Origin of the sequence: Chryseobacterium sp. LAM-KRS1 (genome assembly GCF_013184525.1) — a bacterium.
GTDB classification, from domain to species: Bacteria; Bacteroidota; Bacteroidia; order Flavobacteriales; family Weeksellaceae; genus Chryseobacterium; species Chryseobacterium proteolyticum.
On the sequence record NZ_JAAOIZ010000006.1, the window covers coordinates 288,358 to 346,028 of the forward strand.

At 37.4% G+C, this 57,671-nt stretch carries 61 protein-coding genes (2 of these 61 only partly in view); 34 read left to right on the forward strand and 27 right to left on the reverse strand.

Features of this window, described 5'->3' with window-relative positions; all coding sequences use genetic code 11:
* The 6 genes from fahA to G9C87_RS18825 all read right to left on the reverse strand — a co-directional run.
* Positions 1-623, reverse strand: the 5' portion of a protein-coding gene (gene fahA, locus G9C87_RS18800) for a fumarylacetoacetase (protein WP_172284010.1). The gene continues 625 nt to the left of window position 1, outside the view; 623 of the gene's 1,248 nt are visible here — the first part of the coding sequence; its start codon is at positions 621-623; the stop codon falls past the left edge of the window.
* A 217-nt stretch (positions 624-840) separates the two neighbouring features.
* A complete protein-coding gene (locus G9C87_RS18805) occupies positions 841-1,296 on the reverse strand; it encodes a hypothetical protein (protein WP_172284012.1) in 456 nt (151 codons plus the stop codon).
* Positions 1,297-1,365: 69 nt separating this feature from the next.
* Positions 1,366-2,496, reverse strand: coding sequence for a 4-hydroxyphenylpyruvate dioxygenase (gene hppD, locus G9C87_RS18810; protein WP_172284014.1), 1,131 nt, complete (start codon positions 2,494-2,496; stop codon positions 1,366-1,368).
* 229 nt (positions 2,497-2,725) lie between these two features.
* Positions 2,726-3,505, reverse strand: a complete 780-nt coding sequence (locus G9C87_RS18815) for a hypothetical protein (protein ID WP_172284016.1) — start codon at positions 3,503-3,505, stop codon at positions 2,726-2,728.
* Between the two features lie 110 nt (positions 3,506-3,615).
* Positions 3,616-4,890 carry an acetyl-CoA hydrolase/transferase family protein gene (locus tag G9C87_RS18820; protein ID WP_172284018.1) on the reverse strand — a complete coding sequence of 425 codons (1,275 nt, stop codon included), beginning with the start codon at positions 4,888-4,890 and terminating at the stop codon, positions 3,616-3,618.
* A 65-nt stretch (positions 4,891-4,955) separates the two neighbouring features.
* The gene (locus tag G9C87_RS18825) at positions 4,956-6,107 is read right to left on the reverse strand and encodes a homogentisate 1,2-dioxygenase (RefSeq protein ID WP_172284020.1); all 1,152 of its coding nucleotides are present in this window, start codon (positions 6,105-6,107) and stop codon (positions 4,956-4,958) included.
* Between the two features lie 118 nt (positions 6,108-6,225).
* On the opposite strand from G9C87_RS18825, the gene G9C87_RS18830 reads away from it, so the two are divergent.
* On the forward strand, positions 6,226-8,295 hold the full coding sequence (locus G9C87_RS18830; RefSeq protein ID WP_172284022.1) for a TonB-dependent receptor plug domain-containing protein: 2,070 nt from the start codon (positions 6,226-6,228) through the stop codon (positions 8,293-8,295).
* Entirely contained in the window at positions 8,292-8,762 is a 471-nt protein-coding gene (locus G9C87_RS18835; RefSeq protein WP_172284024.1) for a thioredoxin family protein, read from the forward strand. The genes G9C87_RS18830 and G9C87_RS18835 overlap by 4 nt, the downstream gene beginning before the upstream one ends.
* 111 nt (positions 8,763-8,873) lie before the next feature.
* Here the strand turns inward: G9C87_RS18835 and G9C87_RS18840 are convergent, their stop codons facing one another.
* Positions 8,874-9,344, reverse strand: a complete 471-nt coding sequence (locus tag G9C87_RS18840) for a cupin domain-containing protein (RefSeq protein WP_172284025.1) — start codon at positions 9,342-9,344, stop codon at positions 8,874-8,876.
* Between the two features lie 3 nt (positions 9,345-9,347).
* Positions 9,348-10,337, reverse strand: a complete 990-nt coding sequence (locus G9C87_RS18845; RefSeq protein WP_172284027.1) for a zinc-binding alcohol dehydrogenase family protein — start codon at positions 10,335-10,337, stop codon at positions 9,348-9,350.
* A 92-nt stretch (positions 10,338-10,429) separates the two neighbouring features.
* On the opposite strand from G9C87_RS18845, the gene G9C87_RS18850 reads away from it, so the two are divergent.
* Complete coding sequence (locus G9C87_RS18850; protein WP_172284029.1) at positions 10,430-10,816, forward strand: winged helix-turn-helix transcriptional regulator; 387 nt, start codon at positions 10,430-10,432, stop codon at positions 10,814-10,816.
* A gap of 57 nt (positions 10,817-10,873) precedes the next feature.
* Here the strand turns inward: G9C87_RS18850 and G9C87_RS18855 are convergent, their stop codons facing one another.
* Positions 10,874-11,239, reverse strand: a complete 366-nt coding sequence (locus G9C87_RS18855) for a DUF1304 domain-containing protein (protein ID WP_172284031.1) — start codon at positions 11,237-11,239, stop codon at positions 10,874-10,876.
* Positions 11,240-11,303: 64 nt separating this feature from the next.
* Between G9C87_RS18855 and G9C87_RS18860 the strand changes: the two genes are divergently transcribed.
* From G9C87_RS18860 to G9C87_RS18870, 3 genes are all read left to right on the forward strand, one after another.
* On the forward strand, positions 11,304-11,876 hold the full coding sequence (locus tag G9C87_RS18860) for a Crp/Fnr family transcriptional regulator (protein ID WP_172284033.1): 573 nt from the start codon (positions 11,304-11,306) through the stop codon (positions 11,874-11,876).
* 63 nt (positions 11,877-11,939) lie between these two features.
* The gene (locus tag G9C87_RS18865) at positions 11,940-12,371 is read left to right on the forward strand and encodes a DoxX family membrane protein (RefSeq protein WP_228457050.1); all 432 of its coding nucleotides are present in this window, start codon (positions 11,940-11,942) and stop codon (positions 12,369-12,371) included.
* A 5-nt stretch (positions 12,372-12,376) separates the two neighbouring features.
* Positions 12,377-12,820 carry a carboxymuconolactone decarboxylase family protein gene (locus tag G9C87_RS18870; RefSeq protein ID WP_172284037.1) on the forward strand — a complete coding sequence of 148 codons (444 nt, stop codon included), beginning with the start codon at positions 12,377-12,379 and terminating at the stop codon, positions 12,818-12,820.
* Positions 12,821-12,930: 110 nt separating this feature from the next.
* Here the strand turns inward: G9C87_RS18870 and G9C87_RS18875 are convergent, their stop codons facing one another.
* From G9C87_RS18875 to G9C87_RS18900, 6 genes are all read right to left on the reverse strand, one after another.
* Positions 12,931-13,902: a cyclase family protein gene (locus tag G9C87_RS18875; RefSeq protein ID WP_172284039.1), complete on the reverse strand. Its 972-nt coding sequence runs from the start codon at positions 13,900-13,902 to the stop codon at positions 12,931-12,933.
* A 126-nt stretch (positions 13,903-14,028) separates the two neighbouring features.
* On the reverse strand, positions 14,029-15,012 hold the full coding sequence (locus tag G9C87_RS18880) for an aldo/keto reductase (protein ID WP_172284041.1): 984 nt from the start codon (positions 15,010-15,012) through the stop codon (positions 14,029-14,031).
* 23 nt (positions 15,013-15,035) lie between these two features.
* Positions 15,036-15,710, reverse strand: a complete 675-nt coding sequence (locus G9C87_RS18885; protein ID WP_172284043.1) for a type 1 glutamine amidotransferase domain-containing protein — start codon at positions 15,708-15,710, stop codon at positions 15,036-15,038.
* Between the two features lie 80 nt (positions 15,711-15,790).
* The gene (locus G9C87_RS18890) at positions 15,791-16,078 is read right to left on the reverse strand and encodes a putative quinol monooxygenase (protein WP_172284045.1); all 288 of its coding nucleotides are present in this window, start codon (positions 16,076-16,078) and stop codon (positions 15,791-15,793) included.
* Positions 16,079-16,089: 11 nt separating this feature from the next.
* On the reverse strand, positions 16,090-16,974 hold the full coding sequence (locus G9C87_RS18895; protein ID WP_172284047.1) for an NAD-dependent epimerase/dehydratase family protein: 885 nt from the start codon (positions 16,972-16,974) through the stop codon (positions 16,090-16,092).
* Positions 16,971-17,588 (reverse strand): NAD(P)H-dependent oxidoreductase, encoded by a 618-nt coding sequence (locus G9C87_RS18900; RefSeq protein WP_172284049.1) that lies wholly within the window; start codon positions 17,586-17,588, stop codon positions 16,971-16,973. Before G9C87_RS18900 ends, G9C87_RS18895 begins: the two co-directional genes overlap by 4 nt.
* A 193-nt stretch (positions 17,589-17,781) precedes the next feature.
* On the opposite strand from G9C87_RS18900, the gene G9C87_RS18905 reads away from it, so the two are divergent.
* Complete coding sequence (locus G9C87_RS18905; protein ID WP_172284051.1) at positions 17,782-18,525, forward strand: metallophosphoesterase family protein; 744 nt, start codon at positions 17,782-17,784, stop codon at positions 18,523-18,525.
* 65 nt (positions 18,526-18,590) lie between these two features.
* On the opposite strand, the gene G9C87_RS18910 is transcribed toward G9C87_RS18905, so the two are convergent.
* The gene (locus tag G9C87_RS18910; RefSeq protein WP_172284053.1) at positions 18,591-19,379 is read right to left on the reverse strand and encodes an alpha/beta hydrolase; all 789 of its coding nucleotides are present in this window, start codon (positions 19,377-19,379) and stop codon (positions 18,591-18,593) included.
* 267 nt (positions 19,380-19,646) lie between these two features.
* Positions 19,647-20,231: a Crp/Fnr family transcriptional regulator gene (locus tag G9C87_RS18915; RefSeq protein ID WP_172284055.1), complete on the reverse strand. Its 585-nt coding sequence runs from the start codon at positions 20,229-20,231 to the stop codon at positions 19,647-19,649.
* 118 nt (positions 20,232-20,349) lie between these two features.
* On the opposite strand from G9C87_RS18915, the gene G9C87_RS18920 reads away from it, so the two are divergent.
* Positions 20,350-21,246 carry a LysR family transcriptional regulator gene (locus tag G9C87_RS18920; RefSeq protein WP_172284057.1) on the forward strand — a complete coding sequence of 299 codons (897 nt, stop codon included), beginning with the start codon at positions 20,350-20,352 and terminating at the stop codon, positions 21,244-21,246.
* Here G9C87_RS18920 and G9C87_RS18925 read toward each other — a convergent pair.
* Together G9C87_RS18925 and G9C87_RS18930 are read right to left on the reverse strand one after the other, a co-directional pair.
* Positions 21,223-21,699 (reverse strand): GNAT family N-acetyltransferase, encoded by a 477-nt coding sequence (locus tag G9C87_RS18925; RefSeq protein WP_172284058.1) that lies wholly within the window; start codon positions 21,697-21,699, stop codon positions 21,223-21,225. The two genes, G9C87_RS18920 and G9C87_RS18925, sit on opposite strands and share 24 nt — an antisense overlap.
* Positions 21,699-22,133, reverse strand: a complete 435-nt coding sequence (locus G9C87_RS18930) for a GNAT family N-acetyltransferase (protein ID WP_172284060.1) — start codon at positions 22,131-22,133, stop codon at positions 21,699-21,701. Before G9C87_RS18930 ends, G9C87_RS18925 begins: the two co-directional genes overlap by 1 nt.
* Positions 22,134-22,259: 126 nt before the next feature.
* On the opposite strand from G9C87_RS18930, the gene G9C87_RS18935 reads away from it, so the two are divergent.
* The 3 genes from G9C87_RS18935 (at position 22,260) to G9C87_RS18945 (ending at position 24,869) form a co-directional block, all read left to right on the forward strand.
* Positions 22,260-23,135, forward strand: coding sequence for an aldo/keto reductase (locus tag G9C87_RS18935; protein WP_172284062.1), 876 nt, complete (start codon positions 22,260-22,262; stop codon positions 23,133-23,135).
* A gap of 158 nt (positions 23,136-23,293) precedes the next feature.
* Complete coding sequence (locus tag G9C87_RS18940; RefSeq protein WP_172284064.1) at positions 23,294-24,358, forward strand: NAD(P)H-dependent flavin oxidoreductase; 1,065 nt, start codon at positions 23,294-23,296, stop codon at positions 24,356-24,358.
* A 166-nt stretch (positions 24,359-24,524) separates the two neighbouring features.
* Entirely contained in the window at positions 24,525-24,869 is a 345-nt protein-coding gene (locus G9C87_RS18945; protein WP_172284065.1) for a lipocalin family protein, read from the forward strand.
* Positions 24,870-24,950: 81 nt separating this feature from the next.
* Here G9C87_RS18945 and G9C87_RS18950 read toward each other — a convergent pair whose 3' ends face one another.
* The 8 genes from G9C87_RS18950 to G9C87_RS20965 all read right to left on the reverse strand — a co-directional run bounded on the left by G9C87_RS18950 (position 24,951) and on the right by G9C87_RS20965 (position 31,923).
* Positions 24,951-26,288 carry a UDP-N-acetylmuramate--L-alanine ligase gene (locus G9C87_RS18950; protein ID WP_172284067.1) on the reverse strand — a complete coding sequence of 446 codons (1,338 nt, stop codon included), beginning with the start codon at positions 26,286-26,288 and terminating at the stop codon, positions 24,951-24,953.
* A gap of 9 nt (positions 26,289-26,297) precedes the next feature.
* Positions 26,298-26,732: a hypothetical protein gene (locus G9C87_RS18955; protein WP_172284069.1), complete on the reverse strand. Its 435-nt coding sequence runs from the start codon at positions 26,730-26,732 to the stop codon at positions 26,298-26,300.
* A 16-nt stretch (positions 26,733-26,748) separates the two neighbouring features.
* A complete protein-coding gene (locus G9C87_RS18960; RefSeq protein WP_172284070.1) occupies positions 26,749-27,555 on the reverse strand; it encodes a lysophospholipid acyltransferase family protein in 807 nt (268 codons plus the stop codon).
* 27 nt (positions 27,556-27,582) lie between these two features.
* Complete coding sequence (locus G9C87_RS18965; protein WP_172284072.1) at positions 27,583-28,212, reverse strand: NUDIX hydrolase; 630 nt, start codon at positions 28,210-28,212, stop codon at positions 27,583-27,585.
* A 133-nt stretch (positions 28,213-28,345) separates the two neighbouring features.
* Complete coding sequence (locus G9C87_RS18970; RefSeq protein WP_172284074.1) at positions 28,346-28,819, reverse strand: OsmC family protein; 474 nt, start codon at positions 28,817-28,819, stop codon at positions 28,346-28,348.
* A 75-nt stretch (positions 28,820-28,894) separates the two neighbouring features.
* The gene (locus tag G9C87_RS18975; RefSeq protein WP_172284075.1) at positions 28,895-30,454 is read right to left on the reverse strand and encodes a ribonuclease E/G; all 1,560 of its coding nucleotides are present in this window, start codon (positions 30,452-30,454) and stop codon (positions 28,895-28,897) included.
* 366 nt (positions 30,455-30,820) lie between these two features.
* Positions 30,821-31,111: an HU family DNA-binding protein gene (locus tag G9C87_RS18980; RefSeq protein ID WP_002984212.1), complete on the reverse strand. Its 291-nt coding sequence runs from the start codon at positions 31,109-31,111 to the stop codon at positions 30,821-30,823.
* A 140-nt stretch (positions 31,112-31,251) separates the two neighbouring features.
* Positions 31,252-31,923, reverse strand: a complete 672-nt coding sequence (locus G9C87_RS20965; RefSeq protein WP_172284077.1) for a response regulator transcription factor — start codon at positions 31,921-31,923, stop codon at positions 31,252-31,254.
* Between the two features lie 185 nt (positions 31,924-32,108).
* Here G9C87_RS20965 and tssO (G9C87_RS18990) point away from each other — a divergent pair, with 185 nt between their 5' ends.
* The 23 genes from tssO (G9C87_RS18990) to G9C87_RS19100 form a co-directional block, all read left to right on the forward strand.
* A complete protein-coding gene (gene tssO, locus G9C87_RS18990) occupies positions 32,109-32,639 on the forward strand; it encodes a type VI secretion system TssO (RefSeq protein WP_172284079.1) in 531 nt (176 codons plus the stop codon).
* 3 nt (positions 32,640-32,642) lie between these two features.
* Positions 32,643-33,164: a type VI secretion system TssO gene (tssO, locus tag G9C87_RS18995; protein ID WP_172284081.1), complete on the forward strand. Its 522-nt coding sequence runs from the start codon at positions 32,643-32,645 to the stop codon at positions 33,162-33,164.
* Positions 33,165-33,209: 45 nt separating this feature from the next.
* Positions 33,210-34,121: a PKD domain-containing protein gene (locus G9C87_RS19000; protein WP_172284082.1), complete on the forward strand. Its 912-nt coding sequence runs from the start codon at positions 33,210-33,212 to the stop codon at positions 34,119-34,121.
* Between the two features lie 44 nt (positions 34,122-34,165).
* Complete coding sequence (gene tssR / locus G9C87_RS19005; protein ID WP_172284084.1) at positions 34,166-36,565, forward strand: type VI secretion system protein TssR; 2,400 nt, start codon at positions 34,166-34,168, stop codon at positions 36,563-36,565.
* Between the two features lie 267 nt (positions 36,566-36,832).
* Positions 36,833-37,237, forward strand: a complete 405-nt coding sequence (tssD, locus tag G9C87_RS19010; protein WP_172284086.1) for a type VI secretion system tube protein TssD — start codon at positions 36,833-36,835, stop codon at positions 37,235-37,237.
* Between the two features lie 191 nt (positions 37,238-37,428).
* A complete protein-coding gene (locus tag G9C87_RS19015) occupies positions 37,429-37,581 on the forward strand; it encodes a hypothetical protein (protein ID WP_172284088.1) in 153 nt (50 codons plus the stop codon).
* An 85-nt stretch (positions 37,582-37,666) separates the two neighbouring features.
* On the forward strand, positions 37,667-40,162 hold the full coding sequence (locus tag G9C87_RS19020; protein WP_172284090.1) for an ATP-dependent Clp protease ATP-binding subunit: 2,496 nt from the start codon (positions 37,667-37,669) through the stop codon (positions 40,160-40,162).
* Between the two features lie 60 nt (positions 40,163-40,222).
* The gene (locus G9C87_RS19025) at positions 40,223-41,071 is read left to right on the forward strand and encodes a lytic transglycosylase domain-containing protein (RefSeq protein ID WP_172284092.1); all 849 of its coding nucleotides are present in this window, start codon (positions 40,223-40,225) and stop codon (positions 41,069-41,071) included.
* Positions 41,072-41,122: 51 nt separating this feature from the next.
* Positions 41,123-43,060 carry a type VI secretion system Vgr family protein gene (locus G9C87_RS19030; RefSeq protein WP_172284093.1) on the forward strand — a complete coding sequence of 646 codons (1,938 nt, stop codon included), beginning with the start codon at positions 41,123-41,125 and terminating at the stop codon, positions 43,058-43,060.
* A 2-nt stretch (positions 43,061-43,062) separates the two neighbouring features.
* Entirely contained in the window at positions 43,063-44,742 is a 1,680-nt protein-coding gene (locus tag G9C87_RS19035) for a T6SS phospholipase effector Tle1-like catalytic domain-containing protein (protein WP_172284095.1), read from the forward strand.
* The gene (locus G9C87_RS19040; protein ID WP_172284097.1) at positions 44,735-45,703 is read left to right on the forward strand and encodes a hypothetical protein; all 969 of its coding nucleotides are present in this window, start codon (positions 44,735-44,737) and stop codon (positions 45,701-45,703) included. The genes G9C87_RS19035 and G9C87_RS19040 overlap by 8 nt, the downstream gene beginning before the upstream one ends.
* Positions 45,704-45,776: 73 nt before the next feature.
* A complete protein-coding gene (locus G9C87_RS19045; RefSeq protein ID WP_228457051.1) occupies positions 45,777-46,772 on the forward strand; it encodes a DUF2931 family protein in 996 nt (331 codons plus the stop codon).
* 123 nt (positions 46,773-46,895) lie between these two features.
* Positions 46,896-49,229, forward strand: coding sequence for a TonB-dependent receptor (locus G9C87_RS19050; RefSeq protein ID WP_172284099.1), 2,334 nt, complete (start codon positions 46,896-46,898; stop codon positions 49,227-49,229).
* Positions 49,230-49,555: 326 nt separating this feature from the next.
* Positions 49,556-49,969 (forward strand): type VI secretion system tube protein TssD, encoded by a 414-nt coding sequence (gene tssD / locus G9C87_RS19055; RefSeq protein WP_172284101.1) that lies wholly within the window; start codon positions 49,556-49,558, stop codon positions 49,967-49,969.
* Between the two features lie 248 nt (positions 49,970-50,217).
* A complete protein-coding gene (locus tag G9C87_RS19060) occupies positions 50,218-52,383 on the forward strand; it encodes a type VI secretion system Vgr family protein (RefSeq protein WP_410499559.1) in 2,166 nt (721 codons plus the stop codon).
* Between the two features lie 8 nt (positions 52,384-52,391).
* On the forward strand, positions 52,392-53,282 hold the full coding sequence (locus G9C87_RS19065) for a hypothetical protein (RefSeq protein WP_172284105.1): 891 nt from the start codon (positions 52,392-52,394) through the stop codon (positions 53,280-53,282).
* Positions 53,257-53,514 (forward strand): hypothetical protein, encoded by a 258-nt coding sequence (locus tag G9C87_RS19070; protein WP_172284107.1) that lies wholly within the window; start codon positions 53,257-53,259, stop codon positions 53,512-53,514. The genes G9C87_RS19065 and G9C87_RS19070 overlap by 26 nt, the downstream gene beginning before the upstream one ends.
* 1 nt (position 53,515) lies before the next feature.
* The gene (locus tag G9C87_RS19075; protein WP_172284108.1) at positions 53,516-55,072 is read left to right on the forward strand and encodes a hypothetical protein; all 1,557 of its coding nucleotides are present in this window, start codon (positions 53,516-53,518) and stop codon (positions 55,070-55,072) included.
* A gap of 25 nt (positions 55,073-55,097) precedes the next feature.
* On the forward strand, positions 55,098-55,511 hold the full coding sequence (locus G9C87_RS19080) for an immunity 70 family protein (RefSeq protein ID WP_172284110.1): 414 nt from the start codon (positions 55,098-55,100) through the stop codon (positions 55,509-55,511).
* A gap of 53 nt (positions 55,512-55,564) precedes the next feature.
* Positions 55,565-55,747, forward strand: a complete 183-nt coding sequence (locus G9C87_RS19085) for a hypothetical protein (RefSeq protein ID WP_172284112.1) — start codon at positions 55,565-55,567, stop codon at positions 55,745-55,747.
* 20 nt (positions 55,748-55,767) lie between these two features.
* On the forward strand, positions 55,768-55,959 hold the full coding sequence (locus G9C87_RS19090) for a hypothetical protein (RefSeq protein ID WP_172284114.1): 192 nt from the start codon (positions 55,768-55,770) through the stop codon (positions 55,957-55,959).
* A gap of 47 nt (positions 55,960-56,006) precedes the next feature.
* On the forward strand, positions 56,007-57,659 hold the full coding sequence (locus G9C87_RS19095; protein WP_172284115.1) for a hypothetical protein: 1,653 nt from the start codon (positions 56,007-56,009) through the stop codon (positions 57,657-57,659).
* Positions 57,660-57,668: 9 nt separating this feature from the next.
* A protein-coding gene (locus G9C87_RS19100) for a hypothetical protein (protein WP_172284117.1) crosses the window boundary here: on the forward strand, positions 57,669-57,671 show its 5' portion. 501 nt of this gene lie beyond the right edge of the window; 3 of the gene's 504 nt are visible here — the first part of the coding sequence; it begins with the start codon at positions 57,669-57,671; its stop codon lies off the right edge, out of view.

Consider the following 57,671-nt stretch of genomic DNA (forward strand, 5'->3'; position numbering starts at 1 on the left):
TTGTTGATAACAAAAGCCATCTCTAGTTCAAAGTCCAGTTGTTTAGAAGGGCCGAATACCGGCTTTTCTGCATCAGCAGGTTTAGTCTGGCCTTTGGGACGGTTGATATCAGTTCCTGAAATCACAATGGATGATGCTCTGCCGTGATATCCTACAGGCAAATGCTTCCAGTTGGGTAATAACGCATTGGCAGGATCACGGAACATTTTTCCTACATTGGTGGCATGTTCGATGCTGCTGTAAAAATCGGTGTAATTTGGAATATGCAGAGGCATTATCATTTTTACCTGATCCAGTTCGTAGAAAGCATCTTCTATGGTTTTCTGGTCTTTTGATAAAGTGGAGCCTTCCTGTAATAATTCCTGGATTTTAGTACGCACGGCATTGGTAATGGGTTTCCCCAATTCAATGAATTCGTTAAGGGTATAAGCTTCGAAGACGTTATCTTCAAGTCCTTCAATATCTTCAAAATAGCCCAGATCATACAGGCTGGCAAGGTCAATGACCTGATCACCGATTCTGGTGCAGCATCCGATATATTCTTTATTGAAAACAGCTACTCCAAAAGGAATATTATGTATAGAAAAGTCTGAATTTGAGGAATACTCTACAAATGATTTCATAAGATTGTAATTTAATTAAGATTAATAAATCTGTTAAAATTTGGGTTCCAATATCTCAAGCGGCCGTAGCAGAAAAGCGATGTTTTCCAACTAAATATTCTTAAAACTCCTTGACTGGTTATCCAATGATCACCTGTCGGTTCAATATTGAGATATGAAATAAATTACCTTCTCACTACGCTCTTCGCAAATACGAGCGCCCTCAAGATATTTTGTATTATTTTTTTGAATAAGAGGCTTCGTCAATCCACCTGTCTTTAGTATTAACGTCAATCAGATATAAGATATTATCCTGTCTTGTTAATAATAAGGTTTTGGTTACCGGCATAGGAACTTTTTTTCCCTCCAGGATATTGGCTCTTAAAGAAACAATATTTTTTTTCCTGATGATATCGCCGGTAAAAACATTAGAACTGCTTTCTCCTGTGGTTTTATCATCGAAAACTTCAACATAGGTTGCATTATTTCCTTTTATGATAATGAAATCCCTTTCCGTATGGTCGTCAAAATCTTTGATAAAGACAAATTTTTTATCATCAATATTTACATTTTCAAGATGTTGATTGATACCTTTTCTTTCTTCAAGTCTGGTAAGAATTTCATTCAGTGTTCCATATTGAGCTTTTAGCCCTAATGCACTGAAAAATAAAATTCCGAATACAATTTTTTTCATATTAAGTGTTTAAAAAAAAGTTTTGTCAGGACTTTTCATCCTGACAAAACTTAGTATTGTTATTTGGGATTAAAGATTTCCTCTTTTTTCCTGTTCTCTTTCCAAAGCTTCGAATAATGCTTTAAAATTACCTGCCCCGAAACTTTGTGCGCCATGTCTTTCAATGATTTCAAAGAATAGGGTAGGACGGTCTTCTACCGGCTTGGTAAAGATCTGTAATAGATAACCTTCCTCATCATGATCGATCAAAATTCCTAAATCCTGTAGTTTTTTAAGATCCTCATCGATGTGACCGACTCTCTCAGGAACCATGTCATAATAAGCTTCTGGTGGTGCGGAAAGGAATTCTACTCCTCTTTTCTTAAGTTCTGTTACCGTATGGATAATATCTTTGGTAGCAACAGCAATATGCTGAACACCTTCACCTTCATAGAAATCAAGATATTCTTCTACCTGAGATTTTTTCTTTCCTTCTGCAGGTTCATTGATCGGGAATTTTGCGTATCCGTTTCCATTGGACATTACTTTAGACATCAGGGCAGAATACTCTGTATTGATCTGCTTGTCATCAAAAGAAAGAATGTTCACAAATCCCATTACTTTCTCATACCATTCTACAGTAGGAATCATTCTGTTCCAGTCTACATTTCCCACACAGTGGTCTACATATAATAAACCTGTTTCTTCCGGCTGGTAGTCACTTTCCCACTTCTCGTAGCCAGGCATGAAAGGTCCTGTATAATTTTTTCTTTCAATAAACATGTGAACGGTCTCTCCGTATGTATAGATTCCGGACATTTTTACTTCTCCATGCTCATCCGTTAAAGTTACAGGCTCCAAATAAGGCTTACCACCTCTTTTTGTCGTTTCCTCAAAAGCCTTGTAAGCGTCATCCACCCAAAGTGCTAAAACTTTCACTCCATCTCCGTGTTTTTTTACATGTTCGTTGATTGGTGATTCAGAGGTAAGTCCTGTCGTTAAGATTAATCTTATCTTTCCCTGTTGAAGAACATAAGAAGCACGATCCCTTACTCCTGTTTCAGGACCAGCATATGCTACAGACTGAAAACCAAAAGCGGTTTTATAAAAATGAGCAGCCTGTTTAGCATTTCCTACATAAAACTCAATGTAATCTGTACCATTAATTGGCAAAAAATTCTCTGCTTGAGCAATTTTTTCGGCAAATGTAAGTGTTGACATATTTTCTTTTTACTTTTATTTTTATTGGTATGCAAATTACAAAAATCTTAGATATGGCAAAAGTATTAATGGGAAATCCTCAAATTGAGTTAACATAATCTTAAAGAAAAGTTCATTTAAGTAATTTTAAGTTTAATTTATTACAATTCGGTTAATTACATTTGTAATACAAAGACAAGTGAAAGAAAGATATTTTCGAAAATTTGAAAGCCGTAGATTCCTACGGCTTTCATTTTTTATTGTTGAGTCTACCAGCGTCGGGATTATAATTATCCCATATTTTCCAGACGTTATCTATCTTTCTGATAAAGTAGATCTGGGTGTTCAGTTGGTTAACAAAATTCTCTTCACCGGTTTCCCCTATTTTAAACAATAGGTTCCAGAATTCCTGAGTCTCCAGTATTTTTTTATCCGGTTCGTCTGTGACCATGTGAATATCAAAAACCTCAAAGTTGGAACGGTTGTTCTTGGTTACAAGCTGAAACTTTCTTTCACATAATTCTTTGCTGAACTGGGTTGCTCTTTCGAGAAAAGGCGAGTCATCGAAAACAAGATCCTTAAAAAGTGTGGTGTCGTGTTCAGGAAACTTTTTATAAAAGTTAAAAGCTGTAGAGCAGTATTCATAGACCATATTGCTGAAAAATGCTTCATCATCCGTACCATTGTCCTGTTTTTTTTCTCTGGCAAACTGAATATAATCGTTCAGATCTTTGAATCCTAAAAAGATACAGATCTTATCAAGTGTCTTTAAAAAACGAAGATCATTGTGGGTTTTATCCTGATAATCATTTTCAAAAAAGCGTTGTAAAGTGACGTGCGAAATGGTATTCCCTATTTCAAATTTTCTTCCTCCTTTCAGTTCTTCCGATTCTGAAAGTTCCTCTTTAATGATTTCAGAGAGAATAATGTAATGACTTCTTTTCCAATCTTTAACATTTCCTAAAACTGAATTTTTTATTTTGGAATGTTTTACTATTTCCTCCCGGATTGAGTTATATATGGTTTTCAATTTCCTGACTTTAGAAGGTTTTTATCAAAAATACTGCCAAAGAATTATAGGATATTTTTATCAATCCCTTTTTGTTCGGTTAAAAATCCGTTTAAAATATATCAATTCTCTTAATGTTTGAATCTTTCGAAGGCTGCTTTTTCCAGCATCTCCCTGTCGTCAGGGTGTGCGATACTGATTAATTCCTGGGCGCGCTGACGAAGATTTTTTCCATACAAATAAGCTGTTCCATATTCTGTGACAACATAATGGATATGTCCTCTCGTAGTTACAACTCCTGCTCCCTGTTTCAGGTAAGGGACAATTCTTGACACTCCTTTTTTGGTTCTGGAAGTGATAGCAATAATAGGTTTTCCTCCTTCGCTTAACGCAGCTCCTCTCATAAAATCCATTTGTCCTCCGATACCACTGTATTGCAAAGTGCCTATCGAATCTGCACAAACCTGCCCTGTAAGATCAATTTCAATAGCTGAATTAATTGCAACCATTTTTTTGTTACGCATAATATTGATAGGAAAATTCACATCACTTACGTCTTTAAAAGCAAAGACGGTGTTATCATCTACATAGTCGTAAAGCTTTCTTGTTCCGAAACAAAAGCTAGTAATGGTTTTATTATCGTTGTATCCTTTGTACTTATTGTTGATGACATCATTTTGGATAAGGTCTATCACTCCGTCACTCAGCATTTCGGTGTGGATCCCCAGATCTTTATGATTACCCAGGCATTTAAGAACAGCATCCGGAATTGTACCGATACCCATTTGTAAGGTAGATCTGTCATCGATCAGTTCTGCCACATTTTTGCCGACCAGCATTTCTTCGGGCCCCACCTTGGACCCGTAATCTACAGTAGGCAATTCTTCTTCATGCCATACAAGCTTATGAATGCGGCTGATATGGATCATTCCATCCCCGTGCGTTCTGGGCATCAGGGGATTAACAATGGCGACAATTATTTTTGCAGTATCTACAGCAGCTCTCGCAACATCTACAGATGTGCCCAGCGTACAAAAACCATGTTTATCAGGAGGAGAAACGGTAATTAATGCAACATCAAGGGGTAGGATATTGTTTCTGAATAAAATCGGAATTTCACTTAAAAATACAGGAACAAAATCTCCCCGTTCTGAATTAACAGCTTCCCTCACCGGAGTTGAAACGAACAGGGAATTAATAAAAAAGTTATTCTTGTACTGAGGTTTTGCAATTTCCACATTTCCCTGTTGGGTAATGGAGACCATTTCCACGTTTTCGAGCCTGTGGGATTGTCTCGCAAGCTCGTCAATGAGATAATTTGGTGTACAGGCACTCCCGTGAAAAAATACGCGATTACCACTTTTTACTGTATATACGGCTTCCTCTGCACTAATATAATTGTACATATTGAATTTTTTTGAAATAATATTTATACCGCGCGCTGCCTGCGGTTATTTGTGTTTATCCAGATTTATTCCAGCCAGGAAGTTTTGTATGTAGGGTCTTCCACCTTCATTGCTTCTTCCGTGATTTTTAAAGGACGGAAAGGATCTACCATTACAGCGTATTCTTCTGTGAATTTCTTTCCGATGCTTCTTTCCATAGCTCCCGGATGTGGCCCATGAACAATTCCTCCCGGATGAAGACTGAAGTCCATCAGATCAACATGGTTACGGCTCATAAAGTCCCCTTCAGTATAGAATAATACCTCATCGGAATCGATATTGGAATGGTTATACGGTGCAGGAATGGCTAATGGATGGTAGTCGTACATTCTGGCACAGAATGAGCAGACTACGAAATTATGCCCTTCAAAGTTCTGATGGATTGGTGGTGGTTGATGTATTCTTCCTGTAATCGGTTCAAAATTCTTGATATTAAATTTATAAGGGTAGAAGTAACCGTCCCAGCCCACCACGTCAAATGGATGAGTTGCATAAATGAAATCGGTAATCTGATTTTCTTTTTTTACTTTGATGAGAAATTCTCCTTTTTCGTCTTTAGGTTCAACGAAGGTAGGGGGAATGATATCTCTTTCGCAGAAAGGAGAGTGTTCCAGGAGTTGCCCGAATTCATTTCGGTAACGTTTCGGAGTATAGATCGGAGAATGACTTTCAAGAACAAAAAATACAGTGTTCTCTGACTGGATTTCCACCTGATAGATGGTTCCTCTTGGTATAATGAGGTAATCACCGGTTGAGAACTCGAGATTTCCAACAAAGGTTTTTAAAACACCTTTTCCTTCATGAACGAACAAAAGCTCATCACACTCTGCATTTTTATAGAAATAATCCGTAGATTTTCTTGGCTTTGATAATCCCATTTTCAAGTCGTTATTGACCAAAAGGAATTTTCTGCTGTCCAGAAAATCGTCTTCAGGAGTCACCTGCATCCCCTTAAACATTCGCGGAGTCACATTTTTTTCTACCGCAATTTTCGGAGTTACATCCTTTGGTGTACCTATAGATTTGATCTGTGTAGGACGGTGGATATGATAAAGCAAAGAAGAAATACCATGAAACCCTTCCGTTCCGAAAAGTTGTTCATAGTAGAATTTATCTTCAGGAGATTTAAAAATCGTATGTCTTTTCTGTGGGATTTTCCCGGACTGGTTATATCTCATTTTTACCTTTATATTTTCTCAAATTTAATAATTTTTGACGAATTATTTTAGAGGATATTTATCATAGAGTTTTTTGTTTCGAAAATAATTGTTAGATTTGCCTAACAATTATTATTTCATGAAGCGAATATTATTTTCTGGTGTACTTTTATCCTCTTATTGTTTTTCTCAGGAAACAGATAGTTTAACTTTAAATCAAAATCAAAGGCCTGATTCTATTTCTGTTGCTAAAAAAGAGATCAAAACAAAGCTGATCGATGATGTGGTGGTGACAGGAACCATAAAACCTATCAGCAGATCCAAAAGCCCTGTAGCTGTAGAAATCTATAGCCAGAAGTTTTTCCAGAAAAATCCTACTCCGAATATTTTTGAAGCGATTTCAATGGTTAACGGAGTCCGCCCTCAGCTCAATTGCTCGGTTTGTAATACCGGAGATATCCATATCAACGGCCTTGAAGGTCCTTATACAATGATCCTTATTGACGGGATGCCTATTGTGAGCTCGTTATCTACTGTTTACGGGCTTAGTGGGATACCCAACAGCCTGGTCGACAGGATAGAAGTGGTAAAAGGTCCGGCTTCATCAATTTATGGATCTGAGGCTATGGGTGGAGTGATTAATATCATCACAAAGAATGCTTTAACAGCTCCTAAATTAAGTCTGGATGTAATGACAAGTACCTGGAGTGAAGATAATATAGATTTATCTACCAAATTTAACGTAGGTAAGAAAGCCGCCTCTTTATTGAGTTTGAACTATTTTAACTTTACCAAAAGAATAGACCAGAACAAAGATAATTTTACGGATGCCACACTACAGAACAGAATTTCTGTTTTCAACAAATGGAACTTCCAGAGAAAAGAGAACAGACTGGCAAGCTTAGCACTGAGGTATCTCTATGAAGATCGGTTCGGCGGTGAGATGCAGTGGACAAAGGCTGATAGGGGTGGTGACAAAATATATGGTGAAAGTATTTATACAAATAGGGTAGAAGCCTTAGGGGTATACCAATGGCCATTGAAAGAGCAGATCATTACCCAGTTTTCATACAATTATCATAACCAGGATTCGTTTTATGGTACCAATCCTTACGATGCACAACAGAAAGTTGCTTTTGTACAGACTTACTGGGACAGAAAATTCGGAAATCATGATCTGATCTTAGGAGTTACCTACAAGAGGACATTTTATGATGACAATACTCCGGGAACTTCGTCTGCAGACGGACTCATCAATCAACCTATGAAGTCTCCTATTTTGGGTGCCTTCATCCAGGATCAGTGGGATTTGGATTCTAAAAACACAATATTGCTGGGTTACAGGTATGACTACGATAAAATACATCATTCTGTTCATTCTCCCAGATTTGCATGGAAATTTTCTCCTAATCCTTACCACACGTTACGGTTTAATTTTGGAACCGGCTTTAGGGTAGTGAATTTATTTACCGAGGATCATGCTGCATTAACAGGTTCCCGTGAGGTTGTTATTAAATCCGATTTAAAGCCTGAAAAATCGATCAATGGAAATTTAAATTACATCTGGAAGATTCCTTTGGGTAACCGCCTGATTAACCTTGACGCTTCAGCTTTTTATACCTACTTCAGTAATAAGATCGTGGGGGATTTCGACACGGATCCCGATAAAATTATTTATGACAACCTTCATGGATATGGGATTTCTAAGGGAGCTTCTATGAATGTGGATTTCAGTTTCAGTTTTCCCTTAAGTGTCAATCTTGGGGTGACTTATCTTGAAGTATTTCAGAAACTGGATGATGGCAATTCTAAAGTTCAGCAGCTTCATGCACCAAAATGGAGTGGAACGTATAGTCTGACGTATAAATTTCCGAATGCTTTGACATTAGATTTTACCGGACAGTTCTACGGACCTATGCGCCTTCCGGTTCTTCCGGATGATTTCCGTCCGGAATATTCACCTTTTTATTCGTTAGCTAATATCCAGGTTTCAAAAGCATTTAAGTCAGGATTTGAGGTGTACTGCGGAATCAAGAATCTGTTCAACTTTACCCCAAAAGATCCTTTGATGAGACCTTTTGATCCGTTTGACCAGCATGTCAATGATCCTATTAATAATCCCAATAACTACAAGTTTGATACGGCATATGGTTACGCACCAATGCAGAGGATACGTGGATTTTTGGGAATAAGATATACTTTGAAATGAAAATATTGATTTTATTTTTAATGTTAGTGCCCTTCTTTGGTCTTTCTCAAAAGATGAGAGAGGGCACTTTTTCTGAACTTGAAACATTGCGGAATAATCAGAAAAAGCCTGTTATCATTCATTTGTATGCCGGGTGGTGTGCTATTTGTAAAATCGAATCTTTCAATCTGAATAAAGATAAGGAGCTTGTCACTATAATTAATGATCATTTCTATTTTATCAATTTTGAAGCGGAAAAGACGAAAGAAAAAATCAACTTTGAAGGAAAAGAGTTTCATTATCTTCCTAATGGGAATTCCGGGATTCATGAACTGGCTTTAGCACTGTCTAAAAATAAAAGCCAGCCGGTTTATCCGCTCTGGATCATATTGGATGCGAACCAGAATTTGGTGTATTACCATGAAGGCGAATTTAAACCGGAAAAGATGAAGAAGAAACTTGAAGAAATTTCGGCTTTGTACAATTAAATTTCCCCGCCGAATTTATCTCAATCTGCGAGGAATTTTTATCGATTAAATAAGTTTTTAATGATGAAAAGGACGTTGATCCCTTAACGATTAAATTCTTACGTCTTTCAATTACTCTTCTCCATCAATCAAAACAGCCAACTGAATACAAGGTTTATCGGAACGATTGCTCCATGCATGATTTGTTCCCCTTTGGATAACAATATCTCCTGCTTTAAGAAGCGTTTCACCCTCCTCCATGATCAGATAAAGCTCACCTGAAAGAATAATGATGTAATCTAGTGTCTGCGTCCGGTGCATCATCGGATGAGGTTCTCCTGGTTTAAATTCAACACCCAGATTTTTATCAGGCGGTATAACCACATAGCGAAAGTAGGTGCCGTTTTTTGGCGTCTGAGGGAATCCTGTGTTTGGGATCGGGGCTTCAAAATCCATGCTTGCAGGAGTCTTTTGTGTATTCCAGAGATCTGAAATAATCAGTCCGGGTAAATGCTCTACCGTATTTTCTACTTCATGATCTTCAATAATAGTGGACTTCCCATTTTGAATTCCTGTTACAATGCGTCTTGGTATTCTATTCATAATTTAATGGGTCATAATTAATTTATTCCCTCTGGTGAGGTTGTTTTTGAGCATTTGATGGGCTTTAAGAACGGTTTCCAGAGATAAGTTTCCAACGATCTTATATTTGGGCGGGACAATCAAGTGATCTTCAATGAGATTTGAGATTTTTGTTAAACTGTCTTTATAGTAATCGTAGTTCTTTGTCATACTGTAGGTGTAGTTAGAAATGTTCATAATAATATTTCCTTTATTAAAAAGGATTTCCTTGGCTTCTTTGCTAATTAGCGCAGTAACATCCACATATATTCCATGAACTTTCAGTACTTTGGCCGTCACTTCAGACATATTCTCACCCACAAGATCTACTCCAATATCGAAAGGCTGATTTCCATTCGCTTTGAGTAATTTTTCAGGAAGATGAGTTTCTTTATAGTTTACAATCTGATTATGGTGAAGACCCATCTCCAGCAATAGCATTCTGTTTTCTTCCGATCCTACCGTTGCAACCACATTTTTAAAGTGGTTAGCAATTAATAGTTTGATAAAAAAAGATCCTACACCTCCCGTAGCACCTGTAACCAATACTGTGTCAGCAGGCTTCAACTGCAAGCGGTTAAAAGTCTGCAAAGCCGTCATCCCCACAGATGGAATAGCAGCAGCCTGTTCAAATGAAATGTTTTTAGGCTTTAAAACTACGATTGCTGCAGGGACGCTGATATATTCGGCATAAGAACCATTGCTTCCCATGGAACCACTGCCACAGAATATTTCGTCTCCAATTTCAAATTCGGAAACATCGGATCCTTTTTCGACAATGATTCCGGAAAGCTCACGTCCTAAAACGGGGGAGCTTATCAATCTTTTCTCGAGTTCGTTTTCGATCATCTGATAGTCGATTGGATTAAATCCGCTTGCTTTGATCTGAATCAGAACTTCATTATTTTTGGGTTGGGGTTTTTCAACCGTCCCATCTTCTAATCTGAAATCTTTATTAAGTATTACTGCTTTCATCATAATCAATTTATAAGACAAATGTAAAACAGGAATAGTTTATATTTGCTACTAGTTAACTATTGGTAACTAGTAACTTTAAGGATACTATTATGTCAAAAATTATAGAAAACGGAGTTGAACGGGAAGCAACCTGTACTGAAGAATTATTCGCAATGCGGGATAGTCTGGATGTTTTAGGTGGAAAATGGAAATTGATGATCCTGCGTTATTTAACGAACCGTACGGCTCAGTTGATCCATTTTAAAAAGCTTCAGAGAGGAATCGATGGTATTTCTGCAAAAATGCTGAGCAAGGAATTGAAAGAACTGGAAATGAACTTACTCATTACGCGTACAATCCAGGATACCAAACCTATTACTGTAACCTATGCGGTTACTGATTACGGAAAATCGGTACTTCCTGTTACCGAAACTTTAGTAAATTGGGGAATTATCCACCGCGAGAAGATCAGGCAGTCGATGGGGGATCAGAAATGATTAATTAAAGAATTGAAAAATTAAAAGATTGGACAATATCAGACTTTTTGTGAAAAGTTATTTCAGAAGCACAGCAATAATTCCTAAAATAGCAGGTAATGCCTGAACAAAAAATATTTTTTTGGTAGCCGAAATAGCACCATAAATTCCTGCAATGGCAACACAGCCCAGGAAAAACAGAGCGATATTGGTTTGCCATTCAGCATCTTTAATAAAAAAAGTCCAGATAAGTCCCGCTGCAAGAAAACCGTTGTATAATCCTTGATTGGCAGCCAATCCTTTTGTAGGCTTGAACATTTCTGCAGGAAGTGCGGCTTTGAAAACTTCTTTTCCTTTTGTTTCCCATGCAAACATTTCCATCCAGAGAATATAAATATGTTCCAGTGCTACTACAGCAATCAAAATTTTTGCAACAATTTCCATGATTAATTATTTTGTAATTGTAAAACTAAAAAAATAAAGTTAAGTTTGACTACTAAATTGTAAAATGGATACTTTTAAAACACATCTTGACAAATTCATTACGATTAATGATGAAGATTATAGTTCTGTATTATCTTTTTTCCAGATCATGGAAGTTAAAAAGAAACAGAATCTGCTTGTTGAAGGTGAAGTTTGTAAATCCATGTATTTTGTTTTAAATGGCTGCCTCAGAAAATTTTTTGTGAATGAAAAGGGAGTCGAGCAAACAACTGAATTTGCGATTGAGAATTGGTGGATCACAGATACTTTTGCTTTTGAGAGACAGATTAAATCGGATTTTAGTATTCAATCTGTAGAACGATCAACAATTCTGGTAATTGACCTTGAAACCCAGGAACTCTTGTTGAAAAAGCATCCCGTCATGGAACGTTATTTCAGAATGATCTATCAACGGGCTTATGCGTCCTCTGAGAGAAGAATCCGTTATTTATATGAAATGTCAAGGGAAGAGCTTTATATTCATTTCAGTACACAATATCCTTGGTTTATCCAGCGCATTCCACAATATTTGATTGCTTCGTTTTTAGGGTTTACGCCAGAATATCTTAGTGAAATTAGAGCTAAGTTACGTTCTTAAACCAGTTTAAGTTTTTTAAGATTTTAAAATCGGAATTTTGTCATGTTATTAAAAGCTAATACAATGACAAATATAAAAGAGCAATTCCCGCAATTATTTTTAAGAGTAGCGATTGCCGTGACAATGCTTTCAGCAGTGGCGGACCGTTTTGGTTTTTGGGGAAAAAATTCAGCCTGGGGGAACTGGGAGAATTTTGAGAAATACACCCGGAAATTAACTTTTTTTCTTCCTGAAGGGCTGAGTCAGTTTTCGGCTTATACCGCTACATTCTTTGAAATTGCTATTCCGTTGTTATTACTTGTGGGGTATAAAACCAGAATAGCAGCTTACGGAGCCGGATTTTTATTGCTCATTTTTGCTTTATCCATGACGATTGCTTTGGGGGCTAAAGCTCCTCTCGATTATTCAGTCTGGGTAGGAAGTGCAGGGGCGTTTTTATTGGCAAGTCAACGACAATTTTCATTAAGTGCAGATCAATTAACCAAAAAAATATAAATATTATGAGTGCAAGACTAAATATTGCAAAAACGGATGCAGCAGCTTATAAAGCTATGATGGGATTGGAAGGATATCTTCAGACCATTTCTTTAAATCCTCTTCAAAAGGAGCTCATTAAAATCAGAGCTTCACAAATCAACGGTTGTGCTTTTTGTCTGGATATGCATACGAAAGACGCTGTGAAATATGGGGAAACTCCACAAAGGATATATCTTTTAAATGCATGGAGAGAGGCTTTAGAACTGTTCACAGAAGAAGAACAGATCTTATTGGCAATGACAGAAGAAATTACCTTAATCAGCCATAAAGGATTGACGGAAGAAACATATCAAAAAGCAAAAACATTCTTTGATGATAATCAGATTGCCCAGATCATTATGGCGATTGTAACGATTAATGGATGGAACAGAATTGCCATAAGCACACATTTACCGATTATGAAATAATTTTTTGAAATTGTTTTATTTAACACCAAGAGCTTCTCAATCATGAGAAGCTCTTTTTAAAATCAGTTTACTGATTTTAATCATTTCAAACTACAAATTCCGATGAAGTATTAATAAATAGCGACAGGGTTGATATTTACTTGTGTTGATCCTTTATAAAGTGGTTGCCCAAGGACGAACATGAATTCCCATATTTTTTCTTTTACCAAAGGACGGCTGTCAATCAGTTCCAGGTTGTAGATTCCTTTTTTTGCCAGCATAAACTGATTAATAGGAAATTCTTCTTTACTCTTGGGATTGGGGTAGACTTCGGAAGCCCACGTATCGCCGCCAAAAGCAACAATTCCCTGCTCGGCAAGCCATTGTGCTGCTTCCATACCAATACCGGGTTCAACTTCTAAAAACTGTTTGTTGTCTTTACCAATGAGCTCAAGCCATCCTGTGTTGAAAAGAACAACATCTCCTTTTCTGAGTGTGATGCCCTGTTTTTTCAATACTGCTTTGATATCGGATACTGTAAATTCCGTTCCTCCGGGAACGATGGATTTTCCGTAATGTTCGGTCATATCTAATACCACTCCGCGGGTTACAAATGGCGGAACTTTTTCAATACCCAGCTTTTTCACACCTTCTACAGTTACAAAATCAGCGGCTTTATTGCCATTGTAGTAGATATTATTGATACCAATGTGCCCGATTCCGTTAAGTTGTGTTCCAACGCCGGTCCAGCCATTAACCAGTTCGTCATTGAATGTGAATTTATTAGGACCCAAACTTTGGCCGGCCTGTTCCCCGGGTTGAATGTTATATAAATTAAAGCTTCTGTGACGGAAAGCAGGAAGGTTTTTATCAATAGCGACAGCCAGAGGTAATGTTTTACCTTGTTTTACAAGCGAAATGGCTGCTTTTACAACTTGCGCTGTCAGGAGATTAGCGGCTCCTATTTCATCATTTACCCCGTATGTTGATGGGTACCAGGATTGATCGTCGGGATTGATATACTGTTTTTGAGCTTTTACTATTGTGGTGTTAAAAGACAATAAAGCAGCCAACCCGAACAAAGTGATCAGATTATTTTTCATTTTCTATGATTTAGGATTAGAAAGAAGGGAAGTTAGAAGAGGGAAGTTTATTGAACCCTGTATGAATAAGTGATATTCAATTAGATGTAATGAGTATGCAGCTTCTCTCTTCCAACTTGTTTTATGTTAGATTCCGTTAAGGGCAGAATTAATCGTATCTAATTCTTCCTGAGAAAGTTCAACGGACATTGCCTGTGCGTTTTCGATGGCCTGCTGGGCATTTCGTGCTCCTGCCAATACAACACTGATAGCGGGTTGTAAACTGGTCCAGCGTAGGACTAACTGTGAAACGGTAGCATTTTTTTCTTGGGCAATTGTTTCCAAAGTTTCCAGAAAAGCTTTTACTTTTTCTAGATCAAACTGTGCAAAATATCCGTTACGGTGATCATCAGCCTTTAATTGAGCTTGTTTAAAATATTTACCCGTTAATAATCCTCTCTCCATTGGACTATACACTATAATTCCGGTATTGTTCTCTAAAGAGTAAGGTACTAAATCTTTTTCTATAGCTCTGTTCAGCATGCTGTATGATACCTGGTTGCTTGCCAGCTGAATCGTTTTAGAAGCTTCTTCCATTTGTTCCACAAGGTAATTGCTTACACCGGCAGTTCTTATTTTTCCCTGCTGTATCAACATTTCTAAAGCTTCCATGGTTTCACTGATAGGGGTCGAGTTATCCGGCCAGTGTAATTGTAAAAGATCAATATAATCGGTTCCTAAACGTTGTAAGCTTTCTTCTACTTCTTTAATGATGTTTTCTTTAGATGCAAATTTATATACAGGAAGTGTTTTACCATCTTTTTCTGCATTAAAAAAGAACTCACCTTTTCCCTGATTGCTGCCGTCCCATACTAAGCCAAACTTAGTTAATAGCTGGATCTTTGAACGGTCTTTTCCTTTGATTGCTTCCCCGATCATTTCCTCACTTAATCCGAAACCGTAAAAAGGTGCCGTATCAATAGAGGTTACTCCGTTATCTAAAGAAGCATGAATAGAGTTTATAGAATCTTGTTTTTCATTTCCACCCCACATATTTCCACCGATGGCAAAAGCCCCGTGAGTAATTACTGATAATTCAAGGTCAGTATTACCTAGTTTTCTATATTCCATTTTGATTTAAAAATTGTTTAAAATTATTTGTTTAATTCTTTTAAAATAGCCTCACCAACAGCCTTTGCTGATTGAGGATTTTGTCCTGTAATCACTCTTTGATCTGTAACAACATGCGTCTGCCAAAGTCCTGATTTTTCAAATTTCGCTCCTCTTGCTTTGAGCTGGTCTTCCAGAAGGAAAGGAACAACATTCGTTAGTTTTACCTCAGATTCCTCTTCATTGGTAAAAGCATTGATTTTTTTACCATCAACAAGATATTTACCGTCTTTCAGTTTAATGTTGACCAAACCTGCTGGTCCATGACAAACTCCGGAAACAATTCCTCCGTTTTCATAAATTTTTGAGGCAATGGAAGCTAATTCTGTATTATCTGCAAGATCCCACATCGCTCCATGACCTCCGGCATAAAAGATAGCTGAATAATCAGAAGGCTTTACTTCAGAAGGTTTTAGAGAATGATCTATTTTATTTTTGTATTCTTTGTTTTCCCAAAACTCTTTGTTCACCGGGTCTTTAAGATCAAAGCCATCTACTGGCGGTGTTCCTCCTTTAGGGCTTACAAAATCTATATCATAGCCTGCGCGATGAAGTACCTCCCATGGATGAGAAACCTCTCCTAAATAATATCCGGTACTCTCGCCGGTATCTCCTTTTTTGTCATGACTTGTTACGACAAATAAAATTTTCTTTTTCATATGAATTGATTTTTTGGTTTGTGACTGGACAAATCCTATCATGAATATGCTGAATATTACAATTGCAAGTTTTTTCATGGCTATAAAATGCTGGTTTTATAAATCTGTGGAACTTCCTGAAGTTTTTCATCAACCAGAGCTCCGAAAGCTTTAATATATGGCTGTTGATTGTGTTGTTCAAGCCCTGCTGCATTTTTCCATATTTCATAGAAAACAAATTCGTTTTGGTTCTCTATACCCTGATGCAGGCTGTAAAGTTCGCATGCTTCCTCTTTTCTCGTTTCTTTTACCATGTTCTGAAGAACTTCAAGTACTTCTGCACGGTGTTCTTCTTTTGCTTTTATAATCGCTGTTAAATATATTTTCATAATAATTGTATTTAAATAAAGTCTTCGATTGAATGATACTGTGGAGCCCAGCCCAGTTCTTTTTTTGCTTTGTCCGCATTACACAGGCTATTAGAGGCAAATCCAAAATAACCACCCGCAGGGCTAAACCGATCTACTGCCTCCTGTACGCTTAAAGATTGTGCAGGTTGCAACCCATATTTTGTACTGATGGTTTCAGCTATATTCCTGATATTGGATGAGCCGTTTTCTGCGTAATACAGGGAGCCTGCTTTTGCATTTTCCAGAGCAAGTACATAGAGGTCTGCCAGATCTTCAATGTGGATATTTGACCAGATATTTTCTCCTTTCCCGAAATAAACGCCAAATCCCTTTTCTTTTGAGAATTGAGTCAGGGCAGGAATCTGAATGCTGTCTTTTTTGATCCCAAGACCTGTACCGTATACCATTGTAGGGACAATAACAATACTTCTGATATTCTTTTGTGCAGATCTTAAAACGCAGTCATTGATCAGAACCCTGGAAGCCATTTCCAGCCTTGGGTTTAAAGGAATATCTTCAGTGAAAATAAAGTCACTTTTTTCTCCGTTTTCCTTTCCTCCCAAAATAGCTGAACCTGAAGTGAAAATAAATGTTTTTCCGGTTCCTTCCAGTGCATTGATAATGCTGTCCACAGCATAAGCATCATCTGCCGAATCGGCATTGTGAATGATTGCATCTGATTTTTCAATGGCAGCGCGGAGAAGGGCTTCATTATGGATGCTTCCGACGATGGTTTCAATTCCCGCAGACGCCAGTTCTTTAGCTTGGGTCTCGTTACGGACCAGACCTATTACTGTATAGTTTTTATCCTGTAATTTTTTAGCAATACTTCCTCCGATATAGCCTGTAGTTCCAGTTATTAGTATTTTTTTCATGAGGCTAATTGTACTTTTAATTCTTTTTCGAAAACATTTTTAATATGATCCTGGTACCGTTTCATATCACGTTCTATATTGGCATTCTTTTCCACATCATGGAAGTGAAAGCTATCCATTTTCTGTAAAGAAATGAAAGCATTCATCCTGTGGAATCCAAATAATGGTCCGTTATCTACACTCGTTTCATTAAAAAACTCTCCGGGAAGAGTAAACGCAGTTTCCGGAGCATTCCAGCTGGTTGTTACCATATATTTTCTGCCACCGAGCATCCCTCCGGTTCCATAATTGATCTCTGGGTTTTCGGCTGTTCTCCCGTCGCTCAGATAAATGCCTTTAGCATGTCCGGCAGTGAAAACTTCATCAATGTATTTCTTAAATCCGTTCGGAAGCTGAAACCACCAGATCGGAGTGTGGTAAATTATATAATCGGCCCACACAAATTTCTGAACTTCTTCATTTTTGTCATATCCGTCTGCTATGTTGGTTACTTTAACTTCTACATTTTCAAAATTTTTTAATACTTCCAATGTATTATCAGCAACTGTTTTATTATATTTTCCTCCGGAATGTCCAAAGTTTTGTCCACCATTAATTATTAATACTTTTTTCATTGTTTTATGATTGTTTAAAATTTATGATGCAAAGTTAGGTTGTGTTCTGATATAATAAAAATAATATAAATTATAGTTTAATATTAGAATAATGATACATTAAATTTAAGGCATTATGGTTGAATATCATATTCCTTCTGCACGCTACTTATTATTTTCTCATGTAATTTTGTTAGGTAAATTTGAGTGGTATATGATACAGATAGCCGTTTTTAGTGATATACATGGTAATCTTCCGGCCTTAGAAGTGGTTTTACAGGATATAGATCAAAGAGGAATTACTCAAAGATTCTGTCTGGGTGACCTGGTGGACTTTGCACCGTGGGGAAATGAAGTAATTGAAAAGATCAGGAAGAACCATATTCCTTGTATACTGGGGAATCATGATGAAAGAATTGCTTTCGACCTGCCCGTAATTCCGCTAAGCAAACATTCCGAAGAAGAAACAATAGCTCGGTTTGAAGCTATAGACCACTCCCGGAAATCTATTACGGATGAGAATAAATCCTTTTTGGCCAAGCTTCCTTTCCACATCAAATTAAACTATAAGACAGGAGGCAGACATTGGAATATCCAGCTGGTACATTCGTCTCTGAAAAGTAATGATACTTATCTCTACGAATATGAAGCAGATGAGGTGTTTCACGAAATGCTGAAGGATTCTGATTCGGATGTTATTCTGATGGGACACACTCATATCTCTTTTAAGAAGAAGATCGGTGAAAAATGGGCAATTAATACTGGTTCTGTGGGTCGATCAAAGGAAGAAAACAGATTAGCATCTTATGTAATTCTGACGTTGAATGAAAAAGAGGTAGTCCCTGAGATCATTCAACTGGAGTATCCGCTCGAAACGGTGGCTAAAAGTATTGAAGCCAGTGGAATTCCCAATTATTATGCATCTTTTCTGAGAAACGAAAAGGCGGTTAATTTTTAATCTAAATAATTCAAAGCTGTTTCAAAAAATTGAAACAGCTTTGAATGTGAGGATGTTTATTACTATTATTTTACTTCTTTTGATGCTCTGATGATCACCTCCGCCACTTCCTGTGGATGAGAAATAAATACAACATGGCTTCCTTTTATTTCTGTGATTTTTGCATGTCCTTTTTGGTACATTTTACGTTGAATAGAAGGAAGTATCGCCTCATCCTGAGTGGCAACGATACCATAAGAAGGTTTTGTTTTCCATGGTGCTTTTGTTACTTTAGCGCCCAGAGCTGCTGCAGAAAAACGTCCTTGCGAAGCATACATGAAATCAGCTTGTTCTTTAGGCAGATCTGCACAAAATCCTGCGTGAAATTTCGCTTTGTCATAGTAAAGAAAGCCTTTTTCATCCGGAGGCAAAATTCCGCTCTTAGGAGATGCAGGTTCTGTTTTTGCCCAGTCTACAGCTGATTCACCCTCATCAAGCTGAAATGCCGCTACATAAACCAATGCTGCTACATTGGGATGATCTCCGGATTCAGTAATCACTGTTCCGCCATAGGAATGTCCCACAAGAATAGTTGGACCGTCCTGCTTGTCAAGTGCATCCTTTGTTGCCTGAACATCATCTGCCAACGAAGTTAGCGGGTTTTGTACCACGGTAACATTATATCCCTTTTTTGTAAGGATATCGTAAACACCCCTGTAACCGGAACCATCTACGAATGCCCCATGCACCAGCACAATGTTTTTCACTACTTTAGATGATTGAGCTGATAAAGCAGATATTCCACCGAATAACATAAATAAAACAGCTAAGAAAGGTAAGAACCTTGATTGTTTTGAAATTGAAGTCTTTTTCATAAGTATATATTTTAAGGTTAAATTTTTTTGGTCGGACCAGAGTAATTGTCTGATTCCCTGCTAAGCTATCTGACTTTAGAATAACTTAACAGGGCAAAGATAGAGACGGGACGGGTTCGAAAAAATGGCTAAAAGTATATATTTATTGTACTTTTTTCCATCGGGGGGATTTTTTAATGAATGAAGATAACTTTTATGATGAAAAAGCAGCTATGATTGTAATTGAATGAAGATACTTCTTAGTATCCAATGACTTTAAGTTAAAAATTAAAAGTTAATATTTTTTCTGATCCGGCTAAGAGATTGTTGCGTTATTCCCAAGTAGGAAGCCACATCACTTAAGGGAACTTTAAGCAGTAGGTCTGGGTGGTCGGAAATAAACTTGTGATAACGTATTGTGGCTTCTTCTCCCATTAAATGGTTTCTGGCTTTAATTTTTTCCATCAGGGTTTTTTGGGTAATATTTTCTATCAGATTCTTAAAGTGGGGTAGTTTCTCAAATAATTCATTCAGATTTTTCCTGGAAAATACCAAAACCCGGGCAGAAGTTGCAGCAATGATTTCTTCCCTTGAAATAACTTCATCTGTAAAACTGTACAGGATTGTACAAAATTTATTTTCTTTAATAAAAAAATGAATGACTTCGTTCCCTTTTTCATTAGTGGAGACGATCTTTAAAATACCATCCAGTACAAAGAACAGATCTTTTGCGATTTTTCCTTCCTGCAGGAGAATAGTTCCCACTCCCATTTCCTTTATTTCCATATACTGACATATCAGGTCAAAATCTTGTGTTGAAATTTCCCCCATAGAATTTAGAAATTGATGAAATGTATGAATGTCCTTTTTCATGCCTGAATCAAGCCTTTACACAAAGGTATTACAATTATTGATGCAAAGCATAGTCAATTTCTATCTATTAGTATTCTGATTATTTTGTAGTTTTGTATTACAATTTAAATGATTTGATATGGTTAATTTAGAGTGGTACCGTACGTTTAAAGAGATCTACAAGACGGGAACGTTAACCGGAGCTGCGGAAAGTTTGTTCATTTCACAGCCTGGTGTAAGTCTGCATCTAAGCTCACTTGAGGCTTATGTAGGATATAAACTCTTTGACCGGACCGGAAGAAAAATGATTCCCACAGAAAGAGGAAAGGTACTTTATAATGCTGTTTTTGAACCGCTTTTAAAGCTTGAGAATGTAGAGAAAAACTTTCAGAAATCAACAGAAAAGCATACACCGACAATCAGTGTAGGGATGTGTTTTGAGACTTTTCAAACTACTTTAGAGCAATATGTTTCCACTTTACCTTTTAATTTGATCATCAGTTTCGGGGAGTATCCGGAGATGCTGGATCAGCTTGATAAAGGGATTCTTGATCTTATTATAACACCCAAAAAGGGATCATCACTGAATATTGAGCATGAAGCATTTTCATCCGAGCAGATTATTCTGGTCGGAGGGAAAGATGTAGATACCGATGCTTTTAAAAAGGTTCTTAAAACCAAAGATCCTGATAAGATAGAAGAATGGCTTAAACAGGAGAAATGGTATGGGACAACAGGTGATATGGAACATTTATTCCAATTCTGGATCCTGAATTTTGGACATAAACCTAATTTCCGTCCCAATTATATCGTTCCTAATCTTAATTCTATTATCCGTTGTCTGAAAGGAGGGACAGGATTGGCTGTAGTTCCTGATTTTTTATGTAAAAACGAAATTGAAAGCGGAGATGTAAAATTGATCTGGGAAGGAGATAAAAAGCTGGAAAATACTTTATATTTCGGATGCCGGAAAAAAACAAGTTATCAGGCAGAGATCGGGCATATCAAGAAATTATTCAGAGAAGTGATGACTTAAAAACTCTAAAACGACCATATCCCGCATCTGAATTCCATCTTCAAAAATAGGATCCGGATAGTTTTGAATAAAGAAGTCTTTGCGTATTCCTTTTTTCACAAAACCATTTTTCTCATAAAAGCGGATTTGACGGAAGCCTGTATCTGAAGTTCCTACTAATAGGGAATGAAAGTGATTCTTATTTGCTATTTCCTTCGCTTTATCGATTAAAAGACCACCAATACCTTTTCCTTGATACGGGCTGTCAACTGCTATGTTTTTAATTTCCAATACAGTATTACTAATCCGGTAAAGGGCCATTACGGCTATCGATCGGGACTTATCTTTAAGAACATATACATCACAATCAAATATGTATTTATGGATTGCTTCCACAGTTTCATCAGCCAGTAGAAGCAATTCATAGGGCACCTCTGAAGAAGCATCGATCTTAATCAGTGTGAACGGATCCATTATATTGCCATATGGATAGTAGGATAATCTTTTCCGGAGCCATCTTTTTCTGATCTTCCTACTCTTTTAAACCCCATTTTTTCATAAAAGCCAATCGCCTGGGGATTTTGCTCATTGACATCCAGCTTCGTAAAACCGATGTGATCTTTCATAAACTGATATAATTTTTTTCCGTATCCTTTCCCACGGAAATCATCATGGATAAACAACATTTCAAGAGTATCCCCGGCAACTGATGCAAATCCTCTTGCATTACTATCTTCCGTGATAAGGTAAACATCTAAATTCGGCAGGTAATCTTTCGGGATCACTTCCTGAAAATAATTAAAATCCTCTTCTGCAAGAAAATGATGGGTTGCTTTCACGGAAGAAGCCCAGATTTCCATGATCCTTGGGTAGTCTTTTGCTTGTGCTTTTATAATCTGATAGCTCATTACATTATATTTTCATGCAAAAATAAATAATTTTTAAATTTCATAAAGTAGGGATTTAAGGCGTAAAATTTCAATTTTTTGTTGCAAATTTGTTAGACTTTATGTTAAAAATTAAAATAAAGAATTATGCAGAAAAAAATGTACATAGGGCAGCCGGTTGTTACTTTAAATAACGGAATTGATATTCCGGCACTAGGATTCGGAGTATGGCAGATTGATGATCTGAAAGTTTGTGAAGATGCTGTGATCAAAGCTATTCAAACAGGCTACAGAATGATCGATACTGCATCTATATATCTTAATGAAAAGGCTGTGGGAAGCGCAGTGAGAAATAGTGGTGTGAATAGGGATGAACTGTTCATCACCTCAAAACTTTGGGTGCAGGATCATGGGTATGAAAAAGCTAAAGCAGCATTTCAAAGAACACTGGACAGATTGCAACTGGATTACCTTGATATGTATCTTATTCACTGGCCTTTCGGGGATTTCTTAGGTGCGTGGAAAGCATTGGAAGAATTATATCATGAAGGAAAGATCAAAGCGATTGGAGTATGTAATTTTACAGTGGAAAAACTAGAAGAGTTAAAAGCGAATTCGACTATTCTTCCGGTGATCAATCAGATTGAATTGCATCCTATTTTCCAGCAAAAAGAAATGGTAGCTTATGACCGTGAAAATAATATTGTAACGGAGCCATGGAGTCCGCTTGGAAACGGAAATGCTGAGCTTCTACAAAACCCTGAGCTAAAATCAATTGCAGAAAAATATTCTAAAACAGTAGCGCAGGTTATTTTGAGATGGCATCTACAGGAAGGTTTTGTTATTATTCCGAAATCCATTACTCCATCCAGAATTGAAGAGAATTTTAATGTGTTTGATTTCAGCTTAACAGAAGATGAAATGAATATCGTTCGCTCGCTGGATACGGGTAAAAGATTGTTCTTTGATCCTAAAGATCCTGAATGGGAAAAGAAAATGCTGAATTCCATAGCAGACATCTAATAAAAGATTAATCAATTCCCACAGCTCCGAGGGTTTTGCGGAAATAGTCCGTATACAAGTGAGATCTGTGGGAATTGTGTTTTTAGAATGAATAATGTCATATTTTGCTCGGCTTAAATGCTGTCTGTTTTTTTGTACTTTAAAATAAAATAATTTGTATGTTCTGGTCAAATACACTTATTGAAAAATTAAACGTAAAATATCCCGTTATTCAGGCCCCTATGTTCGGAGTAAGTACTCCTGAGATGACGGCGTCAGCTTCAAAGGTTGGTTGCTTGGGAACTCTGGCATTAGCTGATTTATCTGCGGAACAATCCGTTGAATTGATTAAGGTTACAAAAAAACTTGCTGACCAGCCATTTGCCGTTAACATTTTTACTCATACTATCCCTCAGATCACAGACTCCATACGACAGAAATACATAAAGACCAAAAACTTTATTGAAGAGCTTGCGGCAGAAAATAATCTGGAGGTCAGCCTTCCTGATCTCGAAGATCTTAAAGTGAACACTTATCACGAGCAAATTGATGCCATCATTGAAGAAGGATGTAAGATACTGAGCTTTACATTTGGAAATCTTGACGATAATAGTATTCAGAAATTAAAAGAAAATGGAATAACCCTTATTGGAACGTGTACTTCAGTGGAAGAAGCTTTGATCCTAGAGAAATCTGGGATTGACATAATCTGTGTTCAGGGAATTGAGGCTGGAGGGCATAGGGGAACATTTGATGGAGATCGGATTCCGCAGATCGGAGGTCTGTCTCTTTTATCACAGGTATTCGATCATGTGAAGGTTCCTTTGATTTATGCAGGTGGAATTTATAATGGAAGAACTCTATCGGCGGCAAATGAACTTGGAGCAAAAGGGTTTCAGGTGGGCAGTATATTATTGGCTTCTCAGGAAAGCGCATTGCAGTCATTTGAGAAAGAAAGATTAAAGAAGGTAAGAGAAGACGAAATTCTTTTGACCAGAAGCTTCTCGGGACGTTATGCAAGAGGGATAAGAAATAGATTTATTGAAGCTCTTGAGAATTCTGATTATATTCTGCCTTACCCTTATCAAAACAAGCTGACAGGGATTTTAAGAAAAACGGCAAAACTTAAAGGTAATGTGGAGTTTGTGAATATATGGCTAGGGCAATCGGTTCATCCGTACAGTGAAGCATCCACTATGGATATTTTAAAAAGACTGATTCTTGATGTTGAAAAAATATCCTGAAAAATTGCTATTTTTGCAGGCTTTAAGCCCAGCATATATGAAAAGAATATTTTTACCTTTAGCTTTATTGTCAATGCTTGCATGTGGTAGTGATAGTGAAACATTGGATACTATTGATCCCAATGTAGGGACAATAATCGGGAAGTAGTATATTGAAAAATCTGAATTGTATACTTCAAAAGATCATCAGACAAAAACCAATTTTTCTACAGATTGTCAGAAAAAAAGCACTCATGAGTTCAGGCAAACCAACGTGACTTCAACAACTTATGGCCAGCAAGGTACTACGTGTATTCAGACTGATGTTGTTACCAGAAACTATACTTTTGATAAATCCACCGCTCAATTTTGGTATGAAGGGGAACAGGATTATCCATATTTCGTTACAAAACTTACCCAATCAGAAATGATCATGGAAGACCGTACCCAAGATATGGATGGCGATGGAACCAACGATATTATCAGGAGATTTTTTACGAGAACCAACCAAAAAAAACCTTCTCAATTTTGAGAGGAAATTTATATGTAAAATATATTTTCTTCACAATAAAAAACTTCCCTCTTTTAAAGAGGGAAGCTTTTATATGAATAATTATTTTGTGAGATCTAATCCACCAAAGTTACCCGAGCTCATCATCAGGAAAACACCTTGCTTTTTATCCAGAATATCCCAATACGCATGAAGCTCCTCCGCATTGGTAAATACTTTTAAATGGTCGTTTTTAAATTTTTCTTTAATGAGATCAGGAGATATCGGGTCCATTCTTTTAATCTTTAAAGCATCTTCAGAATAGAATACAATAGCCTCATCCAGGCCATCCATGGCATGATCATATTGTTCTAAAAAAGCAGGATTTAAACTTGAATAGGTGTGCAGTTCAAGGAATCCGTATTTTTTCTCTCCTTTAAACTGTTCATTAAAAGCTTTTACCGCAGCTTTTACTTTACTTGGAGCGTGGGCAAAATCCTTGTAAAGAATGGCTTTATCTTCTCTTTCTACTTTTTCAAGACGTTTTGAGGCTCCTTTAAAGCTCATAATTGCTTCGTAGAAATCTTCATCCATAATACCTAGCTGACGGCAGATGTGTCTGGCTCCTTCCAGGTTCAAAAGGTTATGGGCTCCAAAAACAGAAAGCGGAATATCTCCCATTTCAGTTTTTAACAGGACCTGTCCATTACTGATCTCATACTCCGGAGTTTTATAGGGTATTTTTCTGAAATAATTTTCCGCATTGTCCACTACTTTTACCACTTCCGGATCTTCATCATTGTATACTAATACACCACCAGGAGTGATGCTGGCTACAAATTTTCTGAATTGTTCTATATAATCATCGAATGTTTTGAACACATTGATGTGATCCCAGGCAATTCCGCTTAGAAGAGCGATGTTCGGCTGATATAATAAAAATTTAGAACGCAGGTCGATAGGGGACGAAAGATATTCGTCACCTTCCAATACCATAAAATCGTTATCAGGAGTTAATTTCACCATACAGTCGAAGCCTTCCAATTGTGCTCCTACCATAAAGTCCACCTCTTTCTGATGAAAATTAAGGACATGCAGAATCATGGAAGTAATGGTGGTCTTCCCGTGTGATCCTGCAATAACTACTCTTGTTTTATCTTTAGACTGTTCGTAAAGAAATTCTGGATAAGAGTATATTTTCAGGCCTAATTCTTTTGCTTTTGCCAATTCAGGGTTATCCTGATGAGCATGCATCCCCAAAATGACTGCATCAAGATCTGAAGTGATCTTTTCGGGGAACCAACCCATTTCCTGAGGAAGTATTCCTTTGTTTTCAAGTCTTGATTTTGACGGTTCAAAAATGGCATCATCAGAACCTGTCACCTGATATCCTTTATCTTTTAGTGCTATGGCAAGATTATGCATGGCACTTCCTCCGATAGCAATGAAATGGGTCTTCAATTGTATTTATTATTTTTTAACATTATTATTAATGATCTCCTGAAATGCATTGGTAATATTCGTCCAATTGGTCCTGAAATTCGGCATAATCAGGCTGGCATCCGTTTTACTTCCTTCATTAGGACCTTTCTTTACATTAATAGAAGTCGTTACGTTATCATACAGTTTTTTGTGATCTTCCTGTATCCTTCTGAAGTTATTCTGAGACAAAATGTTATTGAGTTTCTTCAGGTCTTCATCCGAAACCTTAAAATCCTGTTTGATCTTTTTTCCTTCGCCCTCAAAAGAATAGTGTGCAGTATTATCTTTTATAAGCAGGTTTTCATAAGCAGGAGCGTAGCCTCCGCTTTTGGAATAGCTAATGTCGAAATTTGAATATACTTTTTGACTGTTGCATGAAACTAATACTATGATTGCGAATAAGATCTCTATTATTCTTTTCATATGTAATTTACCTTTTTTAATTATCTGAATCTTTCTTCTCTAGTTTTTTAGCTTTTAATTCTTCATCATACTGGTGCAGCAGATTGAAGTCCTCCGTTTGCTCTATGGCAGTCATGATTTTTAATAAAATTTCATGTGCATTTTCTTTATCATAATCAATATCCAGAGGTGCCTTAAACTCCATGGTAGGTTTTACACCGGTAACCTTTACCCGTAATCCTTTTTTATCAAAGGCTCTTCTGAAACCATTGATCTTGATAGGAATTACAATCGGGCGCTGGTTTTTTACCAGTTTTGCTGTTCCTCTACGGCCCTGTGCAAAAGCGGAAGTAGTACCCTGAGGGAAGGTAGCTACCCAGCCGTTATCAAGAGCCTTCATTATATTATCAACCTCTGTGAGGTCTACCATTCTGTTTACATTTTTTCCTTCAGCACGCCATGTTCTCTTTACCGTAACAGCACCTGCAATTTTAAAAATTTTAGGAAGAATTCCTTTGTTCATGGTTTCTTCTGCTGCCACATAGTAGAAATCAATCTTTGGATTGAGGAGATAGATCGGATTTTTAATGGTATTTAAATAGCCATTATTTACAGCACAGAATGCGTGGTACATTGCTGCAACATCTGCAAAATAAGTCTGATGGTTGGATACAAACAACACATTGGAATCGGGCAGATCAACAAGGTGTTCAGTACCGGTTATTTTTAGCTTATTAAAACCATTGAATCTTCTGTAAGAAACAAATCCTAAAATAAAAATAACTAACCTTTTCAAAAAGTAAGGTGTCCCGAATGCATCGGTGAAAATATTTTTCTTCGCCATCTCTCAATTAAACACGGTTGTGCAAAGTTACATTTTTTTCAGCAACTGACTGAATTCACTTAATATCATTGCTGTAGCTCCCCATATGATATATCCATTGAAATTAATGACCGGAACTTCATGTCCTCCGGCACTTGGCAGGGCCATAATTTCAGGCTGGTCGGGAAGATTTAAAAACGAAGTAATAGGAAACTCGATGGTTTCTACTGCTTCACTTTGTTGTAAAACGAAAGTGGGGTTCTTTTTGGTATATGAAATATAGGTATATACGTAAAAATTACTTGGAGGAATATAAATAGGGGACATCTCTCTTATGATCCTTACGTAATGTTTATCTATTCCTATTTCTTCTGAAGTTTCACGAATAGCAGTGTCGGCAAAATCCCGGTCCATTTCTTCGCGCTTTCCGCCAGGAAGTGATATTTGACCGCTGTGTCTGTCGTGCTCATTAATGGTCCTTTGAATCAGAGGGAAATACCATTCATCATCTTTTAAATATAAAACAATATTTACTGCCGCGAATTTTGGATTTTTCTTTAAGATTTCATCGTGGTTGAAAACAGGACGATAAGGTGGAGAAAATACACCGTGAGCATTCTCTCCTGGTAATTCCACACTTTTAATTTTTCTTAATAAATCTTTTCCAAAACTTTCCATAGCTCAAATTTAGCAATATATCCTGAAGAATGGAATAGCCATTAACATTAATTAACCATATGGTTTTGAAAAATTAAAGATGAAAAAATTAAAGATACCGGACGCGAATAGGCTATTGATGCTGCTGAATTCATCATTGTTTAACCTGTACTGTGGGGCTGTGCTTTACTTTGAAATTAACCGAGTTGGCAATGAAACAAAATTCATTAGCTTTTTGATGAAGTTCCACCGCTTTTTCAATCATGGATTCATCCGTCACGATTATTTTAGGGTGTAGGGTTACTTCTGTAAAGTGGCCGCTTCCATTGGCGGTTTCTGCCATGATTCCGGTTGCTTTATCTGTGTATTCAGTTAGGATAACTCCCGCTTCCGAACAAAAATGGAGATACCATAACATATGGCATGAAGATAAGGATGCTAAAAAAAGCTCTTCAGGATTATGTTTGGTCTTATCGCCCCGAAATGCCGGATCAGAAGACCCATCAATAGTAATTTTATTTTCTATTGAGATGGTATAGCTTCTATCGTAATTCCGGTAGCCGCTGGTACCTGTTCCTTTATTTCCGGTCCATTCAATGGAAGTGGAGTATTGGTGTTCCTTGTTCATGTTTTTTGTGTTTATTAAAACAGGTACTAATTTAAATAAAAAAACCTCCAGAAAACTGGAGGTTGTAATTTTGTATTAATTGGAATATCCTGATACTTCTTCTTTCTTAGAGTTATAGATCTTGTATTCCAAATATTTAAAAGAATCCCTTGGGATGATGGTTACCCATTTTTTATATTTTACAAACCATTTCATCTGGATGCTCTTAATTCCTTTTGTAAGATAAGCTTCCACGAATGGGTGTACATGCAGGTAAAGTTTTCCTTTTTCCTTTTGCATGATGTTTCTGATGGTTTCTTCCATTCTTTCCACAATAACAATCGGAGCTACGATTTCTCCGTCCTTGTTAGGGTTTTCTTCTTTGGTTTCGATTTGTTTTTCCGGACGGTTTCTCTGTCTGGTAATCTGTATCAATCCAAATTTACTTGGAGGTAAAATTTTGTGGCGAGCTTTGTCGCGCTTCATTTCTTCTTTCAGATGTTCGTACAAATCCCTTCTGTGATCGGCGTTCGGCATATCGATAAAATCGATTACAATAATACCACCCATATCACGAAGGCGCAATTGTCTTGCAATTTCTGTTGCGGCCATTTTATTCACGTTGAGAGCGTGTTCTTTATTGGCTGCATTTCCGGTTGTAATGTTATTCCCGGAGTTCACGTCGACTACGTGTAAAGCTTCCGTATGTTCAATAACAAGGTAAGCTCCTTTAGAACTTGGAATGTTGACGTGTTTTCCAAAGCTTTGTTTAAGCTGTTTTTCAACATTGTAATATTCCAGAAGAGGAATGTGAGAATCATAAAACTGAACAATATTTTTTCTTTCAGGAGCAATTACTTCTACATAATTTTTCATTTCTTCCACCATTTGTTCATCATCACAAATGATACTCACGAAATCCTGATTAAAATTGTCCCTTAAAATAGCTGAAGCCTTATCTTCTTCGCTTAAGACCTTAGATGGAACTTTATTTTTCTGGATATTTTTAAAAGTACTTTCCCATTTCTGAATCAGCTGATTCATATCGTTATGCAGATCAGCCACTTTTTTTCCTTCGGCAACGGTTCTTATGATCACACCAAAACCTTCAGGTTTGATACTCTCGATAAGAGTTCTTAGTCTTTCTTTTTCCTCAAAGCTTTTAATCTTTTTGGAGATAGAAACTTTGTTGTCGAAAGGAATTAAAACCAAAAAACGTCCTGTTAAAGATACCTGGGTAGAGATCCTTGGCCCTTTTGTGGAGATAGGCTCTTTGGTAATCTGCAGCAGGACAATGTCATCCTTTGCAATGACCTTATCCACAGTTCCGTTTTTGTCTATTTCGGGTTGTATCTCGAAATTTTTTAAGCTTGAAGAACTTTGCTTTTTAGAAATGGTGTCCTTTAAAAATTTTCTATAAGTAAGATATTGTGGCCCCAGGTCCTGATAATGCAGAAACGCATCTTTGTCGTAACCTATATTTACGAATGCGGCATTAAGGTTAGGTGCCAGCTTTTTTACCTTTCCTATAAATAAGTCTCCAACTATAAAATCACTTTTGTCCTCTTCCTCATGAAGTTCACATAGTCTTCCGTCTTCCAGTAATGCAATCTTTGTAAGTTCATCCTCATGCGAAACTATTAGTTCTTTCTTCATTTTGTTATAAGATAAAATTGTTAAGATTATAGGAAACAGGCATGGTTTTCTTTAATAAATGCATGTATAAATTTACGAATTCATAATGAAAGTTGTGTTATTTATTTCAATGAAATAAAACCTGTCCCGATCTTTTGGGAATCCTATAGTTATAAATAAAAATATAGTCGGTGTAGATTAAAAAATTAAAAACACCAACTATATTAATATATTTTTAAATCTCGAAAAAGGAGATTATTTTTTCTTATGTCTGTTCGCTCTTCTTCTTTTCTTTCTTTTGTGAGTTGCAACCTTGTGTCTTTTTCTTTTCTTTCCGCTTGGCATAATTTTAAATTTTTTAGTAACTAGTTAATATTCAGTTAATTTTTATTTTACTGCAACTTTAGTTTTTACTTTCTCAACAAAAGATTTTGATGGTTTGAAAGCAGGAATATTGTGAGCAGGGATCTCAATTGCAGTGTTTTTAGAAATGTTTCTTCCTGTTTTAGCAGCCCTTGTTTTAATTATAAAAGAACCAAAACCTCTTAGATAAACGTTATCTCCATTATACATAGAAGTTCTGATCTCCTGCATAAAAGCTTCTACAACTTTCTGTGTTTCATTCTTTTCTGTTCCCAACTTATTTGAGATGGTGTTTACCAATTCTGCCTTTGTCATTTCCTTTTTTAATTTTAAATTTTAGGTGTGCAAATTTAGTTAAAAAAATTGAATACTAGCAAATTAGTGGTAAAAAAAATTTCGGTAAACGGTTGATGGTTTTATATTTACTCTCTCTATATATTACGTAATGATGTTTTTTACATGCTGGAATTGTAATATCCGTTTTCTACGCAAAAGCGGATCAGGTGAAGTTTTGTCTTTAGTCCCAGTTTTTCCGTTAACCTGTTGATGTAGGTATCAATCGTTCTCGTACTAAGATTAAGTTTCTCTCCGATTTCCTTATTACTAAAGCCTTCATAGCAAAATTTCATCAGCTGGATCTCTGTGGAAGAAAGCTCTTCCTGGCTCTTTTTTTGCCGTTCCATATACTCCATAACAGCAAGGGGTTGCTGTTCCCATTCTTTGGAATATGCTTCATAGTTGAAGGTGTCTGACGCTACCTGTCCTTTTATGATATCTCGAATGATATTACTTTTCTTTTCGCAATAATAGATATTGGGAATTTTGGAAAGTATTTCAGCCATATCTTCCTGATAGGTTCCTGAATAGGTAATAATGGGAGTTTCGGAATTGCTTTTACGGATGTATTTTATCGCTTCAATTCCGCTTAATACAGGCATAAATAGTTCAATGATAAAGACGTCTTCCTGTCTTCTGTAAATTCTGTTCACGAGTTCATGCCCGTTATTACAATCATTGAGAAGCATGTAAAACGGGTTTTCCAAAAGCGTTTTGACAAGTATTTTTTTAAAATAAAAATCGCTGTCTGCTATTGAGAATCGCACAGTATTAGTTAATATTTTACTCACGTTAATATTTAATATCGATTTGGCTTATGATAATTAAATTTAGGGGTCTAAATTAATAAAAACTTATTAAAGTTAAAATTAATCTTAATTTAAATGAAAAATGATCCGTTATATCACGGAAAAGATAGATATTGTGCAGGAAATTTTTTTTTTATACTTTCACAGACCCAAACAAACCACAAAATATGTCTTCAAATAGAGAGAAAAAATTAAATAAATCAGACGTCAGAATAGGCATTTGGAAGTTTGTTCTGTCTTTTGTTGTCCTGGCTGCTGTTTCTTTCACCAGCGTATTTTTCTTTTTTAAAAGCTATGATGCCCAAACGGAAGGGGTAAGCCGTGATGCGGAAGCCTACAGAGAATTACTGGGCCGCAGCGATATTCTTAGAGTTCAGGTGGATACTATTTTCAGCAGAATGAGCAGGCTCAACAGAGTGGAAAATGATATTTTCCTAAGAAATGATATTATAGACAATGTGAATAATGCTAAAAACATTATGGGAAAAGACAGTGCGGATAATTTTAAGCATTATGCTGTCTTAATGAAACAAATAAGTCCGATGCTGACTTTGAAAAATCGTATTGTAGAGGTTTCCAACCAGAAAAAAATCGCAATAAGAGATGTCAACGGATGCATGGGGAAAGTAGGAAGTATGGAAAAGGTACTGAAGATAGATCCTACCAGAAAGTTTACAGGAAGTCGAAGAAAAAGATAAGTTATGCAGGGACACATCACATTATCCAAAAAAGAAAAGCAATATCAATTTTTTTATTTGATTTTAATGCTTTTGGCAGCACTCATATTTTTAGGAATTATTTTCCTGAAAAGATTCAAATCGCCATTTTCTGAAGATGATATTATTGCCATTCAGAAACTTGAACAAAAAGCCAAATTTGATCAGCAACAAAAATTAACCCAGCGTTTGCAGGATAGTACTTTCATCCAGGTGAGCAGACTTACGGATGAAACCACAGAACCTTTTGTGGAAAATTCTATTCAGACAGGGATTAATGATATTAATAACAGCTTTGGTCCGGAATATATAGACATCAGAAAAGATGCTTATCCCCAGATTGCACAATTCTATAAAATGTATTTTGAGGACAAAAAGATCATCTCAAGAACTACAGAAGATATCAAACTCTTTCAAAAACAGTATCAGGATTGCCTGATCGGACTTAAAGAAACCAAAGACCGTGTCTTTCAGCGACAGAATGCATTAAAAGAAAGAACCCAGTAAACGGTAAAAACTAATACTCAATCAATCACACATCACATTATAACTATGAATTATTTTCAAAAGAACAAAAAGAACATTATTATCGGTGTTATAGCGACATTGCTGATTGCGGCTCTTGTTGCACTCTGGTTGCAGAAAAAGGTCATTCATTCTGCAGATGATATTGTAGGGGTTGTATATCCATCTACATTAAGTGTAGGGGATACATTGGTATTTGAAGATAAAACACAATTTGCCAAAAGCAAAAAATGGAACTTCGGAGACGGGACAACTTCTGAGAAAAGCAGTGGTATCCACTTTTATAACAAACCGGGATATTATCCGGTAACGCTTATTATCGATAATAAATACTCTAAGTCCTTCCCTGTACTGGTTTCTGCCAGAGCAATTCAGAAAGCAAAAGATACAGCGATGGTAAAAACAACCATAGATGCACCATTACGGGCTATGCAATTCGAGAATGTACAGTTTCGTGCGATCTCCGATGCTAAACAGTTCAGCTGGAAATTCGGGGAAAGCGGAACTACAGATTCTAAAGATAAGCTAGCAATCTACTCCTATAAAGAACCGGGAGATTATATTGTTACTTTATACACCGATGAAAGCATTGAACCGATTATACACCACATTAGAATTGATCCTTCTTATGATGCATTAAATGATCAGGATGTAAGCGTAGAAGACGCTTATGCAAAAATCGATAATGATTTTAAATATCATTTGCAGCAGATTGCCAACGGGAGTAATTTCAATTCACACTATAATTACCTTCTTCAGAAATACCTTTGTAATAATGAGAATACGGTTGTGAAGGTGAATGACAGTAAAGTAAATAACTTTTACATGTATTGCGCGGGACTTCAGTTTGATAAAAATAATGTTATTCAGACCGTTAAGGTAAATTTTGATGATACACAGAATTGTGTAACCAAAGTGGATATTAACCAAAGTAAATAATTACAACCCTGTATCGGGCACACCAAATTATAAAAGAAAATAGGATGAAAAATAAATTTCCTCTAGCAGCATATTATATCGGAGTTTCATTTTTACTGACCAGCTGTCAGGTAAAATTACCATCGAAAAGAACTCCGGAGCCAACGCAATACGGGCAAATTGATAATGCCTCAGTGATGAATGGTTATCCAAAGAAGTCCGTTCCATGGATTGCCATTTCGGATCGTTCCAGAAATACGGCTTATCTTGATAAAAATGACGAAAAATCATATAAAGAAGTAAAATTCTTAGAACCTTTAATGGTCTTAAAGCATAGAGACGGCATGGTAAAAGTAGCCGAGTATATTCCGGATGCTTTAATGAAAAAAGTTTCTTCGAAGGCTATTAAGACCTATGGATGGATTCCTGAGTCCGAGCTATTGCTTTGGAACAGCTCTTTAAAAGATGAAAAGACCGGTTATCCGGTAAGAGTTGCTGTGGTACCAAGCAATAGTGATGTTATCAGAAGTGCTGAAAGATATTATAAAAATGATTCGATCATGGTGTTCAACTCTCCAAGTCTGATCGAAAATGCGAATGTAAAGATACCTAACGGTCAAATTGTATATGTTTACAAACAAGCTGAGAATAACAAAAGATTTTTAGTGGGTAAAAAACCGAATATTGACATCGATAGTATCAGTACAGGATTGTATGGCTGGGTAAGTTCCAATGTGATTTCAGCATGGGGGGAACGTTCTGCAGTAAAAATGAAGAATACAACCGGTGTTACAGAAACGGCTTTAGGGTTACATGAAGGAGCGCCGGGAGGTAGTGATGCCGCAAGCAGGACTGCAATTCTTCTTACGGATGTTAATAAGAGAACGCCACTTGAAAATATTTACCCTGTTAAGCTTGCATTAAAAGAAGCACCAACTCCGGATTCTAAAACCAAATATTTTACCAATATCCTGGACTACAGTAAGAATTATGTCTTAAATGTATTGGGAGAACCTATTTATTTTGATCGTTATCGTGAGATCACGGAAAGAAATAAAAACATCAACATTGTTTTTGCTTTAGATATCAGTGCACCTAATGCACTCTATGCTCCGATTGTAAAGTCCCTGTTACAGGACCTGCAGTTAAGATTTGAAAAGCCTTCTTATTTCAATTCTGTAAAATATGGAGTGGTTCTCTATAAAAACAATTCTTGCGGAGATAATGTAGCTGTTTCCAGCTTAAATACTGATTACAGTAAAATAATCTCTTTCATAGAAGATAAGATTAATGAGATGAATTGTCCTACCAACAGTGGATATCAACCCGTAAGTGAAGGTTTAACGGCGGCAGGAAATCTTCTTTCAACGGTTCCTGATGAAACGAACCTTGTAATTACAGTGGGGACATCTGCCAACCAGAGCGGGAATATGTATGGAGTAATCAATTCTCTTACGCAAGCACAGGCAAGGCTGATCATGTTCCAGACGAGCTCTAGATCATCTGATACGTATAATGACTTCGTTTTGCTGGGGCAGAATGTTGTTTCCAATACGGCAAAAAATATTGCTGAGCTGAAAAAGCAAAAAATCATTAACCAGAATGATGTTTTAACTAAGAATAACTTTAACCTTGTGGAAGGAGATGAAGGCTTCTTCTCTTTAGACTATCCAAAGCAAAGTATGTCTCAGGGATTTGTAATATTCCCTAAAAAAGGAGATGTAACGACACCGGGCTATCTGAAAAAATCAGTTGATAGTTTAATTTCACAGGTAACCATGGATAATATGTCGATCGATAATTCCCTGAATGCTTATTTCCATTCCTCAGTAGGAGCAGGAAGAACAGATGTGGATTTGAAATATAAATATCTGTATCCGGGACTTACCAATCGCGTTCCGGCGGGAATTGCCGCTCAGCTGATCAATTACGGAAGTCCGTTCCTGGTAAAAGGGTATATTCCAAAAGATCTTAAAGATTATAAACCAGGTCTTGAAAAAGGAATTCTGATCTCTGAAACAGAATATGATAACCTAAAAGCTTTCTACAGGGAAGTATATGAGAAAACTGGTCCGGCAAGAGCAGACTTCAACCAGTCAAAAGCAATTAAAGAATATGTTCGTCTTGTTAAAAAATATAATCCGACAGCAAAATTCTTAGATAAAGGTGATCTTTATGAGCAGCCTATGTCTTATGCGGTGGGATTGACGACAGGTTTCGATTTGTCTGAAGAGGAACTAATGTCAAAATATAAGCTTAAGGGCTGGAGAAAATCTAAGATCGTTCTAAATGAAACAGTAAGAAAATATTTCCTTAACTACAAAGAATTGGGAGAAAGATTGCTTACTCACAGAAATAATCCGGCGGTGAAAATCCAGCAAAACGGACAGACTTTCTATTGGCTAAATGAATATTTTATGCCGACCATGCTTCCGGTAGAGGAACCAGAGTATACAAAACATTAAAATCAATTATAGGGCGGAATTATTTCCGCCTTTTTTGTATTTACACATATTGAAATCCTGAAGAAATATCTCCGGATTATCAATTCCGGATTATTGCAAAAGAATCATTGCCAGGGAGTTCTAAAATGTTGCTACATCGATGATCGTAGAACTACTACAAATTTGTAAAAATCCATTTGAAAACTTTTATAAAAGCAGCAGGGGTACTATATTTGTTGTACATTCATTGAGTTACAATATACAATTAACGATTAAAAATTTACAATCATGGCAGCAAATTCTAGAGGGATTTTAAAATTCAACGGAGGCGAGGGTCAAAAACTATTAAAACTTAACTATAGCGTTTCCAGATCTACAGATGTATCGGGAAGGGTAGCATCAGATCCTTCAAATGCACTTATAAAACTTACAGTAGAGGCAACGGAAAAATCTGATATTCTGGAAAGCTTACTTAATGGAAAATATAAGCCGACCACCGGAGAAGTTACATTTAACAAATCTCATGAAGAAGGTACTTTAATTACTTTAAAGTGGGAAAACGGATATGTTATTCAGCATGAAGTAGATTTCGATGCAGTAGATGAAAACAGTATGCTGATCAGCTTTATCGTAAGCGCTGAGACCATTCATTATGGTCAGGGTATTTATGAAGGTCTATGGCCATCAAGCTAATTAAAAAAGGCACATTTAATCCACATTCATAGAAAAAGACTGTCCATAAAAAGACAGTCTTTTTTGCCTGAGATAATTTAGATACCCACAGAAAAGACAATCTGAAATCTTTATCAGGGAATACTTTGCCTAAAAGAAATCCTGATTGGATATTTTTTTTTACCTTTAAGCCTCACCACAATCGCAAAAATATGCTACCGATACCTGAACATACCTACGGAATTTCTTTCCGTTTATCACAGAAACCCGGCAGATTCATTAAGGATCTGCAGATGTGTACTTTACCAATAAGACCCTATTCTGATCATATTACTGCTGATGAGGCTCATGATATTTTAATGTAAGAACATTCCTGCTGATGAACTGTACAGGCAGACGTGAAACTATTTGCATACAACAACACAAAACATATTAATAAGAACATTATCAATGGGAGTACTAGTAACCAACGAAACCGTAAAACAGCTTTTTCATATTGCACAATCCATTGCAAGAGAAAATTATAATGCCACATATGGAGCTCCACATCTTTTACAGGCTTTGATGCACAAAGATATAGGACTTAATGAATTTCTGAAAAATATTGATAAAGACCCTGGATACTTTTACGAATGGGCCGATGTTCGCATAGAAGATTATCCTAAAACAACCCATCTTCCTGATGATGTGGGACAAGATGAATACGTAGATAAAATTACCGAAGAGGCAGATGACATCAGGCTGAAACTTGGACTTGATGAGATCACTCCTATTTGTATACTTACTGCTATTGTAAAGCCTCAGGTTGCATTTACATTGCAGCAGTTGAAATCCCTTCCCTTAAGAGAGCATGAGATATTCGCCCTATACAGGAAGGATATGCCTTACGGCACAGCGGAAGATGGTGAATTTTCGTCTCTTTTTTCCAATACTTCGGATTTTACGGACGCCTCATTTCCTTCGATCAAAAACTATTGTGTAGACAGAACAGCACAGGCGAGACAAGGGACATTGGAAAATATTATCGGACGGGACAAAGAATTGAGGATGCTAGTAGAGATCCTTTGCCGAAGAAGTAAACCTAATGTGATTATCATTGGTGAGCCCGGAGTTGGTAAAACAGCTTTAGTAGAAGGCTTTGCTACTGAAATTATCAAGGGAAATGTTCCGGAAATGCTAAAAAATGCCACTTTATTGGAGTTGGACACAGGAGCACTGCTGGCAGGAACATCCTATAAAGGTGAAATTGAAGATCGCCTTAAGAAAGTAATTAATGAATGTAAAAAGATTGAAAAAGCTATTTTATTCATTGATGAAATTCATACACTTTTAGATCCAAAGGGGAGCATCGGAAATGTTGCCAATTTACTGAAGCCTGAATTAGCAAGAGGCGAGATCACGGTTATCGGAGCTACCACTCAGGAGGAATACCGGAAGATCATCGAACCTGAACAGGCGTTTAACAGACGCTTTGAGGTATTGACGGTAAATGAACCGGATGAGAAAACCTGTGTGAAAATGATCGATGTTCTTCTTGAAGGTTACAAAAAACACCATAATATTGAGGTTGAAAAAACAGCCCTTCCGGAATGTGTACGTTTAGCGAAGCGCTATGCAAAAGGTAAAAAACTTCCTGATGCGGCGATTGATCTGCTGGACAGGACTATGGCTGCCATCAAAATGCTTGATGAACTTTCCGAAAAAGAGCTGGAAAGCTGGAAAGAAAGTTATGAAGAAATTCTAAAAGAAGAATATCCTGATGCTAAGGATCAGGCAGATGAGCTGATATGGACTTATAATTTGTTAAGGGATAAGATCAGCCCTATTTTGTGGGGATCGTTGAGTGAGCAACCTGCGATCGATAACTCAATGCCTGTAGACCAGATTAAAAAGATCATCGATGATACCTATACTGAGCTTCTTCAGCATGCTTCCATAAAAAGAGAAAAAGTTGACCGTCTGGAACTGGCCGCAGTGATGGCTGCAAAAACAAATATTCCGATAGGTAAGATTCAGGCACAGGAAAAAGAGAAACTTCTTAATATGGAATCTCTTCTTATGAACCGTGTAGTCGGGCAGGATCATGCCTTAAAGATCCTTTCTGATGCTATCGTTGAAAACAGAAGCGGACTGAACAAGCCAGGTCAGCCAATAGGATCATTCTTCTTACTGGGACCTACAGGAACAGGAAAAACAGAGCTGGCCAAATCAATGGCTGAACTTCTTTTTAATGATGAGAAAGCGATGGTGCGTTTCGATATGTCTGAATTTAAAGAAGAACATTCCGCAGCCCTGCTTTATGGAGCTCCTCCGGGATATGTAGGATATGAAGAAGGAGGAATGCTGGTTAATAAAATAAGACAGCAACCGTATACAGTGGTTTTATTTGATGAAATTGAAAAAGCCCACCATTCAGTTTTTGATGTATTCCTTCAGATTATGGATGAGGGTAAAGTGCATGATAAACTCGGAAAGGAAGGAGATTTCAGTAACGCCCTTATATTATTTACTTCCAACATCGGAAGTGAAGAAATTGTAAAGCAATTTGAAGAAGGTAAGGTTCCTGAATCCTCTTCATTAATGCAGATCATGTCGAACTCCGGAAGATTCAGACCGGAATTTTTGGCAAGGATTACGGAGATCATTCCTTTTGCACCAATTACCGAATCTATTGCAGAAAGGATCTTTAATATTCAGCTGAAATCACTCCATACTTCACTAACCAGACTGGGTATGACGCTTACAATAAGTGACGAGGCTGTAAAAAATCTTGCACTTGGAGGCTTTAGCAGTAAATATGGAGCAAGGCAGATCTCAGGTGTTATCCGTGCACAGCTGGCCAGACCTATTTCCAAAATGATCGTTCGTGAAGAAGTAAAATCCGGGCAGACAATCCATGTAGGCTGGAATGCTGAAGAGGACAAACTGACATGGAGTGTGGCGTAGTGTTAAGATAAATCCATTTTAAAATGTTTTTATTTTTAATTTAAAATAGTTATTAGTACAATGAAATTTAATTTCAAACATATTGTAACCGGAATGTTGTTGCTGATTTCTTCTCATTTTGTAAATGGGCAGTTTCTTTCAGCTTCTGATACTTCCGAAAACAGTGTGAGAAGATATAAAAGTATCATCAGTTCGAACAAAGAGATTGTAGAATTTATAGAGTATTCACTTTCTCAAAAAGGGTTACCAAGGCATCTTAGAAATTTAGCCCTGATTGAATCCGGTTTTGACCGGAAACAAATTTCCGGTGCCGGTGCGGTAGGTGTATGGCAGTTTATGACGGCACATGCCAATCAATACGGTCTTTCTGAGCAAAGCCGTTCGGATTTATACAGAAGTACCAAAACAGCGGTGATTTCCCTGGGGAAGCTATACAAAAAATACAACAACTGGGTAACTGTAGTTGCAGCTTATAACTGTGGCGAGGGTAATATTTCAAGAGCAATGGATGCTGCGGGATCTTCGCAATATCATATTTTTAGTAAATATCTTCCCGGAGAAACAATAAACCATGTTAAAAAATATTTAAATGCCTGCTATGCCACAGGTGAATTGCAAAGCGTTCTGAATGATTATAACAATTCACGCATGAATATGATATTTGAAAACAGAACAGGCCAATATACCGCACCTAATTTAGCTGAAACAGATATCAATGCCGGGTTTGACTTAAGTATTATAGCCGAAGAACTGGACGTAGATGTAGATAAAATACTTACCTGGAATCCGGGAATCATGGATGAGCTCAAGCAAAGCGGCGAAAGCATATTCTATCTGCCGGTAGATCTCATGCCTGATTTTCTTTTAAAAAAGAATAAAATACTGAGCCGCTCTGTCAGGAAGAAATAAAGTAATGATTAAGGTTTAATAATAATGTTTAACGATCCAAATGCAGTTTATATGAAAACAAAATCACCCAACATATCCCAAAATCCTTCTTTTCGTCCTTCACAAAATGCTGATCGCGTTTCGGAGAGCCATCATACGGGGATCAACCGTCTCGTAAAATTGTCTCTTGTGATCGAAGGAAATGTGATCAGATACTATAAGCATTTCACTTTGAAGCAAAGTGCACAACGTCACCACGAGTTTACGCTTACTTTAGCGCACGATGCACTTGGAGGAAGACAAACACATACTTTGGAAGAAGCCAATAAATTTTTGGGTAAGCGTCTTACAACTGTGATTTCTTACAAAGACATAGAAAACAGTCCCGAAAGAACGTTTGTAGGAGTAATTACAGGAGTGGGATTCAGCCAGGAGCAAATGAGCCTTGGGAACATTGTTTTAACAGGATATAGCCCTACCATCCTTTTGGACGGTGCTCCGCATATTCAGAGTTTTGGAGGTGACCAGGCCGTTAATATGGGGATTATTGCAGAGGAAGTGATTAAACAGGGCATCGATAAAAGCCGGTTTGATATCAGGATAGATACTAATGATTATTCCCAGATTGTTTATAGCAGTCAGTATGATGAAACCCATTATAACTATCTGGCGAGAATGGCGGAAGCTTACGGTGAACAATTTTTCTATGATGGAGAAGTCTTGCATTTTGGAAAGCTTCCTGCTCAAAATAAACCGATCAAACTTACCTACGGGAGTAATGCCAATGATGTAAAAGTAGAACTGAAAGCAGTTCATACAAAGCCTCAGTTTTATGGATACAACAGCAGTAGAAATGAAAAGCTTACTTCCGGTGAAACACCGATCCAGCATGTAAGTGATCTTGCCAAAACAGCGTATGCCCATAATGATAAAATCTTCAAAACACCGGCTCTGCAGGTAGCACCTGTAAAAGCGTCAACACACCTTGATGTGGAATATTCCCAGAAAAGTGCTGCGGGGAGTGAAGCGGTAAGTGTTTTTTCCATTTCCGGAAAAACTACGGTGCCTTTTTTACATCCGGGATGTATTGTAGATGTGCAGATGCGTAAGCCTGATACCAATGAAAGTGATTATTTCACCAGGATTATGGTCACCGAAACCACCCATGAAATCGATACAATCGGTCATTATCAGGGAAGCTTTGAAGGCATTGCATCGGACACCGGATTTTTACCAAAACCGGATTTTAAAATTCCGAAAGCAGAACCACAGATTGCCACTGTAATTTCCAATGCCGATCCTGAAAACCAGGGACGGGTACAGGTAAGATTTGACTGGCAGACTAATGATATTACCCATTTTATCCGCGTAATGACTCCTGATGCAGGGGGAACGGATCAGATTACTCAAAACAGAGGCTACGTAGCCGTACCGGAAGTAGGAGACCAGGTGATGGTCAATTTTGTTCACAGCCATCCTGACCGCCCGTTTGTAATGGGGGGAATGTTTCATGGTGGTGTAGGTTTAGGAGGAGGAGTAGATAACCGTGTAAAATCCATTCAGACAAGAAGTGGGCACCGTATTATTTTTACAGAAGATGAAAGCATCATTATTACGGATAAATCGGGAAATAAGATCCATTTGGACACCACCGGAAGTAACATCACAATCACAGCTCCTGAAACCATGACATTGAACTGCCGGAATATGAATATTAATGTTGGAGAAAATATGAATACCTATGTCGGGATGAACAAAATGGATAAAATAATGCTCAATAATACGGAAAGCGTAGGGTCTATGAAATATGTGACTACCGGAGCGGATTTTACAACCAATGTCATTGGAAAAATGAGCCATTATGTGAAAGGAGACATGGAGGTATACGGAGAAAAAGAACACAAGCTGACCAGCTTAAAAGGAGTTGAGGTCAATAGTGAAGGAAAAGTAGAACATCACGCTGAAAAAGAAGTTCAAAACAATAGTGGTGAGAAATCTAAAAATCACTAGTCATGAGCATCGAGTATTTTGTAGAAGGTAAGACGACTACGAGAACCGGAGGGAATTATTTAACCTACGCCAAGGAAGGCATAGAGCATAACAGTTCGGTTTCGGTAGAGCAGAAAGGCAAGGATTCCGGGGTAAGCTATGGACAGGCACAAAAAGTAAACCCCAATGATAAGCCCGTAAATTCGATTGATATCAGCTTGAATCTTTTTTTTGACGGAACCCAGAATAATAAAACCAATACCATGCTGGGTGGAGGTTTTAAGGAAGCCAGCAGCGATAAGGATGATAGCTACAACAATGAATTTACGAACGTAGCGAAAGGATATGACGCTATAGATCCCAATGCGGATAACCAGGTGTCGTGGTACATTGAGGGGATCGGAACAGAAGATAAAGAAAGCGATAGTATCCTGAAAGGAGTTGCACAAGGTACCGGAAGCACAGGAGTAGTCGCCAAGGTGGCTAAAGGATGTTTAAAGGGAGCACAGGCGATTGTAGATAAATTAAAAAATAACATTAGGCCGATCAATATTCTAACTGTAAATGTGTTCGGGTTTAGCCGCGGAGCAGCGGCGGCAAGACATTTTGTACATGTAGCCAACTCAAAAGCTTATGTCTCTTATTCTAACTTTGGAAAAGTCCTGCAGGTTTTTCCACCTGAAGACATCAAAGACGGATATCTGACCATCAGTGATAAAGATGGATCCAAAGATGCATTTATAAATCAACATGGTTATTTTGGAGCTTGTCTCCTGGCGCAGGGACTGGAGGTTAAAGAGATCAGATTCAGATTTGCCGGGCTATATGATACGGTAGCGTCCTATGGACTTAATCACAGAGGGGGCTTTGGTATTGATAATGATACCAAACAGCTGGGGCTGGATACCATTGGAAGAGGGAAAGTACAGTTTGCCCTGCAGTTGGCTTCTGATGATGAATACAGGGATAATTTTGACCTTACTAACATCAATAGTACAGGATTGTATGGTCTGGAATTTACCCTTCCGGGAGTTCACTCCGATATTGGAGGGTCCTACGGCATTGGAGAGGAAATTTCCGTGTTGTATTGTGATCCTTATGATCCTTATCAGAATGTAGAAACGCATAAAGAGTGTGAAGCATTTAAAAAAATTGTTGTAGAAGAAGGCTGGTATCATGAAGACCAATTGAAAATTAAATATTTTTACCAAAAAGACGTCAATTATGACCGGTGGTGGAATAAAGGAGCACAATATTATGGTTTGGTAGGAACAAGGAAGCTTTCCAATATGTATGATAAAATTCCCTTAAACCAAATGTTTCATTATTCCAGAAATAATGATATTAAGTATCTGGAAGATGTCATCGAAAAAAATCATAAAATAAATGACAGCTTTATGAAGAAGATCTATTCGCAGTTATCCACATATATGAATGCATGCAATGATCTCCGGAATAAATATATAGAAGCATATAATTCAGGGGATACCTCTTCCTCTTCCCGTTATATAAAGGATATTAAAGCTATTTCCTATTTAGGGCATATCGATAAAGAAGATCTGAAAATACTTAGAAATCAGTACCTTCATTGGTCTGCTAAGACCAATCAGATTGGGTTAGATACAAGACCTAATGATAATGCTCCTAAGGAAAGAGGCGCATTGGAAGCGAAATACAGAAAAAGGAATATACAGGATGGATAAGCTGAAAAGATTGATCTATTTATTTTTAGTACTCATTTTTAATTATAATTATGGTCAGAAAACGCCAGACATAACCGGACAATATTATTTTGGAGAAAAGCAGATTTATCTGTATATTTTTCCTGATAACCGGTTTGTTGCGATAGGAGCGTCCACGGTTGCTATTGGAAGAGCGTCAATACAAAATAATGCTTTGGTTTTTAATCCTATCCACCCAAAATCAGAATACCTCTTATATAGTAGGAAAACTCCTGGTGAAAACCGATTGATTATTACCGATCAGCAGATCATCCGGAACAAGATATACATGAGTACAGAATCAGATATTCTGCGTCCTGTCCGCCTTACCGAAGATTGCGGACAAACTGGTTACTTCATTCCATTTCAAAATAAAGTACAGGATCTGACCGTAAAAAATAACGCTGATGTTGTAAATGTATTTCCGCTGGACAATATGAGCAACGATCTGTTGTTATTCTTTCTTGAAAAAGAACAGGATATTTCTGAACTTAATGGCATCATTACGATTAAGGAGGGACACATTAAAGATAGTAACCTCGTGCGCCGCTCACCGCTTAAGTTGGGAAACACCACTGATATTGAAGAAGAAAAACCGGAAAATATACTGGCGAAATTCGACAAAATATATTCAATTTTCGATCAGGATAAGATATATTTGAATGAAGATTATCATATTGTTCAGGATAAAATAGATCTGGGAACTTATTCTTTTAACAAAAATAAAAATCAATACGAAAAAAAGAATAGTACAAACGATCAGCATCTCAGGATCATTTATCCATATGTTAAAATAAAACAGAAGCCGGCTAAAGAACTGAAATACAGAGATGATCCCCAAAACTTCCTTGTCGCAAAATGTTTGAAGGATCCGGCACTGATAAGGGAAGAAAGCAATGATTCTGATCCCCCGCTTCCTGTACAACCCGCTTCTCAAAAATAATGAAATTGATATGAGATTTATTAAGATATTGTTTTTATTGGCAATTTTTGCCCAAAATATAAGCTGTCAGAAAATGAAAGAAAAAGAAATACCCCAGTTTCAGGTAGAAATATGTGCTCCAGCCAATCCATATAGAATAGAGTTCGTTGATGATAAGATCATAACCCTCGAAGGCATTCCTGCCAGCTTGCCTTATGGCGGAACATCAGGTGAATGGGGGACATCCGGAAAAGGATGGACCGAGCAGCATGGAACTCCGATTGGAGCTGATATTACTTACTATGCAGGGTATGAAGATACTTTTTACCATCTGAAAGCGGACTTTCCGGAAGATAAAATTAAAGACTATATGGAACGGGCTTATGCACAAAGTGAAGCTCCTCTTTACACCGAAGAACTTCAGGAATATAAAAACCTGGGACGAAATGAAACTTTTGGAAGTGCACAAAATCCTTACAATAGCTTTTCAACTTTGGTTTTTGGTTTTGCTCCCAAGGGAATGGTAGTTGTATGGCTTCGTTTTCGTGCTGTTCAAATAGAATTAGGCAGGTTTCAGGCCGATGTAGTAAAAAATGATAAAGAGCTTGAGAAAAAGCTGTTTGCGAAATGGAGCATGACCAGAGAAGAGGTTAAAAAAAGGGATTTTAATCCTGATGCATCACCCGTTACATGGGATAATTATAGAACAAAGTATTCCTGGAAACCTTTGATTACCTCCCAGAATAAAGGACTCCGCTTATTTGATATGAACCTGGATTTTTACAATGGTGAAACAGAAGTGATGCTTCGTCCATGGATTAATAACATTCAGATCAAAGAAAGGGCAATACCTAAAGAATTGAACTTTACCTGGGAAACAGGAAAAGGACAACAATACCTGGGGCGTGCTTTTTTTAGTTGGGAAAAAGCAAATGAAGCCTTCAGGAAAACAGGAAGCAAGGGAAATCTTGAACTAACAATAGCTCCTGATAACAGCGGATTTCAGATCTCTCTGAATGGGGAGCCTTTTCCGGCTGATAGCATAAGGATTTTCAAGACTGAAAAAGAGTTTCACGATTCTTATAAATAATCAATAGAGAAATAAAAGAAGGTTTTTCTTTTTGAACAAGGACATGATTTTAATCAATGTTACCTATTCTTATTTTTACTTAGTATAAATAAAACTTACATTTGCGGCTGAAAAATTGACTAAATGAAACGTGCCGTTATTGTTGCCTTTTTTTTCGGGGGCTTGGGTTGGGCTTTTGCCCAAAATTCAGGATCTATCTCCGGGACTCTCAAACAGTATAATGGAGATAATCTCTCCGAAGCGACCATAGAGCTGATAGAGACTCATAAGCATACCCTAACTGATCAGAATGGTAACTTCAGTTTTAATGAATTGCCGGAAGGAGATTACCACCTTAAAATACAGGTTATTGGCTCCAATGAGAAAATTGTAGGAGTACATGTAAAGCAGAATGAACCAGCAGTGGTCAATTACCAGCTGGAGAAAGAAAATATTTCCGTTATTCAGGAAATTACTTTATCTACGGTCACCAATAAGTTTTCTAAAAAGGAAAGTCCTTATGTTTCCAAGCTTCCCTTGAAAAATATCGAAACCCCGCAGGTTTACCTCAGTGTTCCAAAAGAGTTGATTCAGGAACAGATTGCAGTTAATCTGGGAAGTATCTCAAAAAATATTCCGGGTTCCGGAATTCCCATGCTTGCCAATCAGGGACGTGTTACATTCCTTTCCCGTGGATTTACCACGGAGCCTATGGTAAGAAACGGGATCTCAGGTTTTGCCTACACTACCATTGATCCGGCAAACCTTGAAAAAATTGAAGCTATTAAAGGACCTTCGGCAACCTTATTTGGCTCAAATCTGTCGACATATGGAGGTTTATTTAACAGGGTAACCAAAAAGCCGTATAATGGTTTCGGAGGAGAAGTGTCCTATACGGCAGGAAGCTGGAACTACAACAGGTTTACTGCAGATATTAATACACCAGTGAATAAGGATAAGACCATTCTTTTCCGGTTAAATGGTGCGGCCACGTACCAGAAAAGCTTTCAGGATCTTGGATTTAGTAATGCGATCTCAATGGCACCCTCTATTTCCTATCAGATCAATGACAGGCTTTCTCTTTTATTTGACATCGAATATGGTCACGAGAAGGCTACCTCTGTTGTGAGGTTTAATCCTTACCTGAAAAGCAATAAAGTACAATCTATTGCTGATATGGGATTTCCTTATAACCGGTTATTTGGAAGCAATGATATTGCTTATGAAACAGAAATGATGAATATTTTTGCACAAATGAACTATAAGATTTCTGATCACTGGACATCTCAAACCGTTTTCTCACGGGCAAGATCGACCATAGACGGATACATTACTGCCATCAATGGGACTTCTGATACAAAAGCAAGCTTACAGGTGATGAAGGGAAATACCAATTTCATTGCGACCAATATTCAACAAAATTTTATTGGGGACTTTCAGATTTCAGGACATAGAAACAGATTGATCATTGGGCTGGATTATTACAACAATGCGAATAGTTTCGACAGGGTAACGGTGACAGGTGCTCCATTTGATTTTACTAGCAATACGACCTATTCAGCCAATCAATCTACGATAGATAATCTTGCTAGTTCAGGAACCCCAAGGATCGAAAAAAATGGAGACAACAGCTATGCTATTTATGCATCCGATGTCTTCAATATTACCGACAGATTTCTGGCTATGGTAAGTCTGAGGGCAGACCGATATCAAAATCTTGGAGTTACCGATATTGCTAAAAATGTAAACTCAGGTGATTACTGGCAGACTAATTTTTCCCCAAAATTCGGTTTGGTTTACCAGGTGGTAAAAGACAAAGTATCCATTTTCGGAAACTATATGAATGGATTTACCAATAAAGGAGGATCAGATATCAACGGAAACACTTTCAAACCGGAACAGGCAAACCAGAAAGAAATAGGAATAAAGGGAGACCTTTTTGGACATAAGCTGGTAGGAACAGTGAGCTATTATGATATTGATGTAAAAAATATGGTGCGACCTGATCCTGTTAATAATCTGTATTCTTTACAAGACGGAGGGCAGAGAAGTAAAGGAGTAGAGGTAGAATTTACTGCAAACCCTTTTCGTGGATTCAATATTATTGCTGGATATGCCTATAATGACAGTAAAATGACCAAAGCAGAAGAAAAAATCAATGGGTTGCGTCCTGCTTTATCCGGACCATCCAATCTTTACAATTTATGGATGAGCTATCAAATCATGGCGGGAGAATTAAAAGGACTCGGAGTGGGTTTTGGAGGAAATAAAGGAAATCATTCTTTCCAGACCAATACGACAACAGCTAAAGTTATTATCCCGGCATATACTACTTTAGATGCTACAGTCTTTTATGATCATAAAAATTTCAGAGCAGGAATAAAAGTGAATAACCTGACCAATGAAAAAACATGGTCGGTAAGATTAACTCCACAAAATCCGACCCAGGTCCTCGGGAGTATTGCATATAAATTTTAAATTTAAGCTGTGATTTTCACAGCTTTTTTTGAATCTAATCTTATGTTAACACCTTCTAAATTTTATTAATTTTTTGTTAATATCTCTCGGCTGGGTGTTAAAAATAATTAGATATATTGACTGAATTTTAATTATAATTAGTTGATTATAAGTGTTTTAATGTGTTGTTTATTTCTATTGTCGTAGAATTACTACACCAAATCGTAGAATTACTACAAAAACTCAGATAGGTGATCAAAAAGTTTCAGATTAAGAATAAGCAATCTATATTTGCTATACAATTGAACACCACATCACAAAATATTAACGATTAAAATTTACAAATCATGGCAGCAAATTCAAGAGGAATCTTAAAATTCAACGGAGGCGAAGGTCAGAAATTATTAAAGCTTAATTACAGCGTATCAAGATCTACAGACGTTTCAGGACGTGTAGCTTCTGACCCTTCCAACGCAATCATCAAATTAACGATCGAAGCTACAGAAAAATCTGACATCTTAGAAAGCTTACTTAACGGGAAATACAAGCCTACAACAGGTGAAGTTACTTTCAATAAATCTCACGAAGAAGGAACATTAATTACTTTGACATGGGAGAACGGATATGTTATTCAGCACGAAGTAGACTTTGATGCTGTGGATGACAACAGTATGCTGATCAGCTTCATCGTAAGTGCAGAAAAAATCCATTATGGTAACGGTATCTATGAAGGTATCTGGCCAGGTGGAAGCAGCAATTAATTAAACCATCCTAGTAAAAATAAAATTGGTACAGAATAGTTTACTCACCAGAGTTGACTATTCTGTTTTTTCGTTTTGAGATCCGTAACTCTATAAAAATATCATATATATCTATTAATTAGGTGTTTATGATTTTTGGTTTAGAGGGAATATAGAAAATTATCTGATCATAAGATGATTTTATTTCACAACATCAGCTAATCAATTCAAATAGTAAGATTATGTTTAAGGATGGTCAATCGCCGAAAATGTCGGCGCCCAAAAATATAAAAGGTCCTGCAGAACAACTGGGAGATACAGTGAAAACACAGGCAATACAAAAGGGTAGTGAAAAAATACAGGAAAAAGCAAATCCGAAAGTTCAGAAAATAACCCAAAAGCTATCCCAAGCACAGGCTTATTCAGGCATGGCGCAAAATGCCTCCGGTCTTTTTATGAACCAGGTTGTACAGCCTACAGCTCCTTCTGTTATAGAAGATAAAGTATGGTCCAAGCAACCTACTTCCAAAATACATAATGCGAATGCGCTCCCTCAAAGCCAGATCATGGGTATCAATAGGGTGGTGAAACTTGATATTATTATTGAAGGAAAAATTGTAAAACATTTTAAACACTTTAAGCTTAAACAGAGTGCTACAAGACATCATGAATTCGATTTAATGCTCGCTCATGATACACTGGGAAATCCGGAAAACCATAACCTTGAAGAAGCCCAAAATTTCCTTGGAAAAAGAATCACTGTCGTATTTAAATACAAAGACGTTGAAGATGGACCTGAAAGAAGTTTTGTAGGGGTTATTACCGAAGTAGGTTTTAGCCAGGAGAAGGGCAGCCTTGGAAATGTAGTACTTACGGGATCAAGCCCTACCGTTCTGCTTGATGCGGCTCCTCATATCCAGAGCTTTGGAGGAGGTAAAGAAATAAGCTTAAATAGCATCGCAGATCAGGTTATAAAAGAAGGATTGGGACAAAATAAGTTTGACTTCCGGGTTGATTCACAACATGGAAATGTCTCTTACAGCTCCCAATATGAGGAAACCCATTATAATTATCTTGCAAGAATTGCCGAAGCCTATGGTGAGCAATTCTATTATGACGGTGAAGTTCTTCATTTCGGAAAATTGCCGCCTCAGGAAAAACCAATCAAGCTTACTTATGGCAGCAGCGTTCAGGATATAAAAATAAGAATGAAGGCTCAGCATGTTAATCCTACTTTTTATGGGTATAACAGCAGTAAGAATGAAAAACTAACCACTGGTAATTCAAAAATTACCCATACTTCAGATATTGCCAAGCGTGCATACGAAATTTCAGAAAAAACATTTACAACGCCATCTCTGAGAGTAGCTCCGATTAAGGCTTCATCATTTATGGACATTGACGCATCCCAAAAAGGTACTGCGGGAAGTAAAGCATCCAGTGTTTTCATTACTTCAGGAACCACTACTGTTCCTTTCCTGTATCCAGGATGTACTGCCGATATTGAGATGCGGAAAACAGACAGTAATGAAACCTCTTATTTCACGAAACTCATGATCATAGATATGACTCATGAGGTAGATGCAAGAGGATATTATACAGGAACATTTGATGCGATTGCATCTGATACAGGATTTATTCCACGGCCGGAGTTTGAAACCCCTAAAGCAGAACCTCAGTTTGCCAAAGTGATCTCCAATACCGATCCCTTAAACCAGGGTCGTGTACAGGTACAGTTTGACTGGCAAAACGGATCTGCAACCACGGAATTTATCAGAGTGATGACTCCCGATGGTGGAGGAAGTGAAAAAGTAAGCAAAAATCGTGGATTTATGGCCATCCCTGAAGTCGGCGATCAGGTTGTGGTTAATTTCGTTCATCAACATCCGGACCGTCCTTTTGTTATGGGAGGTATGTTTCACGGAGGTGTTGGCGGTGGCGGTGGAGCAGGAAATAATATTAAAAGCTTAAGCAGCAGAAGTGGTAATAAACTGGAATTGGATGACGGAGCTGGTTCTGTTTTTTTAACGGATCAGGGAGGTGCGAATATGAAGTTTGATGGTGCCGGTAATGCAACGACCAATGCCAATAATAATAAGACAGTAAAAGTAGGTAATAACAATACAGTAAATACAGGTAGCAAAAATGTCATCAATGTCGGAAGTAAAGATGGCGGTGGTGCCAATTCTGTATTTTCAATGGATAATGCCGGAAATATATCTTTAGAATGCGACACGAATGTAACCATCAAGACAGGTGCCAGTTCAATTACATTAAAAGCTGACGGAACAATTATCCTCAGCGGAAAGATCATTGGAATCAGTGGAGAAGGAATCGGAGTTGTAGGTACCAAAGGAATTGATCTTTCATCTCCTGCCAATCATCTCGGTGGCGGACAGACCAAGATCGATGGTGGGGACGCATTTATTAATTAAACAGATCTATGAGTGAATCATTCAACATAAAAGATAAATTTTCTGAACAATATACTCTTATAATAGATTCAGATATTAAAGCGGTAAATGTACACATGATTTCCCGTTCTCAGTTAAGATGGGATTTCACCGTTCTACAGGTAGCAGAGGATCATATTAAAGTAAAAATAATTGTTCTGGACCACATTCTTCTTGAAGCCAATAATCCTCTAATTAAAGAGGTGGCAGCACTTACGAATGCGTTTTCCAGGTTGTATAATGAATTATATCTGACCATAAATAGTGAAGGCAAAGTCGTGGAAGTTTCCAATATGAATGTCATTCGTTCAAAGTGGCAGCAGACCAAGGCTGAAATGGAAAAGATTGCAGAAAATAATCCTGAAATTAAAAATGCGATTATCTTAAATGATAACATCTTCCAGGATGAAAAGAAGCTGATAGAAGGCATTCAGAATAATGAATTTTTCCTGATGTATTTTAATAAAATCTATGGACGGAAAATCCCGGGAAATTACAAGGAAAATGCATTAAACCTTTTTAATTCAGCCAATGTACACTGGAGTTTTGACCTGAAGAATAGCAGTAACCCATTACTGTCTTCCGATGAAATGATTGTAGAACTTTCCGGAGAACCATCCATTTTATTGAACATAGGATTTTATAACCGGGCGTATATTCAGTTTTCCAATCAGATCGATGTTTCCAAACTGGAAACCTCACTCAATGAAAAAGGGATTTACAGAACGGAAAAATCTACAGGAAGAATCATAGAAGCTTCCCTTACGAGAGAAGAAATTGCCGATCCTGAAAATCTTTATGCAAAATTGAAATATACATTTTATAGCGACGAAATTCTTAAATATAAAATGTCAGATGAATACAATACAGCGACTTCCTGATGTAAAGTCTTATATAAAGAGCATTTCTATAAGAAATTACCGCCTCGGATTTAATTTAAAATTCGACAGGAAAAACTGTATTAAAAGCTTTTTCATCTTTATGGCTAAAGAATATGAAAAAGATCAGGAGAAATTTATCAGAAAAACCGTTTACGGAATTGAACATCAGCGGATCGATGATAGAAACAGGATAAAAGCCCATACTCGAAAACAAACCCTAAAAAGACTGTAATATGGGACATAAGATTATTACAGAAAAAGATTTTTGGATGTGCTCCAGTGGTGCGATGCCTGCACAACTACAGGGAACCAGAAAAAGCAATAAAAAAAGCTCAGGAGAAGTCTATATCACTGTAGCGGATACCGCTACAAGCAGCTGGATCGATTTCGGCTGTACAAAGAATATGCTTTGGGCTGCACTTTTAACTGCTGTGGCTGTAGTGGTAGTAGTTGCATTGATCGTTGGCACGGGAGGAGTTGCTGCTATAGGTCTTATCGGAATGATGGCTATAGGCGCAGCTGCTGGGGTTGCAGGAGGAGTTATTGCAGCCGTAGACGGAGCATTGAAGTGTGGGCAAAAAAATGCGACGGCAAGAACATGGGATGCCAGTAAAAATAATCTTCTTCTTACAGGCACTCCAGGTATTACAGGAGACCGTACCATGACCTGTTCTATAGGTGGAGTGGTGAAATTTGCTCCTGAAATCAAAAGCTGGACCCATGCTTTAGCTTTGGGTAGCTTTAATTATGTTACTCAGCTTGCAGGCTGTGCCCTTGGTGGTGCGGCGGTAGGAGCCGGAGGATTTCTTGCATCAGGATTGGCAGGCGGATCACTAGCCGTAGCAGCGCCAACCTTTTCCAGTGTTCTCTCAAACGTTGCCGGAAGTTTTACCGGAATTTGGGGAGGCAGCCGTGCATTGTTCGGATTAAATGCGCTGGCTAATGAGCATGCTTATGGAAATGTTCAGGATGCCGGGGACGCCGGAGCTGTTTTAGTCAATGGAGGAATTCCGGAAATTGGTATGGGACAGCGTATTTTTACAGGACAGGCTCATCCTTCTGACTATCTTCTGTTTTTATATTTATTAAATATAAAAGTAAAGGAACCTGCACCGCCCATTAAAGAGCAGAATAGTGGAGGCGATAAAGATGGAAATAATACTTCTAAAGAAGAAGGAAACAAAACGCCTGAAGAAGAAGGAGCTAATGGAAGCAAAGGACAAGGAGAAACAACAACAAAACCCAATGAAGGAGGGGAAGCAAATTCTTATGAAAGTAGTCAGCCTGGCGATCCGCCTGGTACCTATAGGGATAGCAATGGAAGATTAAAAGATTCTCAAACTCATAAATTCGTTAAGGATCCTAATGCCCAGGTTGCAGAACCAACCGAACCTAATCCTAATAACCCAAATGATACAAATCGACCAAGCTGGAGAAAAAGTGAAATTGATGCGGAACAAATGTATCCTGGTTATGATACTCAAAAAAGTTTCATTGATGGCAAAGAAGTGCCGTATGGAACGGAAGGAAGTACAAGGCCTGATTTATATAATACAGGACATAGTGTTGAGGTGAAAAATTATGATGTCACATCTAATACGGGTCGAAGAAATTTAACGAATGAGCTTAACAGACAATATACAGACAGATTACAAAATCTTCCGCCAGGAACAAGACAGACAGCAGTAATTGATGTTAGAGGTCAAAATATGTCTCCTGAGGCATTAGTTCAGTTAGAATCTAGTATTCAAAAGAGTTGTCCGAATCTGGAGGTAATTTTTATTCAATAATTAATATATTTATAAAAAATAAATAATGACAGGATTAAAGGTAGGACCTATATTTTATAAGATAGGCACGGGTGATTTTTTACATTCTTTTTTTTCTACAATTGCTTATAATCTGGAAAATAATAAATGGGGCAGTAGATTTCCATTGCTAATGAATGAATTGTATTATAAAACTTTACCCGCAGATAAGGTAGATGAAGCAATTAATGAATTAAAAACGATCCAAAAAGAATTGGAAGAATATTCACCATCTATGATAGTGTGGGATATTGAGGATCTGTCGAAACAACCACCTTGGGGAGATAATATTGCCGAAAGAATAACCGATCTGTCCAATTATTTTTATACCAATGATGGTGAAGATCTTTTTAATGTCTTCTATAAAGCCTTTGATGCTGCAAAAAGTGTTAATAAAGATATTAATATCCATAGTATGTAATCTTTACTAGAAGTATATTAAAAAACAAAGCTTACCAAGAGAAATGAAGATTTATGGAATATGAAGATTTAGAAAAAGACTTACAAGCTGAAATAGAAAAAGGAGAAGAGATTGCGATTGAAAATATTCAGAATGGCGTGCGGTTTTCTCCATTTATTTATTTTGGTGAAAAAAATATTAAAAAGATGATTGCGGACTCTTTGGATGAAGCTATTGCAATGGCAGAAGAAGAATAGAAAGCATTGATGAAGAAACGGTGGTTTTAATCTACAGTAATAAGATTACTCTTAAAGACGGTAGTTTTGATGCTATTGTTTCTCAGGTATATAATGTTGATGAAGGTTCAGGGTATTCTTTTGGCCTGGTTTATAAAATAGAAGATAATAAAATGAAATTTCTTAATAAAAGAGTGTTTCTGGGAAATGTAAGGAACTGCCTTATTTTTTAATTTAAAATATACAACCCCATATAAAATATAAATCCTAAAAACCAGATATGGGAAATAAGATTATTACAGAAAAAGACTTCTGGATGTGCTCCAGTGGTGCAATGCCTGCACAATTGCAGGGAACCAGAAAAAGCAATAAAAAAAGCTCAGGAGAAGTCTATATCACTGTAGCGGATACGGCTACAAGCAGCTGGATCGATTTCGGCTGTACAAAAAATATGCTTTGGGCTGCACTTTTAACTGCTGTGGCAGTAGTGGTAGTAGTTGCCTTAATTGTAGGTACCGGAGGAGTTGCTGCTATTGGCCTTATCGGAATGATGGCTATAGGCGCAGCTGCTGGGGTTGCAGGTGGAGTTATTGCAGCCGTAGACGGAGCGTTGAAGTGTGGGCAAAAAAATGCAACAGCAAGAACATGGGATGGAAGTAAGAGCAATCTAATACTTACAGGAACTCCAGGTATTACAGGAGACCGTACCATGACCTGTTCTATAGGTGGAGTGGTGAAATTTGCTCCTGAAATCAAAAGCTGGACCCATGCTTTAGCTTTGGGTAGCTTTAATTATGTTACTCAGCTTGCAGGCTGTGCCCTTGGTGGTGCGGCGGTAGGGGCTGGAGGATTTCTGGTCTCGGGACTGGCAGGCGGATCACTAGCCGTAGCAGCGCCAACCTTTTCCAGTGTTCTCTCAAACGTTGCCGGAAGTTTTACCGGAATTTGGGGAGGCAGTCGTGCATTGTTCGGATTAAATGCGCTGGCTAATGAGCATGCTTATGGAAATGTTCAGGATGCCGGTGATGCCGGAGCTGCTTTAGTCAATGGAGGAATTCCTGAAATAGGCATGGGAAAACGTATTTTTACCGGACAGGCCCATCCGTCCGATTATCTTCTTTTCCTATATTTGCTTAATATTAAAGTGAAAGAGCCTGCTCCGCCTATAAAAGAATCAAACAGCGGTGGTGATAAGGATGGAAATACTCCTTCTGATAATGACGGAAATACCTCTAATAAAGAAGAAGGAAAACCAAAAGATGAAGGTCAGCCAAAGGACGAAGAACCACCAAAAGACGAGAAACAGCAAGCGGCAGAGGAAGATGGACCTAACGGAAATAAAGGACAAGGTGATGAAGGGCAAAACAATTCCGGAGAAAATAAAAAAGGTGATGCTTATGAAAGTACACCCCAAAAACCTAGTGATAAATTAATTGCTGATACAGAGGCGAAGGCTAAAGAAATTGTAGAAACTCAAAGTGCTAAAGAAAGGGGACCATGTTTATCAGGCGTATATGATCCTGCAACAGGTAAAACCTTTTTTGGACAAAACTTTAAAAATAACGTAACAGGCAAGAATGCTTATGAAAAATGGTTGAGTGATCCTCCTGAATTGGGTGGTGCAGATCCTCTTATCAAACAAAAAGTAGCAGAGTACGAAGCTAAAATTAAAAGTGGTGAAATAAAACTTCCTGAAACTGCAGACAACCGATTAGCAGCTCACTCTGAAATAAGAGCTTACGATCAGGCTTTAAAAGCAAGAAGGGAAGCCGGTCTTCCGGTAGATGAAAATTCAATCCGGGAAATGGATCTTCACAATAGGGATTTACAGAATAATGCAATTAAAAATAATAATGGAACACCTCCTCCTAAGGTAAGATGCCCTCATTGTGGTTTCCTGACAGATGGAATAAACACTCATGGACATAAATAATAAACTTATATG

Coding starts and splice junctions, on each gene's coding strand:
- G9C87_RS18805 (WP_172284012.1), bottom strand. CDS start 1,296: ATGAAAAAAATTGTATTCGGAATTTTATTTTTCAGTGCATTAGGGCTA.
- hppD (WP_172284014.1), bottom strand. CDS start 2,496: ATGTCAACACTTACATTTGCCGAAAAAATTGCTCAAGCAGAGAATTTT.
- G9C87_RS18820 (WP_172284018.1), bottom strand. CDS start 4,890: ATGTACAATTATATTAGTGCAGAGGAAGCCGTATATACAGTAAAAAGT.
- G9C87_RS18825 (WP_172284020.1), bottom strand. CDS start 6,107: ATGAGATATAACCAGTCCGGGAAAATCCCACAGAAAAGACATACGATT.
- G9C87_RS18830 (WP_172284022.1), top strand. CDS start 6,226: ATGAAGCGAATATTATTTTCTGGTGTACTTTTATCCTCTTATTGTTTT.
- G9C87_RS18835 (WP_172284024.1), top strand. CDS start 8,292: ATGAAAATATTGATTTTATTTTTAATGTTAGTGCCCTTCTTTGGTCTT.
- G9C87_RS18840 (WP_172284025.1), bottom strand. CDS start 9,344: ATGAATAGAATACCAAGACGCATTGTAACAGGAATTCAAAATGGGAAG.
- G9C87_RS18845 (WP_172284027.1), bottom strand. CDS start 10,337: ATGAAAGCAGTAATACTTAATAAAGATTTCAGATTAGAAGATGGGACG.
- G9C87_RS18850 (WP_172284029.1), top strand. CDS start 10,430: ATGTCAAAAATTATAGAAAACGGAGTTGAACGGGAAGCAACCTGTACT.
- G9C87_RS18855 (WP_172284031.1), bottom strand. CDS start 11,239: ATGGAAATTGTTGCAAAAATTTTGATTGCTGTAGTAGCACTGGAACAT.
- G9C87_RS18860 (WP_172284033.1), top strand. CDS start 11,304: ATGGATACTTTTAAAACACATCTTGACAAATTCATTACGATTAATGAT.
- G9C87_RS18865 (WP_228457050.1), top strand. CDS start 11,940: ATGACAAATATAAAAGAGCAATTCCCGCAATTATTTTTAAGAGTAGCG.
- G9C87_RS18870 (WP_172284037.1), top strand. CDS start 12,377: ATGAGTGCAAGACTAAATATTGCAAAAACGGATGCAGCAGCTTATAAA.
- G9C87_RS18875 (WP_172284039.1), bottom strand. CDS start 13,902: ATGAAAAATAATCTGATCACTTTGTTCGGGTTGGCTGCTTTATTGTCT.
- G9C87_RS18880 (WP_172284041.1), bottom strand. CDS start 15,012: ATGGAATATAGAAAACTAGGTAATACTGACCTTGAATTATCAGTAATT.
- G9C87_RS18885 (WP_172284043.1), bottom strand. CDS start 15,710: ATGAAAAAGAAAATTTTATTTGTCGTAACAAGTCATGACAAAAAAGGA.
- G9C87_RS18890 (WP_172284045.1), bottom strand. CDS start 16,078: ATGAAAATATATTTAACAGCGATTATAAAAGCAAAAGAAGAACACCGT.
- G9C87_RS18895 (WP_172284047.1), bottom strand. CDS start 16,974: ATGAAAAAAATACTAATAACTGGAACTACAGGCTATATCGGAGGAAGT.
- G9C87_RS18900 (WP_172284049.1), bottom strand. CDS start 17,588: ATGAAAAAAGTATTAATAATTAATGGTGGACAAAACTTTGGACATTCC.
- G9C87_RS18905 (WP_172284051.1), top strand. CDS start 17,782: ATGATACAGATAGCCGTTTTTAGTGATATACATGGTAATCTTCCGGCC.
- G9C87_RS18910 (WP_172284053.1), bottom strand. CDS start 19,379: ATGAAAAAGACTTCAATTTCAAAACAATCAAGGTTCTTACCTTTCTTA.
- G9C87_RS18915 (WP_172284055.1), bottom strand. CDS start 20,231: ATGAAAAAGGACATTCATACATTTCATCAATTTCTAAATTCTATGGGG.
- G9C87_RS18920 (WP_172284057.1), top strand. CDS start 20,350: ATGGTTAATTTAGAGTGGTACCGTACGTTTAAAGAGATCTACAAGACG.
- G9C87_RS18925 (WP_172284058.1), bottom strand. CDS start 21,699: ATGGATCCGTTCACACTGATTAAGATCGATGCTTCTTCAGAGGTGCCC.
- G9C87_RS18930 (WP_172284060.1), bottom strand. CDS start 22,133: ATGAGCTATCAGATTATAAAAGCACAAGCAAAAGACTACCCAAGGATC.
- G9C87_RS18935 (WP_172284062.1), top strand. CDS start 22,260: ATGCAGAAAAAAATGTACATAGGGCAGCCGGTTGTTACTTTAAATAAC.
- G9C87_RS18940 (WP_172284064.1), top strand. CDS start 23,294: ATGTTCTGGTCAAATACACTTATTGAAAAATTAAACGTAAAATATCCC.
- G9C87_RS18955 (WP_172284069.1), bottom strand. CDS start 26,732: ATGAAAAGAATAATAGAGATCTTATTCGCAATCATAGTATTAGTTTCA.
- G9C87_RS18960 (WP_172284070.1), bottom strand. CDS start 27,555: ATGGCGAAGAAAAATATTTTCACCGATGCATTCGGGACACCTTACTTT.
- G9C87_RS18965 (WP_172284072.1), bottom strand. CDS start 28,212: ATGGAAAGTTTTGGAAAAGATTTATTAAGAAAAATTAAAAGTGTGGAA.
- G9C87_RS18970 (WP_172284074.1), bottom strand. CDS start 28,819: ATGAACAAGGAACACCAATACTCCACTTCCATTGAATGGACCGGAAAT.
- G9C87_RS18975 (WP_172284075.1), bottom strand. CDS start 30,454: ATGAAGAAAGAACTAATAGTTTCGCATGAGGATGAACTTACAAAGATT.
- G9C87_RS18980 (WP_002984212.1), bottom strand. CDS start 31,111: ATGACAAAGGCAGAATTGGTAAACACCATCTCAAATAAGTTGGGAACA.
- tssO (WP_172284079.1), top strand. CDS start 32,109: ATGTCTTCAAATAGAGAGAAAAAATTAAATAAATCAGACGTCAGAATA.
- tssO (WP_172284081.1), top strand. CDS start 32,643: ATGCAGGGACACATCACATTATCCAAAAAAGAAAAGCAATATCAATTT.
- G9C87_RS19000 (WP_172284082.1), top strand. CDS start 33,210: ATGAATTATTTTCAAAAGAACAAAAAGAACATTATTATCGGTGTTATA.
- tssR (WP_172284084.1), top strand. CDS start 34,166: ATGAAAAATAAATTTCCTCTAGCAGCATATTATATCGGAGTTTCATTT.
- tssD (WP_172284086.1), top strand. CDS start 36,833: ATGGCAGCAAATTCTAGAGGGATTTTAAAATTCAACGGAGGCGAGGGT.
- G9C87_RS19015 (WP_172284088.1), top strand. CDS start 37,429: ATGCTACCGATACCTGAACATACCTACGGAATTTCTTTCCGTTTATCA.
- G9C87_RS19020 (WP_172284090.1), top strand. CDS start 37,667: ATGGGAGTACTAGTAACCAACGAAACCGTAAAACAGCTTTTTCATATT.
- G9C87_RS19025 (WP_172284092.1), top strand. CDS start 40,223: ATGAAATTTAATTTCAAACATATTGTAACCGGAATGTTGTTGCTGATT.
- G9C87_RS19030 (WP_172284093.1), top strand. CDS start 41,123: ATGAAAACAAAATCACCCAACATATCCCAAAATCCTTCTTTTCGTCCT.
- G9C87_RS19035 (WP_172284095.1), top strand. CDS start 43,063: ATGAGCATCGAGTATTTTGTAGAAGGTAAGACGACTACGAGAACCGGA.
- G9C87_RS19040 (WP_172284097.1), top strand. CDS start 44,735: ATGGATAAGCTGAAAAGATTGATCTATTTATTTTTAGTACTCATTTTT.
- G9C87_RS19045 (WP_228457051.1), top strand. CDS start 45,777: ATGAAAGAAAAAGAAATACCCCAGTTTCAGGTAGAAATATGTGCTCCA.
- G9C87_RS19050 (WP_172284099.1), top strand. CDS start 46,896: ATGAAACGTGCCGTTATTGTTGCCTTTTTTTTCGGGGGCTTGGGTTGG.
- tssD (WP_172284101.1), top strand. CDS start 49,556: ATGGCAGCAAATTCAAGAGGAATCTTAAAATTCAACGGAGGCGAAGGT.
- G9C87_RS19060 (WP_410499559.1), top strand. CDS start 50,218: ATGTCGGCGCCCAAAAATATAAAAGGTCCTGCAGAACAACTGGGAGAT.
- G9C87_RS19065 (WP_172284105.1), top strand. CDS start 52,392: ATGAGTGAATCATTCAACATAAAAGATAAATTTTCTGAACAATATACT.
- G9C87_RS19070 (WP_172284107.1), top strand. CDS start 53,257: ATGAATACAATACAGCGACTTCCTGATGTAAAGTCTTATATAAAGAGC.
- G9C87_RS19075 (WP_172284108.1), top strand. CDS start 53,516: ATGGGACATAAGATTATTACAGAAAAAGATTTTTGGATGTGCTCCAGT.
- G9C87_RS19080 (WP_172284110.1), top strand. CDS start 55,098: ATGACAGGATTAAAGGTAGGACCTATATTTTATAAGATAGGCACGGGT.
- G9C87_RS19085 (WP_172284112.1), top strand. CDS start 55,565: ATGGAATATGAAGATTTAGAAAAAGACTTACAAGCTGAAATAGAAAAA.
- G9C87_RS19095 (WP_172284115.1), top strand. CDS start 56,007: ATGGGAAATAAGATTATTACAGAAAAAGACTTCTGGATGTGCTCCAGT.